The following is a 57671-nucleotide window of genomic DNA, read 5'->3' on the forward strand; positions in this document are numbered from 1 at the left end:
AATAGCCTTTATGCCGGACATCCACTTTCACGATGTATACGCGGAGTTCGAGGATGGTTCCTTTACCGGCATCGAGAACAGCATCTCAAAAAAAAGCGCCACCATCCGCACCATGGAGGCACAGCTCAACTCCACCCGACTGTTCAACGAAAACTATTTCGCCCTGCTGGCAGCCCTGGACGATGCGGCCTCGAAGGGGATCCGACTGGTGGCGCTACCGGGCGACTTCAGTGACGACGGCCAGCCAATACACCTGCGCGGCCTGCAAAAAATACTGAACCACTACAGCGACCGGTACGGTATGGAATTTTTCGCCGCGCCGGGCAACCACGACCCGGTCCGGCCCTTCCCGGTGCCCGGTGGAAAATCCGATTTCCTCGGTGAGGGCGGCCACAACCAGCGTATTTTCAGCAGGGGCGCCCGGGAGTGTAAGGGCTACGAAGGTCGCTGGACCAGAGTGGATACCGGCCGCGCCCTGCCCACCATCTGCACCGGGGAAATCAGGCACCTGGGCTACAGGGGTGTCATGGAGACGATGGCCGATTTCGGCTTTGCCCCACAGCCCGAATACCTCTACTGGGAGACGCCCTACTCCAGCTCCGAAAACCTCACTCCGGGAAACTACGACTTCGAGCGCGCACAGGCAGAGGCCGGCTACCGGAAGCGGCAATATGAAATCTGCCGCCGGGGCAGCGGCGGAGAATGGAAAAAACCGGATTACCGCAACTGCCACCGCGTCCCGGATGCCAGCTATCTGGTGGAACCGGTACCGGGGCTGTGGCTACTCTCGATCGATGCCAATGTGTATGTGCCGGATGAAACGGAGATCGGCTTCCGGGGCTCCGGCAATGCCGGTTACAACAGGCTCCTCACCCACAAACGCCACCTGCTGGACTGGATACGGGATCTGGTGCGGAGAGCGGAAAGGGCGGACAAGCGGTTGATCGCCTTCAGCCATTTCCCCATGACCGGATTCTACGACGGTCAGTCGGACGCCATTGCGTCTCTGTTTGGCGACAATACCTTTCAGCTTAAAAGGCGGCCGCGGGAGCACGTCAGCCGGGTACTGGCGGAAACCGGCATACAGGTGCATGTGGGCGGCCACATGCATATCAACGATACCGGCATAGCCCGAGGCCGCAATGGTGGGACACTGTTCAATATCCAAGCCCCGTCCCTGGCCGCCTACCTGCCGGCCTACAAGATCCTCACACTGCACAACCGCAAGCGGGTGGAAGTGGAGACGGTAACCCTGGACCGGGTACCGAGATTCGACGAACTCTTCGAGCACTACCGGCAGGAGTACGACACCCGGGCGCGCGCCGGGGAAGAGCCGCCCTGGAACCGGGAGATTCTGGAATCGGCGGACTACCGGACCTTTACCCGCTGGCATATCCGCGAGCTGAGTCGCCAGCGCTTCCTGCCCGGGGAGTGGCCGCAGGATCTCAAGGAGCTGCTGCTGGGGTTCAACGGCAAAGACCTGCTGCTGCTCACCCGGCTGCCGGAAGACACCTTTCCGTCGAGCCGTGTGGATATGCAAAAACTGAAAAAGTCCCGCCAATGGGCAGAGACGGAAAAACGCGTCGAACGACAGCTAAGCCGGAACGGAAAAATCTCCCTACGGGATTTAGGCGACTGGACCGGTTTCGATCTCGCCGTGGACTTCTACCGCCTGCGCAACGGCGGCGCACTGGCCCGACGCGATATCGGCGACCGGCGACTGGCCCAGTACCACCTGCTGGCCGAGTCCGCACGGCACCGGGCGACCGACTCTCCCTCTTCGTCGGACAGCCCGCTGGCCGCCCTGTCCGGCGGCCGCTTCGCGGAACTGCTGGGCATACTGGAGGCATTCCGGAAAAGCGAACCCGACGATCACTTTATGCTGGAACTGGCGAAGGGCAAAATTCGCCGGCTCGATGCACCGGGGGAATAGCGGTTCCCAGCTTTCCCCTACCGATTGGGCCGCGCGCCACCGTTTACAGCAGTTCCGGGTCCACCGCCTCCGCCATGGCGCGGTAACCTGCGTCGCCCGGATGCAGGTGATCGCCGGAATCGTATTCGGCGCGGATATGGCGGGGGTTGTCCGGATCGCGCAGCGCGCGGTCAAAATCGATCACGGCATCAAACTCGCCGCTTTCGCGTATCCATCGGTTGATCTCCTGCCGCAGCGCCTCCTTCTCCTCGGTGTAATAATTCTGCACCGGCGCGCCATCCAGCGCATTCTCGAAAGGTGTCAGCGTGGCACCCAGTATCCGCACATCGTGCAGGTGGGCCCGGGCGATCAACTGGCGGTAAATGCCGATCATCTGGCCGACTTCCGGCAGCGACTTTTTCGGCGCCAGGTCGGAGCCGGGCCAGCCGATATCGTTGATCCCCATCAATACGACGGCCGTGCTCACGCCGGGCTGGCCCAGCACATCCCGCTGGAAGCGCGCCAGGGCATTCTCCCCCATGAAACTGTCCAGCAGGCGCGCACCGGATATCCCCGCATTGACGACGGCGATATTCCGCCCCGCCAGGCGCTCGGCGAGAAAATCCGGCCAGCGGTGATTGGCGTCGGGCGTGGAGGCGTTGCCGTCGGTAATGGAATCGCCGAAAGCGACCACCGCACGCGTTTTCTTTTCAGCATCCACCAGGATACCGCTGAGAAATACGCGCGTATTGGTTGTGGAGGCGATTTCCATCTCACCGCTATCCACCTGGTTGCCATCGCCGATATAGGCGGTTTGCAATCCGTCCCAATGGAAGGTTTGCGGCGGCGTCGGTTGCGGCAGGTAGAGACTCACTGCCAACTGCTGCAGCGGCTTTACGGACAGCGCCACCGGGTCGCTCACCATGCTCGCGCCGGGTGGAATCACCGCTGCCTTTTCCCCGGAAAAGGTCAGCGCGCGCCCCGAGTCGGCGACAATTTCCGCTTCCCCGCCCGACAGGGCCAGGTGGGCGGCGCCGATCCGGAGCGGTTTGGAGCCGTAGCGGTTGGACAACACCACCCGCACCCGTTCACCGCCAGCACTGACCCGCGCCACTTGGCGCAGCGTCCGGTCTTCCAGGTTGCCGGGCGCATTGGTGGGCAGGGCGAAATCCCCCTCCCACAGCGGCTGCGGACTGGCACTCCAGGTGGCGACCCAGTTGTTATCCGACTCGGTGTTTGCGGCCGATGCGACCGAGAAGGCGCACAGGAAAATCAGCAAAGAGATGCCAGCGGCGCGAAACCTGTTTTCGCCCGCTACTGTAAAATTGAACTTCATGGCAACTGCCCCCTCAGATCAAGAGATAATATTTCAGCAACTATTGAGAATTTTTCGCTGTCTTCCAAGGCATCTGGCGATGCAGGAGCCTGCTTACACGCGTATCCCTCCGGGCCCCGATCTTTTCGCCTGCAAGCAGGCCCCTACAAAAGTGCCATACCTTTAAGCGATGCTGTCCACCACACCGCCGTCCACCCGCAGCGCGGCGCCGGTGGTGGCCGAGGCCTGCGGGGAAGCGGTGTAGATCACCATATTGGCTACCTCTTCCACAGTTGCCGGGCGCTGGATGATGGAACTGGGGCGATTCTCTTTTACGAAAGCCACGCCGGTCTCCTCCATCGAACGCCCGGATTCTTCCGCGTCCTCGCGCAGCATTTCTTCCACACCTTCGGACATTGTGGGCCCGGGCAATACCGAATTCACGGTCACGCCTGTACCGGTCACGCGCTTGGCCAGGCCGCGGGCGATGGAAAGATTGGCGGTCTTGGTAAAGCCGTAGTGGATCATGTCTGCGGGAATATTCAGCGCCGACTCCGACGACAGGAAAATCACCCGGCCCCAGTTTTCCTCCAGCATGCCGGGCAGATAGGCGCGGGACAGGCGCACGCCAGAGAGCACGTTGATCTCGTAGAAGCGCGTCCACTCTTCATCCGGTATCTCGAAAAAGTCCTGCGGGCCGTAGATGCCCAGGTTGTTCACCAGGATATCCGCCACAGGCTCCGCTTCGACCATTTCCGCACAGCCTTCCGCAGTACCCAGGTCCGCAGCGACGCCGCGCACCTCTGCCTCCGGAAATGCGTTTTTCAATGCGGCAACGGCCTCATCCACGGACGCCTGTTTGCGTCCATTGACCACGACCGCGGCGCCGCTCTCGGCCAATCCCCCGGCAATCGCGAAGCCAATACCCATGGTCGAACCGGACACCACGGCGGTTTTTCCGGACAGATCAATTTTCATAACCAACTCCTTTTCAATCGTCACCCGCAGGGGCGGGTGGCCTGGATTTGCAATTCGGATTTGTGTGCGGCCTTTTCAAGCCGACGGCTCCACAGTGCCGTGGCGACTGCAGCCAGTGGCACCAGCGCCGCCACCCAGGGCAGCGCTGCCAGTCCGGCACCGCTGTCGATCACTGCGCCGCCCAGCCAGGCGCCGATGGCGTTGCCCAGGTTGAAGGCGGCAATGTTGAAGCTCGATGCCAGGCTCTGGCCGGCGCCCTCCACCTTGGAAAGCACCCACATCTGAAGTGGCGGCACTGTGGCAAAAGCGGCAGCGCCGAGCAGGCCGACGAAAACCACCGCGAGAAACCGACTGTGCATCGCGAAGGTCATCAGCCCCAACACTGCCGCCAGCAACAGCAGGCTGCCGAGCACGGCAGGCACCAGCCAGCGGTCCGCAAAGCGTCCGCCGAGCAGGTTGCCGGCTATCAGGCCGGCGCCGAACACCAACAGGATCGGCGACACCGCCGACTCGGCAAAGCCGCTGACCTCAGTGAGGATAGGTGCAATATAGGTGAACACCGCGAACATGCCGCCAAAACCCAGCACCGTGGTCAGCAGGCCGAGCAGTACCGGTGCGCGCGTCAGCGCGCGCAGGTCGGCACGCCAGTCGGGCGGTGCCGGTGCGGCCCCGTCCCGCGGCACAAACAGCGCGATCACCGCCAGCGCCACCACGCCGATAAGCGCCACGGCCCAGAAGGTGGTGCGCCAGCCGTGGGCCTGGCCCAACCAGGTACCGAAGGGAACTCCGAGAATATTGGCCACCGTGAGGCCGGTGAACATGATCGCGATGGCCGATGCGCGCCGGTCCGGCGCCACCAGGCCGGTGGCGACAACGGACCCCACACCGAAGAAGGTGCCGTGGGCAAAGGCCGTCACCACCCGCGCCAGCATCAGGGTCGCGTAATTGGGGGCCAGGGCGCAGATGACATTGCCGGCAATAAAAATGCCCATCAGCACCAACAGTGTGCGCTTGCGCGGCCAACTGGCAGTCAGTGCGGTCATTGCCGGTGCGCCCACCACAACGCCCAGGGCATAACCGGAAATCAACATGCCTGCCGCCGACACAGACACCGACAGGTCAGTACTCACCTGCAGCAGCAGCCCCATGATTACAAACTCGGTCACGCCGATACCGAAGGCGCCGGCGGCCAGGGCCAGCAGTGCCGGGGACAGGCGTTTGCCGACAGCTTCACTGCGATCCATAGCGGTCTCTCCTCTCGTTGAACCGGCAGCTATTGTGGTGGCCGGCGCAGACGCTGATAATTGGACCTACCGATAAAAGACTTTCAAAAACTGTTTGAAAATGCCCAATCTCAGCGATCTGCAGCTTTTCCTGGAGGCGGCCCGCCTGGGCTCCCTGAGCGCCGCCGCACGGCAGCTCGAGCGCACCCCGGCGACAGCCAGTGCCAGCCTGAAACGGCTGGAGGAGGAACTGAATGTGCGCCTGGTGGAACGCAACACGCGCAGCCTGCGGCTGACACCCGAGGGCCTGTTGTTCCGCGAGCGGGTAGCCCCGGCCCTAGCCCTCCTGGAGGACGCCCGGCACTCGGTGCACTTCGACTGTGCCGATATCGGCGGCGAGATACGCCTGACCGCACCGGTGGATTTCGCCCGCCAGTGGCTGCGGCCGCTGATGGACGAGTTCCAGCGACAGCACCCGCAGGTACGCTTTTCCCTACTGGCCGGCGACACGGTGCGCGACCTGGTCTCCGAGCCCCTGGACCTGGCGCTGCGCTATGGCGAGCTACCGGACTCCGCCCTGGTGGCGCGGCGGCTGCTGGACAACCGCCGCCTGGTGGTGGGCACCCCGGAATATTTCGCAAAGCACGGGCGCCCCGGGCACCCGCACGACCTACTGGCGCACAACTGCGTGATCTATATGAGCCGCGGCCGCGCCTTTCGCCGCTGGTCTTTCCAGCGCGGCCGCGAAACCCTGGTGGTGGAGGTGAACGGCGACCGCCTCTGCAACGACGGCGCCCTGGTGCGGGACTGGGTGCTCGACGGCGCTGGCCTGGCCTACAAGAGCGAGCTGGACGTACGCAAGGATATCCGGACCGGCCGGCTGGAACCGGCCTTCAGGGGCTGGGCGGGCAGCCCGGCACCACTGAACGCCGTCTATCCAGGCGGCGGACCCAGGCCGGTGCGGGTGCGGCGGTTTGTGGAGTTCCTGCGCGAGCGGTTGGATAGGGTGCAGGCTGGAGGAAAAACAGGATGAAGCTCTGGCGCTGGGACAGAGGCCGGCAGAATTCCGGCTACGAGAAAATGCTGCTCCTGGGCGCGAAATGGCCCATTCCGTTCGACCTCTACCTGTTGCGCTTCGGCGAGGGCAGCAGTATTCCACCGCACACCGACCGGGTTGAATCGGGCAGGCACCACCGCCTGAATATCGTACTCCGGCAAGCGCGAGCCGGCGGCGACTTCCTGTGCGACCAACCGATCTACGAGAGCTCGCGGATAAAATATTTCCGCCCGGATAGGGCGGAGCATTCCGTCAGCAAAGTGAAATCGGGCACGAGATATGTTCTCAGCCTGGGTTGGGTGCGTCGCAGTTGATGCGACCGGAAACCCGATAATCCATTCGAACAACTCCGCTGGCAAAATTGTTGGCCCGCAACATTTCCAGCGAACCCGGCGCGGAATCCGCTGTTAGCAATGGCTTGCCCGCACCGAGAAAAGTGGGGAATACAAAGAAGCGGAACTCGTCAATCAGGCGCTCCCGGGCGAGCGCTTGCACAACACTCGCGCTGCCGATCACCATCAGGTCTCCGCCGGCACCGCGCTTGATCTCCCGCAGCCCCGATATCGGATCCGCCCCCAACAGTCGGGAATTATTCCACCGCGGCTTATCCGGGGATCGGGAGACAAGCAGCTTCTGTATACGGTTCATCACCGGCTGCAGCGGCTCGTCCGCGGCCGCCGGCGTGGGCCAGTAGCCGGAAAGTTCGCGAAAGGTGGTGCCCCCCATCACCAACGCATCCAGTTCCGCATACTGGGCGGCGAGATCCCGCTCCATATCCTCTCCGAAAGCGGACACCACAAAATCCATCTCGCGCCCCGGCGGGCCCGCCATAAAGCCGTCGATAGACAGAAATTCAAAGGCAATCAGTTTCCCCATTCGATCCTCCACAACAATTGAGTGATATCAACCAGTCGAACCGAGAGACGCCTTTTCTACAGTTCCCGGCACCTTCTTACCGCAGTTTTCTTTCCCGCTGCCGCAGGAAATCGATAAATACCCGCAGTTTGGCCGGCAAATGCCGGCGCGACGGATAGTACAGATAGAAGCCCGGCGACGGCGGGCACCAACACTCCAGCAGCGATTGCAGGCGGCCGCTCTCCAGGTGCTCACACACCGTCTGCTCCAGCAGCAGGCCGATCCCCAGGCCGTCGAGCACTGCCCGCAGCATCAGGTCGTTGTCGTTGGTGGTTACCGGACCGTCCACGGCTATGTCGAAACGGTGCCCGCGCCGCTCGAACTCCCAGCGCTCCACAACACCGCTGCCGGTGTAGCGGTAGCGCACGCAGTCGTGCTGCAGCAGCTCCCGCGGGTGCCCCGGCGCGCCGCGGCGGGCCAGGTATTTGGGGTTCGCCACCAGCAGCCAGCGCAGCGGCCCGCTCACCGGTACCGCCACCATATCCTGCTCCAGCGCCTCGCCCAGGCGGATGCCGGCGTCGAAGCCGCGGGACACCAGGTCGGTCAGGGTGTCCTCCACCAGCAGCTCCAGATTTATCCGCGGATGGGCGCGGGCAAAGTCCCCCAGCAGCGGTTCCAGCAACTGCGGACCGGCGATGCGGGGCAGGGTCAGCCGCAGCGTGCCCGACGGGCTGCCGCCGTGCCGGTGCAGCTGTTCCACCGCCTCGTCGATCTCCGCCAACGCCGGCGCAATGCGCTGTAGGAATTCCCGCCCGGCCTCGGTCAGCCCCACCCGGCGGGTGGTGCGGTGCAACAGGCGCGTTTCCAGCCGCGCCTCCAGCTGGCTGATCGACTGGCTGAGCGCCGAGGGGGAAACCTCCAGCTCCGCCGCTGCGCGGGTAAAGCTGGTGTGGCGGGCGATACAGGCGAAGGCTTTCAGGGTGTCGTTCAGCATGGCCAGACTATTAAGCAGCTCTTAATAACGAATAAAGATAATTGCTGTTTTTCCGCCCAATCACAATCCCTAACCTTTGACTGCACCGGCGCCCGGGCGCGCCAAATCAAAGCAAGGAGCAGTCAATGAACAACACAACACCCACTTCCCACAGCACCCTGCAGGGCCGCGTGGCCATAGTCACCGGCGCCAGTTCCGGTATCGGCCGCGCCAGCGCACTGGAGCTGGCCGCGCGCGGCGCCCGGGTGGTGGCGGCCGCGCGCCGCGAGCAGGAGCTGGAACAGCTGGTGGCCGAAATCCGCAACGGCGGCGGCGAGGCGCTGGCGGTGCGCACCGATATCACCCGCGAGAGCGATATCGAACAGCTGGTGGCGACAACGCTGGCCGAATACGGCGCCCTCGATATCCTGTTCAACAACGCCGGCACCGAAGGCACCTTCGCCCCGCTACTGGAGCAGACCGCGGAGACCTACGACCAGGTGTTCGAACCCAATGTGCGTGGCGCCTTCCTGGCGATGAAGCACGCGGGGAAAGTGATGCAGGAACGGGGCAGCGGCTCGATTATCAACAACGCCTCCATGGGCGGCGTGATCGGCTTCGAGAACGGCGCCCTCTATATCGCCAGCAAGCACGCGGTGCTGGGCATGACCAAGACCGCGTCCATCGAGTGGTTCCGGCGCGGCGTGCGCGTCAATGCCCTCTGCCCCGGCGTGATCGACACGGCCATGACCACCGACCGCATCTGGCCCTCGGCGGAAGCCATGCGGGAATTCGCCCGCGACAGCATCGCCGGTCGCGCCGGCAGTCCCGGGGAGATGGCTAATATAGTCGCCTTCCTCGCCTCCGACGACGCCTCGTTTATTTCCGGCCACGGCCTGCTGGCCGACGGCGGCTACAGTATTGCCTGAAGGAGAAAAAATATGGAAAAAACACTGACTCTGGTGGCCTTTATCCGCGCCAAGCAAGGGCTGGAGGATGAACTCGGCCGGCGGCTGCAGGCGCTGATAGCACCGACCCGACAGGAGGCCGGCTGTATCAATTACGACCTGCACCGTTCGAACGACGATCCGGCACTGTGGATGCTGCACGAGAACTGGCGCTCGCAGCGCGACCTGGATCAACACTTCGAGACGCCCTATCTGAAGGATTTCCTCGACCGGGCGGGGGAGCTGCTGGCGGAGGAGATGGATCTGCGTTTTTTCTCACCGGTGTCCGCACCGGCCTTGTGATCAACCTTGTGCGGAACCGGCGGCGGACACGGAATGTCCGTCGCCCGATCAAACCGGCAGATAGAAACGCTGTTTTTCCAGCGCCTTTGCCCCGAGGCGCCGGTAAAATTCAATGGCGCGACTGTTCCACGCGGGCGTCTGCCACTGCATTTCCGCCAGGCCCATCTGCCGCACGCGCTCGATGACCGCACTAATCAACTGGCCCCCGACTCCCCCACCGCGCCGGGCCTCGCGCACATAGAGGCAATCCAGGTGCAGATACTCCGAAGCGCTCCAGGTGCTGAATTCGCGGTAGGCCGCGGCATAGCCAAATAAGTCTTCCGATGTCACCGCCAACCACAGCAACAGCCGCGGCTGCGCACCGAAGGCGGCGGCAGCCAGCCGCTCTTGGAACTGCGCGTCGGCGCAGAAAGACGCCGCCTCGAAGGCGGCGTGTTCGGCGAACAGCGGAATCAATGGAGGAATATCGGCCGGCGTCGCCGGCCTGATGGTCAAATCCATAGTTCCTATCCGCGCGCCAGGCCGAAGCCCTCGTCGATCCAGCCGGTAACCCCGCCGATCATCTCCTTCACCGGACGCCCCAGCTGAGCCAGCTTCAGCGCCGCCTTGGTGGAGCCATTGCAGTGGGGTCCCGCGCAGTAAACAACAAACAGCGCGTCGTCGGGAAATTCCGCCAGGCGCGCCGGGGTGAGCTTACGCGTGGGGATATTGATGGCGCCCGGCAGGTGGCCGGCTGCAAACAGAGTCTGCATGCGCACATCCACCAGCACGAAGTCCTGCTGCTGGTGATTCATCGCACACCAGACATCGGCGCAGTCGGTTTCAAAGGACAACCTGGCCGCGAAGTGAGCCGCGGCCTCGGCGGCATTTGCGGCTGGGGTCTTGCTGACGGTGGTATTGGGTGAGGTGGTGCTGGGTGATTTGGCGGCGAGATCGGTCACGGTTGGATTCCCCTATCGATTACTGTGCGCACATTGTCGGCATTCGACCCGCCACCGATAACTGGCAACTTTGCCAAGGTTCGTATATTTTCTGCCAAACTGCTTTTGGAGCCCTGCCCATGCCCGGCAATCACTCTGTCGCCCTGCTGGCCTACGACGGCCTGTGCACCTTCGAATTCGGCCTGGCGGTGGAGGTGTTCGGCCTGCCGCGCCCGGAGATGCCCCAGTGGTACGAATTCCGCGTCTGCGCCGTGGAGCCGGGCCCCCTCAGGGCCACCGGTGGTATTCATGTGCTGGCCGATGGTGGCCTGGAGGATCTGAGGCACGCCGGCACAATCGTGGTGCCCGGCTGGAAGGGGGCCGATGTGCCGGTGCCGGGGGAACTGGGGCAGGCACTGCGCGACGCACACGCGGCCGGTGCGCGGCTGGTCTCCATCTGCTCGGGCGTGTTTGTACTGGCGGCAACCGGTCTCCTGTCCGGGCGCCGCGCCATTACCCACTGGCGCTACGCGCAGAAACTGGCCGCGGCCTATCCGGATATCCACGTGCAAGCCGACGTGCTCTATGTGGACGAAGGGGATCTGCTCACCTCCGCCGGCAGCGCCGCCGGCCTGGACCTGTGCCTGCATATAGTGCGCAGGGATTTCGGCGCGCGTATCGCCAACCGGGTGGCACGGCGGCTGGTGATACCTCCCCACCGGGACGGCGGCCAGGCGCAGTTTGTGGAGGCGCCGCTACCGGAGAAACGCGCAGAGATATCCGCGCTCTTCGACTGGGTGCGCCACAACCTGCACCGGGAACTGAGTATCGATACTCTCGCGGAGCGCGCGAATATGAGCCAGCGCACCCTGATCCGCCGCTTCCACGAAACCGTCGGCTGCGCACCCAAGCAGTGGATTCTGTGCGAGCGCATCAACCGGGCGCGCAATCTGCTGGAGGCCGGCAGCCAGTCCATTGAGCAGATAGCGGCAGAGTCCGGCTTCGGCTCCGCAGAGAACCTGCGCCACCATTTTCGCCAGCAGTTGCACACCTCGCCCGCGGCCTACCGGCGCCGCTTCGCCGACCCCTGTTAATCCAGATAGGCGGGGAACTCCGGCAGCGCGGCGAAATCGTCCGGCGCATGCTGGATCACGAACCTGGCGCTGTGCTTTTCGATCAGCTTACTGATCCGCTCGAAAGAGGCGAGCGTCTCCGCACGACTGGTGTTGATCGCGGGGATGCGCGCGTGGCGAAAGTTCTCGCGGGTGTGGTAGAGATCCCCGGAAAGGATCACTGTATCGGCGGCGGGCAACTGCAACATCAACACCCGGTGCCCGGGGGTATGACCGGGCGCGCGGAGTATGCGCACACTGCCGTCGCCGAATACATCGAAATCCAGGTCGAGTTGTCGTAGCGCCGCCCCTTCCGGCACATCCAGCGCCGATGGATCGACGCCGAACGGCGTCGGCTCCCCCAGCGCCCAGTCCCTCCCCGCGCGGCTGAACAGGAAAGTTGAATCCGTAAACAGCGGAGCGTTGCCGGTGTGATCCACATGCAAATGGGAAAAGGACACAAACTCGATATCCGCCGGCGCCAGCTCCAGCCGCTGCAACTGGTCGCGCAGGGTCACCGGCACCCGCCCGGTTATTCCCGGGGCCATTGCCACTGCGCCCTGCCCGGCCAGCCGGTCCCCGAGGCCGGTATCCCAGATCAGGTCTCCCTGCGGGTGGCGCACCAGAAAACAGGGCACCGCCATTTTCCCCGGCACACCGGCGTAGGCATCGGTGTCCTCGAACAGCGCCATGTCCTCCAGTTCGAGCGTGCCGCAATCCAGCGCGTAGAGCCGCAACCCCGCCTCGACCGCCGAAACCCACGGGGCGGTAAACGGGAAAAAGAGAGCGAAAAACCACGCGGCGAAAGTTGTCCTGGACATCGGATCCTCCTGTTTCAGTCCTTCAATCAATCTGCGACCCGAGGATACCGTTGATCACATGGCGACAGTTGCGATAAGTTTTCCCACTACTGTTTCATTTTCTTCTACAAGGATGCGGCATGGCGGACCCGTTGACTGGCGTTACCGTTTTTGTCGAAGCGGCTGAGGCCGGCGGTTTCTCCGCCGCGGCGGAGCGCTTGCACCTGTCCCGCTCCGCAGTGGGCAAGACCATTGCGCGGCTGGAGGAACGGCTGCGCACCCGCCTGTTTCACCGCACCACACGCAGCCAGTCCCTGACAACCGAGGGGCAGCTCTACTACGAGCACTGCAAGCGGGCGCTGGAACAGTTGCGCGCCGGTCGCGCCCTGCTGGAATCCGGACGAAAAACCCTGAGCGGGCGCCTGCGCGTGAGCGTGCCGGTGATTTTCGGGCGCCACTGCGTGGCTCCGCTGCTCACCGGACTGGCAGAGCGACATCCGGAACTGGAACTGGAGCTGTCCTTCAGCGACCGCAATGTGGAACTGATTGAAGGCGGGTTCGATCTCGCGGTGCGCAGCGGACGCCTGGAGGGGGAAGGCCTGGTGTGCCGCCAGATTGCCGGACACCGCATGTGCCTCTGCGCAGCGCCGGCTTATCTGCAGCGAAACGGTGCCCCCGGGACACCCGCGGAGATAACGGCGCACGACGCCATTGTCTACACCAATGCCGGACGCCAGCGCAGCTGGCTGTTTCCGCGGGAAAATGGCAGGAACGAGGAGATCACCCCGGCCGCGCGGCTGCGCTTCGACGACCTGGAAGCCATTGCCGACGCCGCCTGTGCGGGTATGGGGCTGGCGTGGCTGCCCTACTGGCTGGTACGCGAACGCCTGCGCAGCGGGGCCTTGCAACAACTGCTCGCGGACGGCCCCGACTTTTCCTTCCCCATACACGCCATCTGGCCGCAGACACCGCAGTTGCCCTACCGTATCCGGGCGGCGATAGACACGTTGGTGGAATCCCTGCCCTCCCTGACACAGCCGGGCTAGTGGTCCATGCGGTAAATTCTGTAACACTATCTCTTCGCCACAGGCCCCAGTGCTGCGTTGAAAAAGCTTGAATTAGCGCTGCTAGTCCTGCGCTTTTTCGCCTTGCCCTGGAACCCGTGGCTGTGAGCTAGAGTCACCGAATTTACCGCATGAACCACTAGCGGTTCCTGTGGCGAACTCTCTCATCCATAGTCCGGCCACAGTCCCCAGTGACCCAGTCGACAGGGCCACCGCGTTTATTCCGACTGCGACAGCGCGGCCTGATCCATCCACACGATCTCCCAGATATGCCCGTCCGGGTCCTGGAAGGAGCGACCGTACATGAAACCGTGATCCTCTGGCTCCCGGAAACCGGTGCCCCCGACGTCCAGGGCCTTATCCACAAGCCGGTCGACTTCCTCTTTACTATCGGCGGACAGGCAGACCAACACTTCGGTGCTGCTTTTGGCGTCGCTGATGGAGCCGGGGATAAAACCCTTGAACTTCTCACGGGTCAGCAACATCACAAAGATATCGTCGCTGACGACCATGCAGGTGGCGGTCTCGTCCGTAAATTGAGGATTGAAGCTGAACCCCAGTTGGGAAAAGAATTCGATGGACTTTCCGAGGTCGGCGACCGGGAGATTGACAAATATTTTCTTCGACATAGCGGTTCCTAAAGGGAAGAGGTTGATGATTCACACCAACTGGTCGACGGGCAGGCCGCCATATCGACAGCCAGTCCCATATTCTTTACCTACGTCGACCTGATGCCAGGATCCGTGGCATGGCGCTTCTGCCACTGCTCCCGGCCAATCTGCCATTCCACCTGTTGCCAGCCTTTGGCCGCCATCCACTCCGGCGCCGGTCGCACCACGGCTCTGGCACCGAACGATTCTGCCAGGCGGGCAATTCGCGCATTGGTACTGACGGTTCCACCATAGATTTCCCGCAACCCCAGCCCGGCAAAGCCAAATTCCGCCAACGCCACCATCACTTCAATGGCATAGCGGTAACGCCCCCAGTAATCCGGCGCCAGCTCGATACCCAATTCTGCCCTCGGCGAGGTCGTACTTTCCCGGCGCAGGCCACAACAACCAACCAGTGCCTGATCCGCGTCGCGCCGCACGACGGCCAGCTGGTAATTGCACCTCGGCACCTCGCCGGTCCAGAGGGAAAACAACTCGAAAAGCTCCCTCGCATGGTCTGGGTGCGACTGCACCTCACCGTAAAATTCCGCCGAGCGCGGATCCGCGTGGTAGGCCTCGAACGCGGGCCAGTCCCGCGCATCGAAGTCGCGCAACAGGAACCTCCGGGTTGTGATTTCCACACTGCCTCCTTATATCCGATCAGCCCGAGTCAGGCGCCGGCGACCAGCAGGTTGGCGTCGCGCGCCAGCAGCCACTTGCCGGACTCCCTTCTGAAAACGGTCAAAGTATGCCCGCTTTCCTGGTTTAGGGGGAGCGGTTTTGCAAAAAAAACGCGCACCGTTTCCGGCGCGCGTTTTTTGACTATTGAACGCAGGCTATCAGGCCTGGTGGATTTCCTTGGCGGCCCTCTCGCCGGTGCTGATGGCGCCGTCGATGTAGCCGAACATTTCCACTGCGGTGTGCTCGCCGCAGAAGTGGATATTGCCCTCCGGCAGGCCCTGGGCGCCCCACCACTCGGTGTAGTCGCCGAAGGTCTGGGTGGAGTAGGAACCCTTGGACCAGGGGTTGACCGCCCACTTGGACAACATCGCCTTACCGGTAAAGGCGGCCCGGGTGCCCGGGAACACATTGTCGGCGATGCCGAAGAAGTGTTCCAGGTCCGCACTGCCGGGCGCGGCAAACGGCTTGTCGCCGCCGATCTGCGTGCCGTAGTCGGCACCGAAGAAATCCACCAGGATGCCGTCCTTCGAGCCGGTCACCGAGGTGCAGTCCCAGGTGTCCAGCAACTCCGGGCGGCCGGCATAGGTCACACCGTTCGGGGTGAACATCTTGCCGTTGACCATCATCGGCTCAGCCCAGGGGCGGGAGGCACAATGCACCGCCAGCTTGCCGTTGGTGCCGAACGCCATGCGCTCGATGGCCGTACGCTTCTGCGGGCGGAAGCCGTTGTAGATGCGCGGGTCGATATCCACATCGCGCAGCATGGAGAACGGCATCGCCAACACCAGGCGATCGCAGACATGCTGGGAGCCGTCGTCGAAGTGCAGTGTATAGGGGCCGTGGAAGGCTCCCTTGATGGCCACCAGTTTGCGGCCGGTTTCCACCGTGCCTTCCGGCAGCTCCTCGACCATGCGCGTGGCCAGCTGGTCGTTGCCGCCGACGATGCGGAAGCGCTCGTCTGTGCCCGCCAGGGGCAGCGCCGTGTTGATGGGGTTCCAGGCCAGAATGTAAATCAGGTTCAGCGCCGTGGTCTGTTCCGGCTGGATACCGTATTCGGCGACGATATCCGCCTGGAACACCTGGCCCATATTGGAGTTGGCACCGATACCCACGTGATCCAGCCAGGAATTCACATCGATGTAGTCCAGCTCCCGGTGCATGGCGTTGTGGCTGTCGTAGGTAGGTACCCAGGGCGCCTCCTGCTGGGCCCGCTTGAAGATCTTGTAGACATCGCGCCACTCCTCGTTCAGCTGGTGCTCGCTGTAGTGCTGGCCGTTCACCCAGTAGAGCTCGCTGCCGCCGGGCACCGCGTTGCCGTTCACGTCCTCGACATCCAGTCCCAACTGGTTGACCAGGTTGCGGGCATAGGAGTGTTCGGTGGACAGCAGCTCACCGCCGCGCTCCACCGGCTGGCCGAAAATACTGCGATTGGTGTTCACCCGACCACCCAGGCGGGTATTGCCCTCGAATACGGTACTGGCAATGCCGTACTGCTGCAGGCGGTGGGCACAGCGCAGGCCACTGACACCGCCGCCGATGATGGCCACGCGCCCGGGGTTGCCGCCGCCCCTGGCGGCCTGCGCCGGGCTGGAAACGGTGCCGGCCGCGCCGGCGGCCCCCAGTGCCGCCGCCCCCAGGCCGAGCTGCTTGAGGAACTGGCGGCGACCTTCTTCAGACGCATACCGCCCTGTGTGGCGGGCGCCTTCGTTGATGATATCGAGGCTTTCGTCGGCGGAAACGCCGGTTTTGTCGGAGAGCTCCTGCGCGGCGCGCATACGGCGCAACAGACTCCCGAGAGGCGAGAGGGATTTACGGCTTTTCATTATCGTTTTCCTGTGCCAGGTGAGTTTAAGCCCCCATACCGCGGGGCCGCGGTTGAAAATGCACAGGCTGTTTATCGCTGGCCAATTTTCAGACACTTTGTGTAAATCTCAAACAGCAATAACAGCCTAAATTATTATTTAAAATCGGAATAACATTTCTCATTGTACAGAAGCACATTAAAAGTTGAATGAAAATTCACTTTTTATCACTTCTGGAAGGAAACCCATCAGCACCTACTGGTGCAGAAGTCGCCGACGGCTCAGTAGCAGATTTTCCCGGCGTTGTATTTTCGTTCGGCTCTATCGGGAAACGGCGTCATGCCCAATCGGTGTAATGGCGCCAAATTCACCACTCTAATATCCCTCTCACTTGCTGCGGTTGCGTCCGTGGCGGGCCCTTTCCGCGGTGAATACCGGGACACACCGGCAAGCTGCTCTGGGGAAAATCACTGCTCGTTGTCGCGTTGCCCAGACGTGCGGGAAGCTTCTGCCCCACGAAAGCGCGCGCATCGGGTACGGCTCGCAAATGGCCGCTGTCCGCGGTGGCCGATGCAAAGAGAGGTGCGCAATGCAAAAACATTCTTCACTGCTGAAAAAGATGGCGGCGCTCACCGGTGCACTGGTGCTCGGCGGCGCCGTTCTTTCCAGCCCACCGGTCCAGGCCGTGGATTACGGTTACAAGTTTCTGCGAGAGGGCACGACCTACCAGGATCGTTTTCGGGGGCAGACCTCGTGGAACCCGGGTGTTGGCGGTACGCCCCGGATCACCATCGACCTGAGCGAACAGAGGGCCTACTTCTACAAGGGCGGTCGCCTCGCCGGCGTTTCGCCGGTGTCCACCGGCAAGGCCGGGCACCGCACCCCCACCGGCAACTTCCGTATATCGGAAAAGAAGGTGAACCACCGCTCCAACCTCTACGGCCACTATGTCAGCCGCCGGGGCTATGTGCTGCGCAGCAACGTGGATGTACGCCGCGACCGCCGCCCACCCGGGGCAGTTTTCCGCGGTGCATCGATGGATTTCATGATGCGTATCAATGGAGCCATTACCATGCACGCCGGCCGTGTGCCCGGCTATCCAGCTTCCCACGGCTGCATTCGCCTGCCCTGGAACATGGCCAAGATCTTTTTCTCCAACGCTCGCGTGGGGACCAAGGTGTCGGTGGTACCCTGAGCAGCGCCCCGGTTTCCGAAACTGAACCCCGAAACCAGAGTGAAAAAAAAGCCGAAGCAACCGCTTCGGCTTTTTTGTTCAGGATAATTAAAAGGATATTCAAGTCTTGGGCTTCTCCCCCGCACTCTCCTCCAGATCCCGCGCGGTAAAGTAATTGTGCGCGGCGCGATTGACCTGCTTTGCCAGCAGCAGTGTCGAGATCATGGTGGGTACCGCCATCACCGCGTACATGCCGATGATGAGATTGTTCACCGCACTCAACGAGGCCACGGCGCCGATTACGATCAGCACGATATAGGCGGCGGTGTAGAAATTCTGCCAGCGTGTACCGAACAGGAACACGAAACACTTCACGCCGTAGTACCAGAAGGTGACGATGGTGCTGAATGCCAGCGGCAGCACCATGATCAGCAGCATGATCGGCCCCCAACCGCCGAACACCTGCGAGAAGGCCTCCGTGGTCAGGGAAACACCGGCGATGCCCTCGTCTCCCTGCCAGGCGCCGGTAAGCAGTATCACCAGCGCCGTGCAGGTGCAGATAACCAGCGTATCGATGATGGGCCCGGTCATCGCCACCACGCCCTCCCGTATCGGCTCGCGGGTTTTGGCCGCGCCGTGCGCCAGGGATTCGGTGCCGATACCCGCCTCGTTGGAAAAGGCCCCGCGGCTGACACCGGTGGCGATCACCGCTCCCAGCGCACCGCCGGCGACGGCCCTACCGGTAAAAGCATCGGAAAAAATCAGCGCAAACGCTGCCGGCACCTGCTGCCAGAAGGAACCGATCACGACCAGCGTCAGCACCAGGTAAAACACCACCATGGCCGGCACTATGCGCACCGCGAACTTGCCGATGCGCTGGATACGCCCGGCGATCACCACCAGCGCCGCCGTGGCCAGCACGCAGCCGACAATGAAATCAAACCACAGGGAATTGTCGGCACTGATCCAGCCAAAGGGCACGGCGAAGGATTCCCGCAGCAGCTGTACCGTCTGGTTGGACTGGAACACCGGCAGCAGGCCACAGAGACCGGCTACCGCAAACAGCAGTGCCAGCGGCATCCACTTTTTGCCCAGCCCCTCGCGGATCACGTACATGGGCCCGCCCTGCAGCTCGCCGGCGGAGTCACGCCCGCGGAACATCACCGCCAGCGAGGCGGTGTAAAACTTGGTGGCCACACCCACCAGCGCGGTGACCCACATCCACAGGATCGCGCCGGGCCCGCCGGTACTGATCGCGATCGCCACCCCGGAGATATTGCCGAGGCCGAGGGTGCCGGACAGCGCGGTGGACAGCGCCTGCCGGTGCGGCACCTGGCCCGGGTCGTCGGGGTTGTCGTATTTGCCGCGCAGCAGGTCGATACTGTGGCCCAGGTGGCGATAGGGGCGGCCGCGGGAGTAGATCAGCAGCGCCAGGCCGCCGCCCACCAGCAGCACCAGCAGCGGCGTGCCCCAGACAAAGGAAGCGAAAGCGGCGAGAGCGGAATCGATGGAGGAAATGAAAGGCATGGGCAGAGGGCGGCGTCCGGTTATTTGTTGTTTGCTGGATTAAGCGGACTATGCTCGCGCAACCGCCGCCAAATCTCAAATAAACGGTTTGCCTGAAGGGGAGCGGAGGCCCGCAGTAGGGGACTGCCTCGCAGGCAATCAGATCCGGCCATCCCCATCCATTATTGCCCGCAGCGAGGGCTCGTGCAGGGCCTTGGGAGGGGTCCGCCGAGGCTCAGCCCAGCTTTTCCGCCACCACACGGGTGCGCTGCTCGGTCCGGCGCTTTTCATCCGGCGGCGGTGCATCGGACTGGCGCCGCGCCAGGGTGAAATCCAGCAGTTGGTGGCGGCTCTCCAGCTCCTCCTCGTCGCGGCGCGCGCGGACCCGTTCCGCCAGCAGGTCCACCGCCGCGCGGGCCATTTCGATAATCGGCTGGTGAATGGTGGTCAGCTCCGGCCAGATAGTGGTGGCCAGTGCCGTATCGTCGAAGCCGCACACGGTGAGATCCGTGGGCACATCCAGGCCGCGGCGGTGGGCAACGGCCACTGTGGCCGCCGCCATATCGTCGTTGCTGGCAAATACCGCCGTGGGGGGAGAGTCCAGCTCGAACAGTTTCTGCGCCGCATCCAGCCCCGAGCGGTAGGTGAACCGTCCCTCGGCAATCAACTCTTCGCCGTGGGACAGCCCCGCCTCGGCCAGCGCATCGCGGTAGCCGGCCAGGCGCCGGCCGCTGGCAACCTGGTTGTCGTCGCCGGTGATAAAGCCGATACGGCGGTGGCCGAGATCGATGATATGGCGGGTCATCTCGTAGGCGGCGCGGTAGTCGTCGATGCTGACCGAGGCGATATTCTCGCGCACACACTCGGACGCGATCGCCACCGCCGGTGTATCGCTGGAGTGCAGCAGGTTCAGCATGCGCGGCTGGTCCGACAGCGGCGGCGGGATCAGGATGCCCTCGACCCCGCCCGCCACCAGGCGCATGGCCACGGATTCCGCATCCTTCTCGCTATCGCACTTTTCCACCACCAGTTGGATGTTGTGGCGGCTGGCCTGCTCCAGCCCGCCCACCAGCAGCTCGCTCAGGTAGGCGGCGCTGGGGTTGCTGTAGAGCAGGCCGATAATGATCTGGTCGGCACTGGCGAGGCTGCGCGCTGCGCGGTTGGGAGTATAGCCGAGCACTTCGATCGCCCGATTGACCTCGGCGCGGGTCCTCTCCCGCACATTCCTTTCCCCGTTGATGACACGGGATACGGTCATCGGCGAAACACCCGCCTCGCGGGCGACGTCGCTGATGGTGGGCGCATTGCGCTGGCGGCGGCTCTGTCTCTGCTTCACGTTACTCTCGCTCGGGCCCTGGATCCGGCATTGTATAACGGATTCACAGGCAACAATAAAGCGCCGCGGGCGGGGTGGTAGCTTAAAAAGTGTAAAAAAGCGGCTGCCCATCGACAGCCGCCAAGGAGAGAGATCATCTGAGTCGCTCGGGTTGCCGCATCGGCAAATCCAACCAACCAAACATCAACGCTGCCATTGATGGCATCCAAAATGGTAGCGCTACCAAAACTCTGCCCCGATCAGCGCTCATTGTCAATGGGTCTACACACCGCAAGGATGATTTAGGCACCAGTAAACGGTCACAGCCACTTCTGAGCCGGCTCCTGAAGCTCTAACTCCTCGGGGAAAAGTTGCTACTTCGCATCGATAAAGCTGTTAATGGACAGGCGACCGCTGCGGGGATCGGGGTCAGGGGCGAAATCCCTGTCGATGGAACCGGAGTGCAAAGAATTGCTCCGGTAGATCAGCATACGGTTGAAAACGCCCTCTTCCGCATGCACCCGCTCAAAAAAGGGCGTATCCCCATTGATATAGCCATCACCGGTGAACCCCGGATCCTCGGTCTCCTTCTGGAGCGTAGAGAAATATTCCAGTCGCCGGCCTTCATCCACCACCTCGTAACCGGTGGACCTGTGCCGGTAGAAGGCCGTACCGCCGTAGGGCTCGCGGAAAAGATAGTGGATAGAGGCCAATCTATTGGACTGCACGGTGTCGATATGGGGTATTCGCTGCATCCATTCAAGCTGTTGTGCCGGTTTGGTCACCAGCGAATAATGACACATGGAAAATGACAATCGCTTGCTGCCCAGTTGAAAATAGTCACCCAGCAGGCCACCCAACTGCTCCAACAGGAATTGCTTGTACTGCAACGGTGCCCTGGCGCGGATACCGGGATAAAAACGCCCGCCATGCGCAAAAGATTTGCTTGTGGCCCTCTCCACCAGTCGCTCGGGCTCGCCGATAAAGTTGTCTAAAACCAGCAAGGGGGCCTTCTCGGCGCCAATGGTAAGTTTGCGGACACTAATGTTCGGGTGTAAACGAAAACTCATCAGAGTGATATCTCCCGATCGCTCGACCTACAATAGTGGTCGATAAATTCCTGATGAGTCGGCAGGCCCGACACAATCCTATCCACATCCGACCTGAGCTTATCCTGCAGCTGGCGCATTTCCGCCTCGCTCATTAAGCAAGGCAGCGGATGATGGCCTTCGGGTTTCAATCCCTGACCGAGCATTACCTGCACCCACGAATCCACCCGGAATAGCTCGCCCCCATCCTGATAGGCATGGGCCCGCTCTCGAAAGAGGTTAATGCGATGGGCAAGAGACTCCGGGATCTGCATATTCTTACAGTATTTCCAGAACTCACTATCCCCACGCTCGGTCATGTGATAGTGGAGGATGATGAAATCGCGTACCTTTTCCAGCTCGTCGCGGGTCTGCTGATTGTACTCATCCACCAGCGATGGGCAGATACCATCGATAGGAAACAATTGCAGAAGCCGCGTAATGCCGGTGACAATCAAGTGAATACTGGTGGACTCCAAAGGCTCGACAAAGCCACTCGCCAACCCTAAAGCGATACAGTTCCGGTTCCAGACCCTACGCCGCCGGCCCGTCTGGTAACGGATCACCCGTGGTTCGGTAATCGCTTCACCTTCGATATTGGACAACAGCCGCTCAATCGCCTCCTCATCCGAGAGATGATGACTGCTATAAACGAGACCATTTCCCACCCGGCTCTGAAGCGGAATTTGCCACTGCCAGCCAGCGTCATGGGCAATGGCGCGGGTATAAGGCAATGCGGGGCCTGTCGCCTGAGTTTGTAGCGGTACCGCTCTGTTGCATGGCAACCAGTGGGACCAGTCCTCAAAACCGGTATCCAGAGCCTGCTCAATCAATAAACCACGGAAGCCGGTACAGTCGATAAAAAGATCTCCGGCAACGGTGCTTCCATCTTCCAGCACCAACGATTCGATACAGCCACTCTCACTGTCCTGTTTCACCTCACGGATCTTGCCTTCTACACGAGTGACTCCATGACGTTCGCTGATCGTTCTAAGAAACTTCGCGTACTTTCCCGCATCCAGGTGATAAGCAAAATTTATCGGCGAGTTCGATGACGTGGCGAATTTCCCCGCCTCTGCGGCCTGGAGTTCCGGGCAGAAATCACCAATGTCAGAGTCAAATCCCATCTCCCTGCCGCGCAACCAGAAGTGATGGAAATCACACATCCAGGCACTGGTACCCATCTTCCCAAAGGAGTGGATATAGCGGTCTCCCTTCTGTCCCCAGTTTTCAAACGCAATGCCCAGTTTCGCCGTGGCCTGGGTCGTGCGCATGAACTCCCGCTCGTCGATACCCAGCAGCTTGTGAAAAGTCCGAAGAGGCGGAATCGTCGCCTCGCCGACCCCCACCGTACCTATCTGTTCAGACTCGACCAGAGTTATATCCAGTAGCTCTCCCAACTTCTTAGACAGGGCTACAGCGGCAATCCAACCAGCCGTACCACCTCCAGCGATCACAACCTTCGAGACTTTACTCTTGTTATCCTTCATCTCACTACCTGTTCAGTTTATGCAACAGCATCGCTCGCAACTGCCTTGCCATCGTATCGTCCACAGGGCCTAAGGCGCCCTGAACCTTCTCTGGCAGGTGTGTGCGCGGACGCTCACGATCCCCAAAAATGTAATAATCGAAAATATGCTTCCACCCTTCCCGCTCATGATCCGGTCTGTCGCGCAGACTCAAAAGCGCATGATAAAGCGCGTTCATGGGTGTCCCCATATACAGTGGCGAAGTGTTCCACCAGTAATTGACCAGTACATTGAAGGGTGACAGGGCTTCTACCTGATGCCACCAGAGACTGGGATAGAAAACTGCATCCCCCGGCTCCAGGTCAGCCACCTGGGCTGCCGCCAACGCTTTGCGGAAACGCGGATACCGATCAAAATCCGGATCGGCAAAATCCACCATACTGACGGCCTGACCACCGGGAGTCGGCTCCAGCGGCCCCGGGTAAAGGTTGTCGATCTGATCGGGAGGAAACAGGGTGAATCGGCGCCGCCCCACGACACAACAGGCGAGATTATTGGGGGCATCGTAATGCGCGGAAGCGATCGACCGATTGCCGACCCAGATACTGGTAAGTGGTGCTCCACTTTCAAACATGGCATCGTCGAACACCAGATCATTATACTCGCGCAAGCCGGGCAGGCAGGCGTCGAGCGTAGTGGAACCTACGTAAATAGACGGCGGGTTAGCGCTTTCAAGATGCTCGCCGATCCGATCCAACACCTTATCGAGGGGTAGACGTTGGCTTTCAAAGTTCAGCCCGCTCAAGTCATCCTTATAGAAGTACTTTCCTTTTATTTCCGCCGGGCCCAGATAGGCACAGACGGTCTTTCCATTATGAAAAGACTTCAGATAGCCCATCGCCTTTTCCGCTGACTGCCGACCGGCGCGGACTAACTCCCAGTCCTTTGCTATCCCCTTCAAAACAACGGGCTCACACTCTTCCATCAGGCGTTGCCAGGGAATATTGTCAGGGTTTACACCCTCAATGGCTTTTGTTTTTTTTGTTATCTCCACCATACTTTCAGCGCCTCTCCACTACCGCTCTGACGCAGCCAACAGCCGCCGCCGTTTCATATCGATCAAATTCTTGACATTGCCCAGTGACGCTATCAACAAAAAGGCCCCCTGCAGGAAACCCGCTCGATTCAGTTTTTCCAATGACTCTCCGTCCAGGTTGGCCAGCTTTTCCTCACTGATGGTATAAAGCCCCCGCAGGTCGTACTTCTCATCTGCATGCACCTCAACCTGAATGTTCACAGGCTCGATCAGACCGAACGAATCAAGAGCCTCGAACATGGTCCTGCCCACTTCCATGCCATCATTGATTCCCCCAAGTATTGTGGAGACACGCTCCAGATAGGGGCTATTTCCACCATGGGGCAGGAAAACCGGCTCCCCTTCTGTCTCACTGATTCTGGGGCTATCCATATCCACATGAATCACCGGCTCACGCTGGACTTCACCGTCCACGTCCCGCTGCTGAAAGCCGATCAGGAAAGGTCCGCGTGCCACAATTCCCGGGATATAGCTGGCATTCCAGTCACCGCCCTCCAGGAAGAGGTTTTCCTCCCGGGCAAAACCAAGCAGGGCGATGGACTGGTACTCTCCGGAATCCCCATCCTTACGCAGCAGGATCGGGTATTCCCGCTGAACATCGGCATACTCAGTGGGAAATACCGGTGTGCGATTGACGTTATCCCCGAACTCTTTCCCATAACGGGTTATGACTCGCAAGTCCTTGTGCGTCACATTGTCCAGTAATACAGGTTTGCTCATTTCAAATACCAAAGAATAAAGTGAGGCGACCGGTACTCGGTAACGGCCTCCGCATATATAACTACTTCAGACGAAACTACATGAAAGCCTTGATAAAAAAAAGGCCGCTGTAAACAGCGGCCAAATCGATTCTAGCAACAAACGTTTATCCTGTATCGACAGTATCGATACAGCTGTCGAGAGAATTTAGTTTTGGGTTGCCGTCGCTTCGGAATCCATCCCGGAGCGACGGCTTCGCTCCACGACTTAGAAGGTGTAGCGGGCGCCAAGTTGATAGCGCGCACCCAGCTCTTCCGCGAACCAGAGCTGCCTGGTATTGCGCGAGTAGTGGCGAACATCCTCTTCGGTCAGGTTGATCCCTTCGAAGAATACGTCAAGGTTTTCATTAACCTCATAACTGACATTCATATCCCACTGCGAATGGGCCTCCACAAAGCGCGCGTCGGTAGAACCTTCACTGATTGACATCAGGTAGTCATCGCGCCAGTTGTAAGCGAGACGCGCCTGAATACCGTGCTTATCGTAAATACCCACCACGTTAGCGGTGTCGCTCAGACCGGGAAGTGCGAACTGAATTTCACTCGGGTCTGCATTGACATCGTAGCCGACATCGCCACGTACCGTGGTGTAGTTGGTCTGGACACCAAACCCGCTATCGCCGAAGAAATGCTGCACAGCGAACTCGAAGCCGTGAATTTGTGCACTCTTCTGGTTGGTGGGGAAGGTGGTTTCGAACACCATCTCGGGATCGTCACTATTCGGCGCCAAATCCAGAGCATTGCCTTCAGCATCTTCCAGGCTGCCGATCTTCGCGGTGCAGTCCGGATTCGCCAAGCCGGCCAGGCTCGATGTCAAATCTCCACATTCAGCGGGGAAGGTCACACCATCCTGCCCCTGATACTGATTAACCACCATTGCAGAAAACAGAGTGGTATCGTCGAGAGGAACGCCATCAGCCTCAAGTGCCGCAATAGCATTTTCGGCACGCGGCCCGGCGGTCACATCGCGCATATCAAAGAAGGTGCGGTCCTCCTTTTCGTTGCCGATAAAATTGTCCACCCGCTTCTCATAGAAGCCAAGAGAAACATAGCTGGAGTCGTCGTAATACCACTCCATGGACAAGTCCAGGTTATCGGATTCGAAAGGTACCAGTTGCGGATTGGTCTCACTTGCCGTCGGGTTCGCATCATTCAGAGTTGAACCGTTGGTGCCCCAGCCGCTCGGAACAGCAGCGAGGTTCCCCAGGCCTGCACGGGCGATTGTCTTGCTGTAGGAGAAGCGCCCCTTCAGGTCTTCGCGCAGGTCGATAGAGAAATCAAAGCTGGGCAGCAGGTGGTCATAGTCATTCTTGACTGTAAGCGATACCTTCTCATCGGTATCTTCCTGCAAGAAATCGTTATTGTCCTGCCACAGTAAGTAATCGGGCTTCAGGACCTCGGAGGTTGAAGTGGATTCCGTGCTCTCATAGCGAAGGCCGGTCAGGTAGCTCACCGGAAAACCGCCCAACTCACTGTCTACTGCCACCTGGAAGTAGACGCCTTGTACATCTTCCTCAACCTTATTGTTGGATGTCCAGTTATCCGTATGTTCACAGGCGGCCTCTCCATCACGCGGATAGTTTTCCACCGCCCAGTTACACACCCCTATCGGATCGGAAGCCCGGAAACCCAGATTGGTAGCGTTGCCGGCGTAACCCAGATCATCAAATTGACCGGAGAGACTGAAAGGCTCCAGCAACTCGTCAAGGCCAGCAGCTCCGGCGTCGTTGATGCCCCAGTCACCGAGCGTCCACTGACGGTTCGATTGCCGTGACAGGAACTCAGTGCTCCGATCCTCTATGCCGAAGTCGAAGCGGCCGTTATCAAACTCATAGCTACCGTCCATCTTGACCTGGGAGATATCAGTCTCCTGGGAGGCATACCAGACCCGCGCTACCTGACTGCCGAAATCACCGGCATCAAACTGCCCCGGAGTATTACCGCCCCCGGCCTTGCCGGAATCGTCGAACTCGAAATCGGCGCCCGGCACGTCTCCACGGAAATTCCAGCTCTGCCCCGCACCAACTGGTGCGCCGAGGCTCATATCGATGGAACCGCTGTCGCCAGGCCCTGCAGGCAGACTCTCCATACTGGAATCGTGCGCATCCAGGGCCAGCGAGAAGGAATCATTCACTTCCCAATCCAGATTGAAGCCGACGGACTTCAGAGTGTCTTCCTGTTCGCGCCACTGCTGCTCGAAGCCCATGTCCTTATCGGTCAGATTGGTCTCGTGAACAGAGAGGGGCGTGGCCACAGTATTCTCGTCAAACACCACCTCGTCGATGCTGCTACCGTTACCCATCCACAGGGTCTGCTCGCTGCGGAATTCGGTCAGCTGGTTTTCCGCATAGGTGTAATCCAGAGTACCGGTAATGTTATCCGACGGGCGGAACTGGAAAGTGGCCTGGGCGTTTGTACGCTCGCGCTCGCGATCGGACCATGTATAGCGGATATCGTTGGGCCGAACGTACAACTGACCGTCTTCCGGGGCGTTTGTTATTTCCGCGTCGTCGGTGAGGCTATACAGGTCATCCTGCCCCCAGCGACCGATATTCCAGTCGTTGACAGTGGCACCAGCCGAACCGGAGTCGCGCTCCTGGATACTGCCGGTAAGGGATACCCCCCACCGCTCGCTGTCGTCTGTCCAGCTGAAGATGCCGGAGACTTCCGGGGTATAGTCGTCGCCGTTGAGGTTGGTAGTGTCGTTTACCGCCTTGGCGCCGAGGCTGAGCTTAAAGCCCGGGTCTTCCAGGGGCCGGGTGGTGTTGATGTTCACGGTACCGCCCAACCCGCCGGAGGCGATGGCGGCCTTGCCGGTCTTGTAAACCTCGACACCACTGACGCTTTCGGAAGCCAGGTTGGCAAAATCGAAAGCCCGGCTCTGGCCACCGCGAGTGACGCCGGCACCACTGCCACCGCCAAATGCAGAGCCGCCCGGCATGGTGCGGCCATTCAGGGTGACCATATTCATGTCGGAACCAAAGCCGCGAATGGTGATCTGAGAACCTTCACCATTCACCCGATCAATGGAAACCCCGGTAATCCGCTGCAGGGATTCGGCCAGGTTGGTGTCGGGGAATTTGCCGATATCCTCGGCGGAGATGGCGTCGACGACACCGGAGGAGTCGCGTTTGATATCCATGGAGCGCTCGAGAGAGGCGCGGATACCGGTTACAGTGATTTCTTCCAGCGTGCCAGATGATTCCTGGGCCCCCACCTGCTGTGCACAGGCCATGGTGGCCACGGCGGTAATGATTACATCCGACAGCTTCTTGCGTTGGAACATAGGGTTCTCCCTTCTCGCGATTAGCCGCCCAGCCAATCCCGGCTGCACAACTCCGAGAAAACCGCGGCGGTTCTAGTTATGTTTATTGTTCGATCGTCTTTTAATTTTCGTGTTAGCGGAAATGGTACCGCTACCATCATTAGGATTACGCTTCCGCCCCCTCGAAGTCAAGGACTTTTCATTTCTCGAGCGGGATTGCGCCGTCTCGCGGCGGCCAGGATTCACACCGAGAACTTCTCGGCGGTAAGGAACCGGAAACATCCCGGCATCATCCTGCACCCACGGTCCGGATGGAATCGTCCAGATGGGCGCCGCGACGCAAATCCTGACGTTCGACTTTGCACCGAACGCAAAGTCGGACCCGGCTGTACCCCGTCAGTGCCCCGGCGCACGGGGGAAAGACTGCCCCCGGTAGTGTTCCAGGGCATACGCAGGCGGCCGCACACCCTCCGGCAGTTCGCGCCCGGATACCTTGCGGAAATAGGCAATACTGGCGTCCCGCCACCAGCGCGCCTCGCGCTCCTGGATGGCGAGGAAAGCCCCGGTCTGCACAAAGCGCTGCCGATCCACAAAGGGTTCCAGCTGCGCCCAGTCGGCGCGCATTTTCTCCACCTGCGCCACGCCGCGATCGTAGCGGTGGACCAGCTCCGCCCAGAGGTCGCGACCGGAAGGCATCGAATGGTCCCAGGGCAGGTGGTGGAACCAGAGCAGGTATTTCTCCGGCACCGCCGTGCGCGAGGCAAACCGCTCCGCCACCGGCGGCGCGTACTGGGCCGCCGCATTGCTGCCCTCGGCGGTGCGATCGAAGCCGATCCCGCCGGCGTCGGCGCGGTGGTAGTAGGCCGGGTTCCACTCGGGGCGCGCCAGCTCCGACACCCAGGGGCCCGGGCCGTAGTGGTGGCCGGTGGCCATCAGGTGCGCCAGGCCCAGCGGGGTCATGTAATCCACCACCGCCTCGCGTGAGGCCATCATCATGTCCGCCGCGCGCTGCACGAATGCGCTGTCGGGGCTGAAGGTCATCTTCAGCCAGTCCTCGGCCACGGCGCGGGCACTGTCTTGCGGATTCCAGGCCAGGCGACCGAAGACATACCAGTTGGCCTGGTTGAAGACGGAGCCGGACCAGTCGCGGTCGCGGCCGATATTGGCGACGCCGGCGATACCGGTGTGGCGGTAGTCGTGGAGGGAGCCGTCCACGACGCTGGCGACGGTGGCCTGTCCGGTGCAGGCGTCGGCCGCCCTCTCCCCCGGCCCCGGCCCCACTGACTCGCGTCGTCCCTGGCGCTCGCCCGCTGCGCGGGCGCCTTCGGCGCCCAAATCGGCAGTCCTGCCGATTTGTCCCCGGGGGAGAGGGGAGTCAATGCGGCAGGTATCCGCCTCCAGCACCTCCTCGTAGAGCGGGCCTAGGTAGGCCAGGTGGGTGGCGAAGCCCAGGTATTCCTTGGTGATCTGGAATTCCATCATCAGCGGCGTTTTCGGCATGGCGCCGAACAGCGGGTGGAAGGGTTCCCGCGGCTGGAAGTCGATGGGACCGTTTTTCACCTGCAGGATCACATTGTCGGCGAACTGACCGTCCAGCGGCTTGAACTCGCTGTAGGCCTGTTTGGCGCGATCCTCGGGGTTGTCGTGGGCGTAGACGAAAGCGCGCCACATGACGACGCCGCCATGGGGCCCGAGCGCATCCGCGAGCATATTGGCGCCGTCGGCATGGCTGCGACCGTAGTCCTGCGGGCCCGGCTGGCCCTCGGAGTTGGCCTTGACCAGGAAGCCGCCAAAGTCCGGGATGGCGGCGTAGACTTCACTGGCCTTGTCTTTCCACCAGCGCCGCACGGCCGGATCTTTCGGGTCCGCGGTACCGAGGCCGCCGATCTCCATCGGCGCACTGAAGCGCGCGGACAGGTAGACCCGCAGCCCGTAGGGCCGGAATACCTCCGCCAGCGCCGCGGCCTTGTCGATATAGCGCGGCGTGAGGATATCGGCATCGGCGTTCACATTGTTCAGCACCGTGCCGTTGATGCCGATGGAGGCATTGGCGCGGGCGTAGTCGGTGTAGCGCGGATGCCGGTAGTCCGGCAGGCGCCACCAGTCCCAGATGGACTGGCCGGCGTAGCCGCGCTCCACGCTGCGGTCGAGGTTGTCCCAGTGGTTGAGCAGGCGCCGCTCCACCTGCGGCGAGGCGGCGATGGCGAGATCGTCGAGGGATCGGCGGGTCTGCATCCGCTGCAGGAAGCGGAAAGCGCCGTAGAGCACGCCGATATCATCGTTGGCGGCGATGACCGTGACGCGGTGACCGTCCACCTGCTCACTGCGGATCAGGTAGCCGCCCGCGGCCAGGCCCCCCAGCGGCAGCGCCAGCTTCCCGATCAGCGGCGAGGATTGCGGCGTGCCCAGTATCAGGGCGCCGTCGCCGGTAACCTTTTCGGCGGCGCCGATATCGATATCCAGCAGGCCGCCGATACCGCGGCGCAACTCGTCGGCGGCGGCGCGCAGCGTCGGCGATTGCCGTTGCGGCAACACCAGCTGCCGCGTGGACGCGGCATAGGTCTGCCGCCACTGCGGTTCCACCGCCTTGTAGCGCAGCCACAGGTCGTAGCCGTCCTCGGCCCGGCTGGACGGGGACAGGGCGAGTGCAATCGAGAGCAGGAGTGCCGCGCGGCACATCGGGGCGAACCATCCCATCGCTGAATCCTCGTTATTTTTTATCTCAAGTTTCGGAGTTCAAAATGCTTTTCGATGCCACTAGCCGAAACTAAACCCCGAAACTTGAGTTTTTATGTATTCTCGGGCACTCGGGTCCCGGAGCTCCCGGGAGCCGGAACCCGAGTTCAGTACTCTGCACGGGCTTTGACAAAGCCGCCCGCTGATTTATGATGGTAGCGCTATCACCAAGATAAAAAAAGTAAAAACAAAACTGACAGAACAACAATAACGATGAGAGGAGACGGTACAGTGGCAAGCTCCCACCGGCCATCGCGACTGCTGATCGGTCTCGGCGCTGGCGCCTGCCTGGCGACGGCGGCCTATTTCATGCTCCCGGAATCCAGCGGACCCACCGCCTCCGGAGACACCCCGAATACAGCCACCCCCCTCTACCGCGACAGCTCGGCGCCGGTGGATGCGCGCGTGCGGGATCTGCTCTCGCGCATGACCCTGGAAGAGAAGATCGCCCAGATCACCACCATCTGGGCCGGAAAAACCGAAATCCAGGACGACAACCTCGATTTCGATCCCGCCCGCGCCCGCGATGCCCACCCCCAGGGTCCCGGTCATATCGCGCGGCCCTCGGATCGCCGCGGCGCCGAGCCGGGCGGTGAATCCCGCTGGCGCACGCTGCGCGATACGGTGCAATACATCAACGCGATACAGCGCTACGCGGTGGAGGAAACCCGCCTCGGCATCCCGGTGCTGTTCCACGAGGAGGCACTGCACGGCTACGCCAGCGCCGACGCCACCAGTTTCCCGCAGTCGATCGCGCTGGCCAGCAGTTGGGACACGGATCTGGTGCAGCGGGTGAACACCGTCATCGCCCGCGAAGTGCGCGCCCGCGGCGTGCCGCTGGTGCTGTCGCCGGTGGTGGATATCGCGCGGGACCCGCGCTGGGGCCGCATCGAGGAAACCTTCGGCGAGGATCCCTACCTGGTGGGAGAAATGGGCGTGGCCGCGGTGAAGGGACTGCAGGGCGACACCCTGCCACTGGCCGACGACCGCGTCTTCGCCACCCTCAAGCACATGACCGGCCACGGCCAGCCGGAGAGCGGCACCAATGTGGGCATCGCCCCCTTCGGCGAGCGCACCCTGCGCGACTATTTCTTCCCGCCCTTCGAGCAGGTGGTCGAGCGCACCGAGTTGGGCGCGCTGATGGCCTCCTACAACGAGATCGACGGCGTGCCCAGCCATGTGAACAAGTGGATGCTGAACGATGTCCTGCGCGACGAATGGGGTTTCGACGGCGCCGTGGTCAGCGACTACGACGCCATCGCGCAACTCCAGCGCCTGCACCACCTGATGCCGGACCTGGAATCCGCCGCGGTGGCCGCACTGGATACCGGTGTCGATACCGACATGCCCGACGGCGAGAGTTACAGCCTGCTGGCCGACGCGGTGCGCACCGGCCGCGCGACCGAACAACAGATCGACACCGCCGCCGGCCGCATGCTGGCACTGAAATTCAACGCCGGCCTGTTCGAAAACCCCTTCGGCGATGCCGACCTGGCCGAGAAGATCACCGGCGACAGCGACGCCCGCGCGCTGGCCCTGGAGGCCGCGCGCAAATCCATGGTGCTGCTGAAAAACGACGGCACCCTGCCCTTCGACGACCGCCAGCTGGACTCCCTCGCCGTCATCGGCCCCAACGCCGCGACGACACGGCTGGGCGGCTATTCCGGCGAGCCACAGCAGACAGTGAGCCCCCTGGCCGGACTGCAGGCCCGCATCGGCAGCGAAGTGGAACTGCTGCACGCGGAGGGCGCGCGTATCACCAAAGACGACAACTGGTGGACCGACGAAGTGCAGCGCGCCGATGCGGAGAAAAACCGCGAGCGTATCCGCGAGGCGGTGGCCACGGCGAAAAAAGCGGACGCGGTGGCGCTATTCATCGGCGACACGGCGCAGACCAGTCGCGAGGCCTGGGCCACCAATCACCTGGGCGACAGATCCAGCCTGGAACTGGTGGGCGAACAGGAAGAACTGGCGGAGGCGCTCTTCGCCCTGGACAAACCGGTGGTGGTGGTGCTGATCAACGGCCGCCCGCCGGCCCTGGAAAATATCGCCGCCGATGCCAACGCGCTGATCGAGGGCTGGTACTTGGGCCAGGAGGGCGGCACCGCCATTGCCGAGGCACTGTTCGGCGACACCAATCCCGGCGGCAAACTGCCGGTCACCTTTGCCCGCAATGTGGGGCAATTGCCGCTCTACTACAACCGCAAGCCCAGCGCTCGGCGCGGCTACCTGTTCGACGACAAGTCGCCGCTGTTCCCGTTCGGCTTCGGTCTCAGTTACACCCGATTCGAAATCGGCGAGCCGCAGCTTTCCGCAGCGGATATTGCCGCCGGCGATCCGGTAGACGTCTCGGTCGAGGTCCAGAACACCGGCGAACGCGCCGGCGACGAAGTGGTGCAACTCTATATCCGCGACAGGATCGCCTCGGTCACCCGACCGGTAAAACAGCTGCGCGGCTTCCAGCGCATCACCCTGCAACCGGGCGAAAGCCGCGCGGTGAAATTCACCCTCGACGGCGAAGACCTGTCCCTGTGGAACCGTTCGATGGAGCGGGTCGTTGAGCCGGGCGAATTCGAGATTATGGTGGGCGCCAATTCCGCGGAACTGAAAACCGCACTGCTTACGGTAACCCCCCAATCCAGACAATAATCGACGGAGTAAAGACAGCAATGAACAAAGTACAACTCTCCTCCCTGCTACTGGCCCTGGGCACGACCCTGTCCGCCTGCGCCGCCGACGAAAAATCCGGCGAAGTGGCCGATGTCGTCAAGAAGGAAGCGGAAAACCGCCGCATGGCCAAGGAGCGCGAATTCGCCTCCGATCCGCTGGTCAGCCATATCTACACCGCCGATCCATCGGCGCACGTATGGAACGACAGGCTCTTTATCTACCCATCCCACGATATCGAAACGGATATCCCCATGGACGACAGCGGGGCCCACTTCGCCATGCGCGACTACCGCGTCCTGTCGATGGACAAGGTCGGCGGCGAGGTGGAAGAGCACGGCGTGGCCCTGGACGTGGAGGATGTGCCCTGGGCCAAGCGCCAGATGTGGGCACCGGACGCGGCGAAAAAGGGCGACAAATACTACCTGTATTTCCCGGCCAAGGATGAAAACGACATTTTCCGCATCGGCGTGGCCGTGAGCGATTCCCCCACCGGCCCCTTCGAGGCCCAGCCGGAACCCATTGCCGGCAGCTACAGTATCGACCCGACCGTCTACCGGGATGATGACGGCGAATATTATTTCTACGTCGGCGGCATCTGGGGCGGCCAGCTGCAACGCTGGCAGACCGGTGAATACGTGGCCGAGGATGCCTACCCGGCCGACGACGAGCCGGCCATCGCCCCCCTGGTCGCCAGATTGTCCGACGACATGCTCAGCTTCGCCGAGGAGCCGAAGGAGGTGGAACTGCTGGATCGGGACGGCACCCCGATCCGCGCCGGCGACAACGAAAAGCGCTTCTTCGAGGCCGCCTGGATTCACAAGTACGAGGATACCTACTACTTCTCCTACTCCACCGGCGACACCCACAATATCGCCTACGCCACCGGCGACAGCCCCTACGGGCCCTTCACTTACCAGGGCGTGATCCTGGAGCCGGTACTGGGCTGGACCAACCACCACTCCATTGCCAAGTTCAACGACCAGTGGTATCTCTTCTACCACGACACCGAACTCTCCGGCGGCCAGACCCATCTGCGCAATGTGAAGATGATGCCGCTGACGCACAATGAAGACGGCAGTATCCAGACCCTGAACGCCTTTGCGGATTGAACCATGAAGAAACAAAGAGACTTGTCGACTTCTGTAGGAGCCTGCTTGCAGGCGAAAAGTTTCGGGCTTCGCGTTAACCGCTTTGTTCGCCTGCAAGCAGGCTCCTACGGGTTGGCGCTGGCCGCACTGTTCGGTGCCGGCGCCGCCGCGGCTCAGCAAGTAGAAACCCACACACTGCAGAACGAGCACCTGAGCTACCGCTTCACACCGGAGATCGGCGGCCGCGGTCTCGGCTTTTCCGTGGCGGGGGGAGAAAACCTGCTGAAAGTGGGCGAGGCGGTGCGCGAGACGCCGGCGCCGGAAGTCTCGGCGGAATCCGGTTTCGTGCCCTATTTCGGCCATATCATCTGGCCCGGGCCCCAGGGCGACTGGTGGAAACACCAGTCCCTGAACGCCGAGCGCCGCGAGTCGGCCGCCGTCTGGCCGCCGGATCCGTTTACCGTACTGGCCGACAGCGAACTGGAAACACTCGGCGAGACCGAAGCGACCATGGTCTCCCCGGCGAGTCCGGTGACCGGCCTGCAGCTCACCAAGCGCTATCGCCTCGACGGCGAAACGCTGGTCCATCGGGTGGAGGCCGCCAACCGCCGCGACGAACCGGTGCAATGGGATATCTGGTTCAACACCCGCGTCAGCCCGGAGGCGCGTCTCTACGTACCGGTGGAGGATTTCGATGGCGACCTGCGCCTGGAAAAATTCCCCGAAATGTCCGCCGAGGCACAGGTGGACCCGGACAAGAGCGAGCTCGGCCTGTTCGATTTCTCCCGCGGTAACCACGTCAAGGCCAAGGCCTATATCGAACCGGCCGCCGGCTGGATCGCCGCCTTCGACCGCGGCCAGCTTTTCCTGATCGAGTTCGACCAGCAACCGCGCGACTCCATCCACCCGGAACAGGGCCAGGTGGAAGTCTACCTGGAACAGGACCCGGACAAGCCCGGCAGCGGCATCATGGAACTGGAAGTGCACGCGCCCTACCGGGCGCTGACTCCGGGGGAATCCATGGCCGCGGAGGAAAGGTGGCGGGCGCTCGCCTATACCGGTGAGGACAATGTCGAGGGCCATCTGCGGGCACTGGAAAAACTCGGCCTCGAGGGCCTCTGATTTTTCGCTGCAGTGCCTCTGCGCCCGGCTCCCCGCGCAGAGGCGACCGAATGTTTTACAGGAAAGACTCAATGCCAAAAATCACCGCCGCCCGGGTCATCACCACCTGCCCCGGCCGCAATTTCGTCACCCTGAAAATCGAGACCGACGCCGGCGTTTACGGTGTCGGCGACGCGACCCTGAACGGCCGCGAGCTGGCGGTAGCCAGCTACCTGGAAGACCATGTGGTTCCCTGCCTGATCGGCCGCGACGCGCACCGCATCGAGGACACCTGGCAGTATCTCTACCGGGGCGCCTACTGGCGTCGCGGGCCGGTCACCATGAGCGCCATCGCCGCCGTGGACATGGCGCTCTGGGATATCAAGGCCAAGGTGGCGGGCCTGCCGCTCTACCAGTTGCTCGGCGGCGCCTGTCGCCAAGGCTGCATGGTCTACGGCCACGCCAACGGCGAAACCATCGAGGAGACCCTGCAGGAAGCCGAGCGCTATATCGAACAGGGCTACCGCGCCGTGCGCCTGCAGTCGGGCGTACCCGGCCTGAAATCCACCTACGGCGTATCGAAGGACAAGGATTTCTACGAGCCCGCGGACGCGGACCTGCCCACGGAAAACCTCTGGTCAACGGAAAAATACCTCAGGAGCGCACCGGAGCTTTTCGCCGCCGCGCGGGAGAGACTCGGCTGGGATGTCCACCTGCTGCACGACGCCCACCACCGCATGACACCCATCGAGGCGGCGCGGTTGGCAAAGGACCTGGAACCCTACCGCCTCTTCTGGCTGGAGGACGCCGTGCCGGCGGAAAACCAGGAAAGCTTCCGCCCGATCCGCCAGCACAGCACCACCCCGCTGGCGGTGGGCGAAGTCTTCAACAGCATCTGGGACTGCAAGCAGCTGATAGAGGAACAGCTGATCGACTATATCCGCGCGACGGTACTGCACGCCGGCGGCATCACCCAGATGCGCCGCATCGCCAGCCTCGCCGACCTGTACCGGGTGCGCACCGGCTGCCACGGCGCCACCGACCTGTCGCCGATCACCATGAGCGCGGCGCTGCATTTCGGCCTGTCGATCCCCAATTTCGGTATCCAGGAATATATGCGGCATACCGACGACACCAACACGGTCTTCCCCCACGGCTATCGCTTCAGCGACGGCTACCTGCGCCCGGGCGAACAGCCCGGGCTGGGTGTGGATATCGATGAAGACGCCGCGGAGCAATTTCCCTACCGGCGCGCCTACCTGCCGGTCAACCGGCTGCAGGACGGCAGCATGCACGACTGGTAAGGCGATATTTCCCCAATTGCCGCGAAGTCCGGTACCGGTATGCACGGCGCACCCTACGAAGACCCGCGCGGATCGGGCTGGGACAAACCTGTAGGATGCGCCGTGCGCACCGACGGGCGCCGCTCATACACTGGCGGCAACAACAACCCCCATCATTGTTCCGAAAACTCAGCCGGCGCCTCTCAATCCAATACCGACAATCACGACGCGGCACAGTGCCGGCGGATAAACTCGCTGTGCGCCGGCATCGCCGCCACGGAGCGATCGATCACACGCTTGATCTCCGCCATCCGCGCCGCCAGCTTGTCATCCGGCATCACATCCACCAGCGGGTGATAGGCCCTGGGCACAATGCCCTGCCCCACCATCACCTCCATCCAGCTCAGCTCGTTGAACAGCTCACCGTCGACGCGCACGACCCGCCCGTTCCTTTTGAACTGCGCCATTTTCTGCACCAGTGTGTCGGGCAACGCCATGCTGCGGCAGTAGTTCCAGAATTCCGAGTCGTCCCGCTCGGTGGCGCTGTAGTGCAGGATCAGGAAATCGCGGATGCGATCCACCTCGAAATGGGTCTGGCGATTGTACTCGTCGATATCCTCCATATCGAAGTTGCGGTTCGGAAACAGCGTCAACAACCGCGCGATGGCGGACTGCACCAGGTGGATACTGGTGGACTCCAGCGGCTCCATAAAACCGCTGGCCAGGCCGATGGCGACGCAGTTCCTGTGCCAGAACTTTTCCCGCTTGCCGGTGGTGAACTTCAGCAGCTTCGGCTCCGCCAGCGGCGCGCCGTCGAGGTTGCTCAGCAGGATTTCGCGGGCCTCGTCGTCGCCCATGAAGCGGCTGCTGTACACATGGCCGTTGCCGATGCGGTGCTGCAGCGGAATGCGCCACTGCCAGCCCGCCGGCCGCGCAGTAGACCGAGTATAGGGAAGCGGTTCACCGGCGCTCTCGCAGGGCACCGCCCAGGCCCGATCGCAGGGCAGCCAGTGGCGCCAGTCCTCATAACCGACACCCAGCGTCTTCTCGATCAGTAGGCCTCGAAAACCAGTGCAATCGATAAACAGATCCGCCTCGATGGACTCGCCGCTTTCCAGCTCGACCGACTCGATAAAGCCGTCGTCCGGATTGAGATGGGTGTGGGCAATCTTGCCCTCGGTGCGCACCACGCCGCGCGCTTCGGCAAACTCTCGCAGATAGCGAGCGTAGAGGGCGGCGTCGAAGTGAAAGGCGTAGACGATATTCGACAGCGGCGAATTGCCGGCATCCACGGAACGCATGAACCGCCCCTGCAACGCCGCCGACGCGGTCAGGGTGTAATCGCCGATCTCCCCGGCGCGGCCCGCCAGGTGTTCCTTGAGCCAGTAGTGGTAGAAGGGAATCGCCTCCATATCCTTGCCCACCTCGCCGAAGGCGTGGATATAGGAAGTGCCCACCCTGCCCCAGTCGACAAACTCGATACCCAGTTTGAAAGTACCGCGCGTGTGACGCAGGAACTCGTTCTCGTCCAATCCCAACAGGCGATTAAAGAGCTGGATCTGTGGAATCGTCGCCTCGCCGACACCGACGGTGCCGATCTCCTCGGATTCCACCAGCTGGACCTGGCAGTGGCGGTTCCCGAGGATTTTCGCCAGCGCGGCGGCGGTCATCCAGCCGGCAGTACCGCCGCCGGCGATCAGGACTTTTCTTATATTCTTATCGGTCATGGCAAGCCCCGACTGCGGATATTATTCACAGGCCATTAAACCCAAAAAAGCGCACTGCCGAAACAGTGCGCAACCGGAGAGATGACTACGTCGGTGTAGCCAGGATCAGAACCTGGCCCGGGCGATCAGCGCGTAGCGGCGGTCCTGGATAAACCAGGAGCGCCCCGCTTCGGTACCCTCGTTGTCGAGCACCATCAGCGTCTCGGTCTGGGTATCCAGCAGGTTGGTGGCCTGCAGACCGATGGTCACCCCGTTGTCGAAGTTGTAAAACAGGGAGCCATCCATATAGCCCGCGTCGTCGTTGAATATCGGGTACTTGCTGATTTCGTCGCGGGTGGTCAGCAGGTACTTGGAGCGCCAGTTGTAGGCCAGGCGCGCCGACCAGGGGCCCTTCTCGTACAGGCCGACGAGATTGTAGGTGTGCTCCGAAACCCCGCGCAGCGGCAGCTGGGTAATATCCGGCAGCGGAAAGCGCTCCTCCTCGTCTTCACCGGTGACCGGCGCCGCCAGTTGCGATTGCGCGGTGTTCTTGAGGCCGGAATCGATCCAGGTGTAGTTGAGCTGCAGACCCAGGCCATCGAAGGGTTCCGGCAGCATGTCGTAAAACTGCTGATAGGCCACTTCCACGCCCTGCATATAACCGTCGCCGCCGTTGACAGTGGACTCGAAATCCACCGTCTGCACCTGCCCGGTGACCGGGTTGGCGAAGTCCCGCGGGAAGGCGCCCTTGATGAAGGTGTCGCTCAGGTCCTTGTAGAACAGCGAGGTGGTAAAGGAGCCCACATCGGCGAAATACCACTCCACCGAGGCGTCGTACTGGATCGACTCCATCGGCCACAGATAGGGGTTGCCGCCGGAGCCGGTCCAGTCCACCGCGGCGACGGATTTGATGTCGGTGCCCACATCGTCCTCACCGTCGCCGGAAGGCTCCGGCGCGTTGGGGGGCAGCTCGTCCGGGGAAAACCGGTCCACCCCCAACTGTCGCTGGCCCAGCACGGCCTGGTTCTTCACTTCCGACATATCCGGCAGTGCAATCGCCTTGGACACGGCGAAGCGCGTCAGCAGATCATCGCGCAGCTGCAGTTTCAGGTTGAAGCTGGGCAGCACCGTGCTGTACTCGCTCCAGCCCTCCTCCTCGGTAAAGGCGTCGTTGCCAAAGGCTTTTTCCCCGGCAGAGAGCCAGTTGTTGGGATCGCGCGCGTAGGCAATGGCCTCCTTCACGGTTTCGTAACGCTCGTCGGCCACGGCCTGCTCACCCCACGCCCAAACGGCTTCGTAATCGTCGAGATCGACCGGCGCTCCCTCCGGATAGGGCAGGCCCACCAGGTCCGGATACTGGATCGATCCCAGTGCCTCGCGCTCGAGCTCCACATAGCGCAGGCCCACATTGCCCTCGAAACGCAGCGCGGTGGAATCCGAGCCAAAATCCAGGCGCAGGTAGGCGGCGCGATTGGTTTCGGTGGTATCGTAGATTTCCGGTGCCTGGAAAATTCCCTCGGCCACGATATCCTCGCGCGACGGGTGGGGCTCCCAGGGCTCGCCCTCCGGCGAGATATAGATCTCCCGGTTTCCCTTGGCTACGCCCTTCACGAAATCCGCACTCGGGAACAGGAAGCCGCCATCCGGCACGCCGACCACGCCGCCGCGATGGAATTCATCGAAGTTCACATACTCGTAGGGCTGGTCCGCCACCTCCGGGTTGGTCAGGTACATGGGCGTGTTCCACTCGGCGCCGATGGCTCCCCAGTTGTAGGAGGTGCTGCGCACCGTCTGCTCCCGCTCGGCCATGCGCGCGCCGAATTTCGCCGCCCGCAACAGCCCCAGGGGCTCCTCCATGAAGTGGTAGGTGCCGTCGAAGCGCCCGGCGATGGATTCCCCTTCGGAGCGCTCGTAGTGATCCATGGCGGAGCGCCACCAGTAGTTTTCCGGATTCCTGAACCAGTTGGGGTTTTCACTGCCGTCGTAGGGCGCGCCCGGGTCTGTCAGCTCCAGGTTCGGCGTCTCGCCGCCGGCATCGTAGTCCTGCGCCATCCACTGGCCGAGAGAAACCTGAAGGTCGTCGTCCGCGGTCTCCGCCTGGATATACTGCAGGTCGAAGTTGTACTCCCAGTTGTCGTCGGGGGTCACCTTCAGGTTCACGGCGAAGTCGTCCACCACCGTGTGGGTATCCTTGTAGCGGGTATCGGTCTGGAACTTGGTACCGAACTGGCCGTCGTCCGGCGCATAGCCGCCGCGCCAGCCCGCTTCGGTGACCATGGCGCCCTTCTCGAATACACCGTCGTCGTCGAATGAAAACCGGGTACCATCCAGGGCGCCGACGTTGCGGTCTCCATCATAGGAGTCCCCCTGGTACTTGACCGCATTCTCCGTCCACGACAGCCGCGCATCCGAACGCATAAACTGCGCCGTGGCCAGCAGGGTCTCGTCCGGATCGGCCCACTGGAAAGCGGCGGCGTAACCCTTGCGGGTGCGGTCGTCGTGTTTCTTGAAGAAGTTGGAGGCGTTCGGCACCCAGACGGAATCGAAACCCTCCGCACCGGGCAGGCCGGCGGCGTCGTACTCGAGATAGGTATCCGACTGGATACCGTGGGAGGTCCCCAGCAATTCCGAGTGGGCTGCGTTCAACAGCAGTCCGAACTCCCCCACGCCAGTGGTCCAGCGGTCGCTGTAGAGCGCGGACAGTGTGGGTGTCCCGTCCTCGTCCAGGTCCCCCAGGGAGTAATCGCTGGAGACCGAAAAGGTCTGTTCCGGGCTGTCGAAGGGTTTGCGGGTACGCAGGCTGACGGTGCCGCCGATACCGCCCTCGATCATGTCCGCGGATTGGTTCTTGTAGATATCCACACCGCCCATCAGTTCCGGAGGCACATCCTGGAAGGACAGGCCGCGGCCGGAGTTGGCGGTGAAGGAATCGCGCCCGTTGAATTCGGAGCGGGTGGCGGTCATGCCGCGGATGATGGCACCGGAGCCCTCCACGCCGAAGTGGTCCGGGTCGTCGGAACCGGCAAAGCGCTCGATGGAAACCCCGGGCATGCGCTGCATGGCTTCCAGCACACTGCGGTCCGGCAGCGAGCCCATATCCTCCGCGGAAATGGAATCGACGAAGGTGTCCGCATTGCGCTTGATGTCCTGGGCATTCTGCAGGTTGTAGCGCACACCGCTGACCACCACTTCCTCCATGGCCGCCGGGCCTTGGGATTCCTCCTCCTCGCTGTCCTGGGCAAGAACCGGCTGGGTACCCATCGCCGTTGCGGCCAGAGTGATAATGACTTCGGAAAGTTTATTCTTCTTGAACATGGGTTTCTCCCATCTCGCTTTCTCCGCCGGTATGCCCCGCCCACCCGACTTGCGGGCCCGAAGAAGCTACAGCGGTTCGTTATTGTTATGCCTGCATCGGCTTATGCTATTTATTGGTACCGCTAACAATTTAAAGAATCGAACACCTTGCCTCGCTCTGTCAAGCCCCTCCGTCCGATTCAAAATGGTACTTGACAGCCAATATTGTAAACGTTTACACCTAATGTTAGCGTTAACGTAAATGATCCCGATACCAATGCCCGGGATCACAAGCTGCAAGCCGGGCGCATTCAGCGCCACGACACGAAAAGAATAATTGGACTTGCGCGACACCAGCGATGACACACTTGCCTTACCTTCACCAGTCAGTGTGCCCGCCCTCCGCGTCGACTCCTCGCAGGGTGGCTGCCGCGACCGAAGCTCCGTCCACACCGATGGAGCCCCGTGCCACCGTTCCAGAGGAACGGGCCACCCGTGCACTACAGGGTTATCCACAACAACAAAGCCCGGTACAACGGGCAAACGGGAAGGGTATGACCATGAAAAATCACCTGCTTAAAATCGCGATGTTGAGCCTTGCAGTGGCATCCGCCGGCTGCACCAACAAGGAGACCGAGGAACCGGACAACTCCGCGCCGCCGGACAACAACGCGGCACCCATCGCCGATGCCGGCAGCGACAGAACCGTCACCGCCGGCGAGTCCGTCACCCTGGCCGGCAGCGGCAGCGACGCCGACGGCACCGTTACCGATTACAACTGGAGCCAGGTCGCCGGCCCCTCGGTGGAACTCGGCGCGGGCGAGGGGGGAGCGGTCACCTTTATCGCACCGCAGACCGAAGAGGCGGCGACACTGGAACTCGAGCTGCGCGTGGGCGACGACGGCGGCGCCAGCAGCCCACCGGATACGGTGATCGTCACCGTATGGCCAGCGCTGGATAAATTCCTCGGCACCGCCACCGAAAGCGACGACGACTACCTGAACCTGACCACTTACTTCGACCAGGTTACCCCCGGCAACGCCGGCAAGTGGGGCAGCGTCGAGGCCACCCGCGACCAGATGGACTGGGCGGCGCTCGATACCGCGCATAATTTTGCCGGGAACCACGAGCTGCGCTACAAACACCACACCCTGCTCTGGGGCCAGCAACAACCCGACTGGCTGGCGGACCTGAGCGCCGAAGAGCAACTGCAGGAAATCGACGAATGGATGGCCGCGGTGGCAGAGCGCTACCCGGACCTGGACATGATCGATGTGGTCAACGAGCCGCTGCACGCGCCGCCGGCCTATATGGAAGCGCTGGGTGGTGAAGGCGACAGCGGCTGGGACTGGCTGATTACCGCCTTCGAAATGGCCCGCGAGCACTTTCCGGATTCCACGCTGATCCTCAACGATTACAACATCCTGAACCTGGAAGAGAGCACTGAAGACTACCTGATGCTGGTGGAGCTCCTGCAGGAGCTGGAGCTGATCGACGGTATCGGTGTACAGGCGCACTTCCTGGAGCAGATTTCCGCCGACACGGTGCAGAAGAACCTGGACCTGCTCGGCGGCGCCCGCCTGCCCATCTACGTATCCGAGCTGGATATCAATTACGCCGATGACGCGCGTCACGCCAACAAGCTGCGCGAACTCTTCACCGTTTTCTGGGAGCACCCGGCGGTGGCCGGCGTCACCCACTGGGGTTACCGCGAGGGCGCCACGTGGCGTGAAAACGCCTGGCTGCTGAACAGCGACGAAACCGAGCGCCCGGGGCTGGAGTGGCTGCGCTGCTACGCCATCGACGGCAACGAGGATTGCACCGTGCCCGAGTATGTACCCGCCGGCTGGAGCGGCGACGAATCCGGCCTCGTCCTGGAGGCGGAGCTGTTCGACGAAGGCGAAGGGCTGCTGGCCTCCGGCGAAATCATTTCCCACGTCGATGTCGGCGACTGGATCGTATTCAGGGGCGTGGAATTCCAGCAGGGCTGGGACGGCCTCAAGGTGAACTACGCCAAGGGCGAAGTCGAGGACGGGGGCGCAACCGGCAGCATCTCCGTGCGGTTCGACTGTGACGACGTCAACAGTTGCAGCGAAGTCGCCAGTGTTCCCCTGCCGCCCACCGGCGGCTGGAACAGTTTCGACACCGTCGATACCGAGTGGGAGCCCACAGAAGGGAAACACGACGTCTACCTGCGCTTTATGAGTGCGGCGAATGTGGGCAATATCGACTGGCTGCGCTTCGGCTCCACCGAGGTGACGCGAATCAACCTGGTGGAAGATGGCGGCTTCGAGGGTGACACCATCGACTCCGGCTGGAGCGTCTGGTACACCGACGAAGGCGAACTCGCGCTGACCGACACGGCCAATTCCGGCAGTCAGGGCCTGAGCCTTTCCGGCCGCACCGACGCCGGCGCCAACCGCGCCTCCTACGACCTGACCGGCAAAGTGGAAGCCGGCGAAACCTATCCGGTAAGCGCCTGGGTCTCCCACTCGGGCCCCGATGCGGCGCAAGTTACCCTGTCGTACAAAATGCGCTGCAACGACATTCCTGACGGGGACTCCAGCTATAGCGGAATCGAAGACAACACAGCCGTTCCCGCGAACGAATGGACGCAGCTCTCCGGGGAGCTCACGGTCCCAGCGGATTGCGATGTGATCAACGAGGTACGCATCTACTTCGAGAATACGCCGCTCGACGTGGAAACTCTCTACTACGACGATGTGGAAATTCTGGGCTGGGGCACCGCTGCACCCGAGCCGGGGAATGGTGACAACCTGGTGGAAGGCGACTTCGAAGCGGGAAAAGGCAACTGGACCGCCGGCAATGCCGAAGTCAGTGAACCCGGCACAATTGAGCCATCCAGTGAAGAGGCGTACAGCGGTGAACAAAGCCTGAAGGCCTCCGGCTTCTTCAGCAGCGGCGAAGATACCTGGGGCAGCTACGCCGCCCACGACCTGACCGACCTGCTGGAAGCCGGTACCACCTATGCCGTGAGTGCCCAGGTATTGCTCAGTCAGGACGACGTGGTCAGCATTACCCGCGAGCTCAATATCTGCGATGGCCTCGAGCAGTGGGTATCGGTGGTTGAGCAGGAACAGGTAACCGCCGGACAATGGACCCATCTCAGCGGCCAATTCGAGGTACCCGCGGGCTGCGAGTTCGAATCGGCGCAGATCTACTTCGAACACACCACGGGAGGTACCGATGTATATATTGACGAGATATCGGTAACCGCCCAGTAGCGCGACCCCAAAAGGGCGTTCAAGAACAGCGGGAGCCCCGGCGGCTCCCGTTTTTTTGGTATCAAAAAACCAAGAAGTAAACGACCGCTTATGAAATCGAGCATTTTTTCCCTGCCCCGCCTGCTGATCACCCTCGCCACTCTGCTACTGGCCGGGCGCGCCGCGGCGCTCGGGGAACCCGCCTTTATCACCGACAGCCCCGGCGAAAACGCCGTGCGCATCGTCGAAGGCGAAAGCGCCGCCAGCCTCTACCGGGACACAAACGCCGACAGCGCCATCGCCATTGCCCTCGACAACCTGCAGCGGGATATCCGGCGGGTCACCGGCGAGAAACCCCGGCTGGTCACCGATGCGCAGAATCTCGGCAAGCAGGCGATTATCGTCGGCGAGATCGGTACCAGCCCGCTGATCGACCGGCTGATCGCCCAGGGAAAAATCGATGCAAGCGAAATAAAAGGCCAGTGGGAGGGCTACCTGATCCGCGCCGTCAGCAATCCGCTCGACGGCGTCGAACAGGCGCTGGTGGTGGCCGGCAACGACCGCCGCGGCACCGCCTACGGCCTCTACACCATCAGCGAGCAGATCGGCGTCTCACCCTGGTACTGGTGGGCCGATGTGCCGGTGGAAAAATCCGAAAACCTGTTCGCAAAAGCCGACACCCGAATTACCGACAGACCGGCAGTGAAATACCGCGGCATCTTCCTCAACGACGAGGCGCCGGCGCTGACCGGCTGGGTGCAGGAAAAGTTCGGCGACTACAACCACGAATTCTATGAACACGTGTTCGAACTGCTGATGCGCCTCAAGGCCAACTACCTGTGGCCGGCCATGTGGAACAACGCTTTCAACGACGACGACCCGCAGAATATGGTGCGCGCCCACGCATACGGCATCGTCATGGGCACCTCCCACCACGAACCCATGATGCGCGCCGACAAGGAGTGGAACCGCCACGGCGAGGGCGACTGGGACTACGCCACCAACCCGCAAAACCTCTACGATTTCTGGCGCGAGGGGGCCGAACGCAACAGGCCCTACGGCAGTATCTATACCCTGGGTATGCGTGGCCAGGAAGACACGCCCATGAGCGAGGAGCAGAATATCGATCTGCTGGAAACCATCGTCGACGACCAGCGCGAAATACTGAAAGACGTCTTCGACGATCGCGACATCACCCAGGTGCCGCAGGTCTGGGCCCTGTACAAGGAAGTGCAGGGCTACTACGAAGACGGCATGCGCGTGCCCGACGACGTGACCCTGCTGTGGGCCGACGACAACTGGGGCAATATCCGCCGCCTGCCCACCCCGGATGAGCGCGACCGCAGCGGCGGCGCCGGGGTCTATTACCACTTCGACTATGTGGGCGGCCCGCGCTCCTATCGCTGGATGAATGTCACTCCCATCGCCAAGATCTGGGAACAGATGAACCTGGCCTACCGGTACGACGCGCGCCGCATCTGGATCGTCAACGTCGGGGACCTGAAGCCGCAGGAATTTCCCACGGAATTCTTCCTGCGCATGGCCTGGGATCCCGCCGACTGGCCCAAAGAGCGGCTGGAGGAGTTCGGGCAACTGTGGGCCGAGCGGGAATTCGGCCCCGAACACGCGGCAGAAATCGAGAACCTGGTCACCGGCTACAGCCGCCACAACGGCCGCCGCAAACCGGAACTGATGGGCCCGGACACCTACAGCCAGCTTCACTACCGCGAGGCGGACCGTATCAGCGCGGAGCTGATCGATATGACGGAAAAAGCGGAAGCCATTTACCGGGAACTGGACGATGACTACCGGGATGCGTTTTTCCAGCTGGTGCAGCACCCGGTCGAGGCGACCCGCACCGTCAGCGAACTCTACAACGCCACCGCCAAGAACCGTCTCTACGCACAACAGGGACGCGCGCAAGCCGACGACTACGCACAGCGCGCCCGCGCACTGTTCGAAGCCGACGCAGCGCTGGCAGATCGGTATCACCGTATCAACGGCGGCAAGTGGAATCACTTTATGGACCAGACCCATATCGGTTATACCCACTGGAACAATCCGCCGCGCAATACCATGCCGGTCACCTACGACTATCAACCGCACGACGCCGCCGATATGGGCGTCGCCGTCGAAGGCAGCGCGAAATTCTGGCCGGCGAGTGGCGACCTGGCACTGCCGCAGTTCAGCCCCTACGGCCCGCAAGACCACTACATCGACGTCTTCAACCGCGGCAACGCGCCCTTCGACTTTTCCGCCGCGCCCAGTGCCGACTGGATCCGGGTCAGCAAAACCGAGGGTGCGGTGGAAGTCGGCGAGCGCCTGCAGGTCTCCATCGACTGGAAGACCGCACCGGTGGGCCGGAGCGAGGGAAGCATAAAGATCGAGGGCACCGGCTGGGGCGGCGCCAACATCGCCATCGACGCTTTCCAGCCCGACAGGAATACGCGTGAAAACATACACGGCTTTGTCGAGGCCGACGGCCATATCGCCATCGAGGCAGCCAACTTCAGCCGCAGCGGCAAGGCAGACAGCGGTACCGGCTGGGAGGAAATCGAACAGCACGGCCGCACGCAATCCTCCATCTCGGTCTTCCCGGTCGGCGATCGCCGCTACGAAAAAATCACCGACGCCCCTTGGGTGGAATACGATCTCTACCTGTTTAGCGAGGGCCCCATCCGCATCGAGGGAATCTTCGCCCCCAGCCTGGATTTCGCCCCGGACCGCGGCCTGCGCTACGCTGTGTCCATCGACGGCGGCGAGCCGCAGGTGATCGATATTCTGCAGGACGACTCCAAATCCGCCTGGGCCGAAGCCGTTCGCAACGGCGTGCGCCGCGCCGATAGCGAGCACACTATCGAAAAAGCCGGCCCGCACAAACTGCGCATCTACGCGCTGGATCCGGGGATAACGCTGCAGAAGCTGATCGTCGATACCGGCGGCCTGCGCCAGAGTTACCTAGGCCCGCCGCAGAGTCGCCATATCGCACGGTAGCCCCTGTAGGAGCCTGCTTGCAGGCGAACAGCCGAGGAGGCCGCACTCTCTTCGCCTGCAAGCAGGCTCCTACAGCCCGGCATCAAACGCCAGGCCCTATATAAAATGCACCGCAATTCCTGTTCGGCTTTGTTCAAGCCCCGGTGATCATTGGGCCTTTAGTCTGTCGCTACACGGAACAACCGACGGACTCAAGCCATGAAATCAACACCTGTATCCCAGCGGATTTTCCGCGACCATTTTTCAGTTTTGCGATCACTGTCGATCGCGGCACTGGCTGCAACCGTATTACCAGTTCACGCCGACAGCGCCGCCGACCTCTACAAGAACCACTGCAGCGGCTGCCACGGCAATGCACCGCCGGCTCTGGCGACAGAAGCGGCGGAAAAAATCATTCGCGACGGTCGCCCCGGCCGGGGCATGCCCGCCTTCGGTGCCAACCTGGATAGCGGCGAAATCCGCTCCCTGGCCCGGTATCTCGGCGGCAGCGCCCAGCACGATCCCGTATCGGCAATGGACCTGAATCCGGAGCACTCCTACGGCTATCGGGTCCTGACTTCCGAAGCGGATCCGCAGTTGCGCTACCTGGGATTTTTCAATACTGGCGACAGCCTCTGCTACGACGATATCGACCTGGGCGGCGTCGCCAGCCTGGAACTGGATTACGCCAACGGCGGTACGGACCCCGGCCGCTTTTCACTGGTGGCCATAGACAACAGCGGCGCAATCGTTCACTTGGGCGAAAAGGAAACACCGGTGACCGGCGGCTGGGAAAAATTCGGTGAACTGGATATCGGCCTGGCGCGGCGTTTGGAAGGGCCGCACCAGCTCTGTTTTGCCGGTATCTACGGCAGCGGGGTCTTCAACCTGCGCAGTTTCACCCCCAGTGCCCGTCCGGCGCAGCACGGCGCCATTACCCGGCAGATTGCTTTCAACGCCGACGGCCTGCTGGCACCGAGATACGCCAGTAAAACGATTCGTGCCGGCGGCCACAGGTTCAAGGCAGAGCGCATCGCCGGCGCCCCGGGGGAACTCTGGGCCATGGATTTCCTGCCCGGCGGCGAGCTCATCGCCACGCAACTGGATGGCCAGTTGTGGCTGTTCAAAAACGGCGAGCGCCGCGGGCCCGTGCGCGGCATTCCCGAAGTGCACTACAGCGGCCAGGGCGGCCTGCTGGAAGTGACCGCGCACCCGGACTATGCGGAAAACGGCTGGCTCTACCTCACCTTTGCCGACTCAGGGGAAAACGGCAATATGACCCGGGTGGTACGCGGCCGCCTGCGCGGCCTGCAGTGGACGGAGCAGCAGGATATCTATCGCGCACCGGCGCGTTTCCACAGCGATACCACGCACCACTACGGCTCGCGCCTGCAGGTGCGCGACGGCTATGTATTTTTCAGCATCGGCGACCGCGGCAACCGCGACAGCGCCCAGGACACCGACGATCCCCGCGGCAAGATCCACCGCCTCCGCGACGACGGCCGCATACCGGCGGACAACCCCTTTGAAAACAGCGTCTGGAGCTACGGCCACCGCAATCCCCAGGGACTGGCGCTGCAGCCGGCCGGCGGCGCCCTCTGGTCCGCCGAGCACGGCCCCCGCGGCGGCGACGAGATCAACCGACTGCACGGCGGCCGCAACTACGGCTGGCCGCTGGCCACCCACGGAATCAACTACGATGGCAGCATCATTACCGAACACGCGGAGCGCGAGGGGATGGAGTCGCCGCTACACCACTGGACGCCATCCATCGGCGTATCGGCGCTCGATTTCTACCGCGGCGACCGCTTTCCCGCCTGGCGCGACCAACTGCTGGTGGCCAGCCTCGCCACCCAGGAATTGCGCCTGCTGCAGATAGAGGACGGCAGAGTTACCGGCGACGAGATACTGCTGGATAACGCCAACCGTATCCGCGATGTGCGCAGCGGGCCGGACGGCTACCCGTACCTGGTGATGGGCGACGGCATCTATCGGTTGGAGCCGGTGGAGGGATAATGTTGGACTTCACGGAGTTCAGTCCAACCTGCGCTTTTTTCTCCCGAAAGTCGGGTAGGGTGCGCCCTGCGCACCGGCCCGATCAATGCCAAAAAGAATATCCAGACCAGATGCGAAGGCCCTGCTGCCGGGAGCTGTTTGTGAAACGATTAACTCGGGATATCCATGTCCCTCACCCTTCGGGCGCCTGCGGCGTTCAAATCGGCTGGTCCGGCCGCTCCATGTATTCACGGCGCCTTCGGCCCTACCGATTTGTGCCGATGAGGCTGTTGAGCAAACAGCTACCGGCAGCAGGGCCGCCCCGGTATCTGCTTACGCGATCAATGGTGCGCACGGCGCACCCTACATAAATCTCCGCATCGGCCATTATTAATTCGGCAGATCCCCGTAGACCTCGAACTCGTACAGCGAATACCCCCAGCGGGTCGCGCGCTCCCGCGCCAGCAGGCGCACATAGCGGGCGTCGACCGGATCCAGTTCAATCTCGTCCACACCGCCGTCGCCGTCCGGCTGGCGGTGCACCGTGGACCATTCGCGCTCATTGCCGGAAACCTGGATATCGTAGTCGCGGCCGTAGGCGCCCTCCCACAGCAGCTTCACCTTATCGATACGATAAGATTCACCCAGGTCCAGATAGATCCAGTTGTGATCCTCGTAATTGCTGGACCAGCGGGAACCCTCGTCGCCATCGCGCACAAAACCCGGGTCGGCGGTGTATTTGCGCACCTCGCTGGAAGAGCTGACCGCAGAAACACCGTGGTAGCGCGCCAGGTTGCCGCTGCCCGGCGGCCGCACGGAAACCTCGAAGGCGGTTTTGCCGACCAGGCCCCGCGGGCTCAGCACCTCCACGTTCAAGCTGGCCGAACCGTTGCCGCCATCGGCAAACGCCAGATCGACGCGACCGGCCTCGTCGACGACGGCCTGCACCAGCTGTGGATTGGAATTACCGGCGATACGATAACGCAGCCCTTCACTGTCGCCGGCCAGGTGGCTGATCCGGTTCAGGTCGATATAGTCATCCACCTCCCCGGTACCCCGCGGAAAAACCCCCTCCGCAACCTGCTCCACAATCGGGTAACCCAATAGCCAGCGAACACTGTTGCGCAGCAGGCGCCGGTAGCCGGGATTTTCAATCGCGCTGCGTTTATGCCCCAGCGCCATCCCCATGGCGCGCCCCTCCTGCCACGGGCGCCACCAGAGCACCGGGTGATTTTCCGCGCGCGCGATCACCTCTATCTCGTCAGTGCCGGGCTGGACCACAAAGAGTTCGTCGTGAATGCGGAAGTTGGGCTGGCCCCGGGCCACCGGGTGTTGTTGCTGGTCGTTGTAGTCGTAGCCGTACCAGGCGTCGAAGGTAAACACTTCGTACTCGTGGGGGCCGTCGCCGCCGACAAGGTGGCCGCCGATCAGCTCCCGGTAGCGCGGCGCATTCAGGAAACTCGCCAGCCCCATGTCCAGCGCCAGGTAGGATTGCCCCCCGGCAATAAAATTGAAAAAGGCATCCAGTTGCTCCTGCGATGGTGTCAGGAACAGGGAGTTGTTGATGATCAGCTCGTAGTCCGCCAGCGTGCGCTCGTTCAGCAACGACAGATCCTCGCTGACCTCCACCTCGGCAATACCCTCCAGCAGCCGCGCTATATCGCGGCTGAATAACTCCGGCTGCCAGTCGGGATAGCCGTGCTGCTGCCGGTTTTCACCGCTGCCGGTCAGCAGCAGTACCCGCGGCAGCTCCGCCGCCCGCGACGGCACCCAGTACAGCAGGGCAATCGCCAGCAGTAGTGCCACCAATCGATATTTCGTGTTGCCAGTCACTTTTCCTCTCCTCGATGATCCGTGAAACAGTTTCCGATCGCCAAAAACGGCCGGGCAATCGACGGGAGCGGAATCAATATCACGGCGAAAGAAAGCGGGGCTTGAAGAAAAGCGAAGGGATATCGGTGTTCAGCCCAGATTGCACAGATAGGCCCGGCTCTCCTCGCCGAGAAAGAATCCGGTCAGCGGTGTTTCCAGGCGGCGGTACGCGGACGGGCTGATACCGGCCAGGGTGCGAAAATCCCGCGAAAAGTGGGCCTGGTCGCTGTAGCCACAGCGGTGGGCCAGCTCGGTGAGGGGTACGGTGGAGCGGGTCAGGCCGTGCAGGCTTTTCTGGAAACGCACCATCTTCAGCAGTTGTACCGGTGTCAGGCCCACCCGCTGCCGGAACTGCTGCTGCAGATAGCGATCACTGACTCCCAGCGCCGCGCACAGCGATTCGATACGCGGCGGCTCCGCCGCGCAGAAAAGCGCGCGCACGGCCGCCTCCACCAGCCGGTAGCCGCGCCCCACCTCCCCGCGGCGCGCCAGTTGCTGTGACAGAAAGTTTTCCGCGATCGCCGCGAACCGCTCCAGTGTCGGCTTCGCGAAAACCGCATCCCGCAGCGCCAGCAGCGAATCGCCAAACAGCAGGCGCAGGTCGATGGACTGGTCGCGCAGGTCCCAGATGGACTCGCCGGTAAACCGGGAAAAGCTGTGGGGGAAAAACTTGATACCGTAATAGTGCTGGCTGCCACAGGTGCGCAGCTCGTAGGGTCGGCTCATCTGCCCCACCAGCTCCACGGCGGGATTGGCGTGAAAATCATCGACACCATCGCGGCGCAACACGCGCGTATCGATATTGAACACGATCTCCTGGCAACCGTCGGGCAGGGTGCGGTCACTCAGCTCCAAGGGTTGCGGTGCGCTGATCATCCAGAAACAGTTGACGAACGGCCGCAGCGCGCGCCCGGGCGACAATTCCCGATATTGCATTGACCAGCCTCCCTTGCGAATTCGCGATCACCCCGGGGCAGAATTCCCCAACCGCCGCTGCCGTCGAGTCTCCGGGCACTATTCCGGTCACGAAATGCCCGAAAATCGAGCAATTTTGTAAAGCCGCGAATCGGAATTGGTTATTAAACGATCTGTTTGAGCCGAGCCACCCGTCGAGTTGGCATCAATTGACGCCCAAGTGATTTGTAAACGTTTACACGCAGTGGTAGCGTTATCATTAATACCAGAGTGGGACCGGTCTCGGCGAGACCGGCCTCCCGGAAACGACAAAAATAATTCGGCATTTCGGCGATGAAGCACTCCGACCCTAATCCGGACTCCGCACCCGCTCTGTACCCCGACTCTCCACAGGGTGGTGGAAGCGCGGGGCCGGCAGCAATGCTGCTGCCGGCTTCCGCCCTCTTCCACACCGCCACTCACACAGGGGCGGCCGCGCCCGGCAGGCGCCGGGCCCGGAACAGGCCCCCGCAGTCTCCGACGGAAATAACCATGCAATCCCGATTCACCGCTCACGGCGCGCGCACCCTGCTCGCCGCCCTGTTCGCCTGTGCCACCGCCCTGCCAGCGTCGGCCCAGAAACTGGCACTCAACCAGAGCGACTATTTCGAAAGTCGCGGCGCCGAGGTACTGGTCTTCAGCAACCCGACCGGCGGCACCTTCAACGATGCCAAGACCAGTGGCGTGGAACTCATCCACCACGGCGTGCGCACCGCCACCAACGGCGATGTGCGCCTGCACCACACGCCGGAGCAGTGGGACCCGATGGCGGAAATGGTATCGCGGGATGTTCAGCGCGAGGGTCGGCGCATCGATGTCGAGATGCGCTACGACACGCTGGACTTCTCCTACCATATCCGCGGCGAGGCCCGCGACGACGGCTTCGCCCTGAGCGTTGTGCTGGACGAGCCGCTGCCGGACCCACTGGCCGGCCGCGCTGGCCTGAACCTGGAATTCATCCCGGCGGAATACTTCGGCCGCGCCTTCCTGATGGACGAAGACAGCGGCCTGCTGCCCCGGGCCGCCGCCGGCGGCATGACCATGCGGGACAACGGCGAGACACAGCCGCGCCCGCTGGCCAGCGGGCGCCAACTGGTACTGGCGCCGGAAGACGCCGGGCGCCGGGTGCGTATCCGCGCCACAGAATCCACCGCCGACCTGATGCTGTTCGACGGCCGCGCCAAGGGGCAGAACGGCTGGTATGTGGTGCGCAGCCTGCTGCCGGCGGACGCCACCGGCGTGGTAGCAGAATGGCACCTGCAGATGAATACCCGGCCGGACTGGCTGCGCGAGCCGGTGATTACGCACTCGCAGGTGGGCTATCACCCGCGGCAACAGAAACGCGCCCTGATCGAACTGGACAGGAACGATACCGCGCGGCCCGAGGCGCGGCTGCTGAAAATCACCGCCGACGGCAGCGGGGAAGAGCAGTTTGCCGCCGCGGTGCGCGATCGCGGCCGCTACCTGCGCTACGACTACGCCGAGTTCGATTTCAGCCGGGTCACCGAGCCCGGCCTCTACCGGATCGAGTACGGCGACCAGCGCAGCGCGCCCTTCCCGATCGGCGAGGATGTTCTCGCCTCCGTCTGGCAGCCGACCCTGGACGTCTTCTTCCCGGTGCAGATGGACCATATGCGCGTGCGCGAGGCCTACCGGGTCTGGCACGGCGCCTCCCACCTGGACGACGCCCTGCAGGCGCCGGTGAACTACGAACACTTCGACCTCTACGCCCAGGGCCCGCAGACGGATACGGAATTCGAGCCGCTGGAGCATATTCCCGGGCTGGATAGCGGCGGCTGGTACGACGCCGGCGACTACGACATCCGCACCCAGTCCCAGTACGCCGCGGTGCGGCAACTGGTGCACGCCTTCGAGGAATTCGGCATCGCCCGGGACAACACCACCGTCAGCCAGGAAAAGCGCTACGCGGAAATTCACCTGCCGGACGGCAAACAGGACATACTGCAACAGATCGAGCACGGCACCCTGGCGCTGCTGGCCCAACACCGCGCCCTGGGCCACGCCATTCCCGGCATCGTCGCCGCGCACCTGTACCAGTACCCGCACCTGGGCGACGGCTCCACCAAAACCGACAACCTCGTTTACAAACCAGAGCTGGATCCCCTGGCTGACGAGCGCACGGTGGGCGAACTGTTTGCCGCCGACACCAACGCGCCGCGCCCGCCGCGCCGCACCCTGAACCGGGACGGCGACCACAGCGGCGTCTTCGACGATCGCTGGGCCTTCACCAACCGCAGTACCGCCTTGAACTACGGCTCCGCCGCCGCCCTGGCCGCCGCCGGCCGCGCGCTGCGCGATTACAACGACGAACTGGCGGCGGAGAGCCTGCAGACCGCGCAGCGGGTCTGGCGCGACGAGCACAGCCGCGAGCCGGCCCTGTTCCGCCACGGCAACACCACCGGCGGCCGCCTGCCGGAGGAACAACTGAAAGCCGCGGTAGAACTGCTGAAAAGTACCGGCGACCAGCAGTACGCCGACGGCGTGCGCCAACTGCTGCCCGAAGTGCGCGACAACTTCGCCTTCAATGTGCCCGCGCTGGTACAGGCCATGCCGTTGATGGGCGACGACTACCGGGCACAGATCCGCGAACTGGCCGCGGATTTCGCGGAAAACCAACGGCAGATGGACGGCGAAAACCCCTTCGGCGTACCGATTACCGAATTCGGCTGGGCCGGTAACGGAGCCGTGGTCTATGCGTCCATCGCCAACTACTACCTGCACCGCGCCTTCCCGGAACTGGTGGATGACGAGCGCGTCTACCGCGGCCTCAACTACCTGTTCGGCACCCGTCCCGGCGGCAGCTACTCGTTCGTTTCCGGTGTCGGCGCCCGCTCGCAGACGGTGGCCTACGGCTCCAACCGCGCGGACTTTTCCTTTATCCCCGGCGGCGTGGTGCCGGGCGCGCTGATACTGCCGCCGGACCTGCCCGAAAACCGCGACAACTGGCCGTTTTTCTGGGGCCAGAACGAATATGTGATTACCGTGGGCGCCAGCTACCTGTTCCTGGCCAACGCCGCACAATCACTGCTGGAGTCGCAATGAAAAACCAGAACCGCCGTCATTCCGGCGAAAGAGCGTCATGCCGGACCTGATCCGGTAGCGGCATCCAGATGCAGGGTGCGCCGTGCGCACCACTGTATTTGGGTCGTGTGATAGAAGAACTCTCTTGATGTCCCCGCGTTGTACCATGCGGTAGTTCCCCTCCCCCTCGCGGGGGAGGGCATTTTTTCCGGAGCATCTACCATGAATCGCAACAAAAACCGCCGCTGGCTGCTGCCCGCCCTCGCCGCACTGCTGTCCGCGCCACTACAGGCCGAAGTCACACTGCCCAGACTGATTTCCGACGGCATGGTGCTGCAGCGGGATACAGAACTGAAAATCTGGGGCCGGGCCGATCCGGGCGAGTCGGTCTCGGTACAGTTCGATCGGGAGACCTACCGCACCGAGGCAGACGACGGCGGCAACTGGCAATTGACTCTGCCGGAGCAGCCCGCCGGCGGGCCGCACAGTATGCGCATCGAGGGCGACAACAGCATCGCCATCGACGATATCCTGATCGGCGATGTCTGGCTCGCCTCCGGCCAGTCGAATATGGAATACCCGCTGCGGCGCATACTGCCCCCCTATGGTCCCTCCATCGACCTGCACTACACCGATAGAATCCGCCAGTTCGCAGTACCGCAGCGCTACGATTTCAAAACGCCACAGGCGGACCTGGACGGCGGCCGGTGGCAGCGCGCCAGCGAGCAAAACCTGCCGGCATTCAGCGCCGTGGGCTACTTCTTCGCCGAGCGGCTGCACGCGCAGCGGGGCGTACCCATCGGCGTGATCAACGCCAGCCTGGGCGGTTCGCCGGCGGAGGCCTGGCTCAGCGAAGAGGCGCTGAAAAAATTCCCGCAACACTACAAGGAACTGCAACGCTTCAAGGACGACGCCCTGATCGAACACATCCAGCGGGAAGACAAGGCCCGCTCCGATCGGTGGCACAACCGGGTCGACAGCCGCGACGCCGGCCTGGACGGCGGCGAGCCCGCCTGGGCCGCCGCGGAACTGGACACATCGGACTGGAAAACCCTCGAGGTCCCCGGCTACTGGGCCGATACCGAGGGCGAAATCGTCAACGGCGCCGTGTGGCTGCGCAAAACCTTCACGCTGCCGGAACACCTGGATGGACAGGACGCGATGCTGGCGCTGGGCAGAATCGTCGACGCGGACACCACCTATATCAACGGCGAGAAAGTCGGCAACACCACCTACCTCTATCCGCGCCGGCGCTACCCGGTGCCGGCGGAGCTGCTGGACACCGGCGAGAACACCATCGCCATCCGCGTCATCAACCAGCGGGGCCGCGGCGGCTTTGTCGCCGACAAACCCTACCGGCTGCGCTTCGGCCACAAATATATCGACCTGCGCGGCGACTGGCAGTACAGGATCGGCACCACCGCGGAACCGGCGCCGGACCAGACCTTCGTGCGCTGGAAACCCACCGGC

General features: G+C 62.4%; 40 protein-coding genes (1 of these 40 running past the window's edge). 17 read left to right on the forward strand and 23 right to left on the reverse strand.

From position 1 onward, the window contains the following. Positions 1 to 1933: metallophosphoesterase (locus OQE62_RS04540; RefSeq protein ID WP_265720811.1), on the forward strand; the 1933-nt coding region annotated here is incomplete at its 5' end. Positions 1934 to 1976: 43 nt separating this feature from the next. On the opposite strand, the gene OQE62_RS04545 is transcribed toward OQE62_RS04540, so the two are convergent. The 3 genes from OQE62_RS04545 to OQE62_RS04555 form a co-directional block, all read right to left on the reverse strand. After that, the gene (locus OQE62_RS04545; RefSeq protein WP_265720812.1) at positions 1977 to 3248 is read right to left on the reverse strand and encodes an SGNH/GDSL hydrolase family protein; all 1272 of its coding nucleotides are present in this window, start codon (positions 3246 to 3248) and stop codon (positions 1977 to 1979) included. 162 nt (positions 3249 to 3410) lie between these two features. Then, positions 3411 to 4205 carry an SDR family NAD(P)-dependent oxidoreductase gene (locus OQE62_RS04550; protein WP_265720813.1) on the reverse strand — a complete coding sequence of 265 codons (795 nt, stop codon included), beginning with the start codon at positions 4203 to 4205 and terminating at the stop codon, positions 3411 to 3413. 20 nt (positions 4206 to 4225) lie between these two features. Then, a complete protein-coding gene (locus OQE62_RS04555) occupies positions 4226 to 5449 on the reverse strand; it encodes an MFS transporter (RefSeq protein WP_265720814.1) in 1224 nt (407 codons plus the stop codon). A gap of 100 nt (positions 5450 to 5549) precedes the next feature. On the opposite strand from OQE62_RS04555, the gene OQE62_RS04560 reads away from it, so the two are divergent. Together OQE62_RS04560 and OQE62_RS04565 are read left to right on the forward strand one after the other, a co-directional pair. Then, complete coding sequence (locus tag OQE62_RS04560) at positions 5550 to 6461, forward strand: LysR family transcriptional regulator (RefSeq protein ID WP_265720815.1); 912 nt, start codon at positions 5550 to 5552, stop codon at positions 6459 to 6461. Further along, complete coding sequence (locus OQE62_RS04565) at positions 6458 to 6799, forward strand: 2OG-Fe(II) oxygenase family protein (protein WP_265720816.1); 342 nt, start codon at positions 6458 to 6460, stop codon at positions 6797 to 6799. The genes OQE62_RS04560 and OQE62_RS04565 overlap by 4 nt, the downstream gene beginning before the upstream one ends. On the opposite strand, the gene OQE62_RS04570 is transcribed toward OQE62_RS04565, so the two are convergent. Beyond that, entirely contained in the window at positions 6771 to 7361 is a 591-nt protein-coding gene (locus OQE62_RS04570; protein ID WP_265720817.1) for a dihydrofolate reductase family protein, read from the reverse strand. The genes OQE62_RS04565 and OQE62_RS04570 overlap by 29 nt on opposite strands. 76 nt (positions 7362 to 7437) lie before the next feature. After that, entirely contained in the window at positions 7438 to 8334 is an 897-nt protein-coding gene (locus OQE62_RS04575; RefSeq protein ID WP_265720818.1) for a LysR family transcriptional regulator, read from the reverse strand. Positions 8335 to 8459: 125 nt separating this feature from the next. On the opposite strand from OQE62_RS04575, the gene OQE62_RS04580 reads away from it, so the two are divergent. Further along, positions 8460 to 9242 carry an SDR family NAD(P)-dependent oxidoreductase gene (locus OQE62_RS04580; RefSeq protein ID WP_265720819.1) on the forward strand — a complete coding sequence of 261 codons (783 nt, stop codon included), beginning with the start codon at positions 8460 to 8462 and terminating at the stop codon, positions 9240 to 9242. A 12-nt stretch (positions 9243 to 9254) separates the two neighbouring features. Then, entirely contained in the window at positions 9255 to 9563 is a 309-nt protein-coding gene (locus OQE62_RS04585) for a putative quinol monooxygenase (protein WP_265720820.1), read from the forward strand. A 48-nt stretch (positions 9564 to 9611) separates the two neighbouring features. Here OQE62_RS04585 and OQE62_RS04590 read toward each other — a convergent pair whose 3' ends face one another. Together OQE62_RS04590 and OQE62_RS04595 are read right to left on the reverse strand one after the other, a co-directional pair. Beyond that, a complete protein-coding gene (locus tag OQE62_RS04590; RefSeq protein WP_265720821.1) occupies positions 9612 to 10064 on the reverse strand; it encodes a GNAT family N-acetyltransferase in 453 nt (150 codons plus the stop codon). A 5-nt stretch (positions 10065 to 10069) separates the two neighbouring features. Then, positions 10070 to 10504, reverse strand: a complete 435-nt coding sequence (locus OQE62_RS04595; RefSeq protein WP_265720822.1) for a rhodanese-like domain-containing protein — start codon at positions 10502 to 10504, stop codon at positions 10070 to 10072. 119 nt (positions 10505 to 10623) lie between these two features. Between OQE62_RS04595 and ftrA the strand changes: the two genes are divergently transcribed. After that, complete coding sequence (ftrA, locus tag OQE62_RS04600; RefSeq protein WP_265720823.1) at positions 10624 to 11577, forward strand: transcriptional regulator FtrA; 954 nt, start codon at positions 10624 to 10626, stop codon at positions 11575 to 11577. On the opposite strand, the gene OQE62_RS04605 is transcribed toward ftrA, so the two are convergent. Continuing rightward, positions 11574 to 12416, reverse strand: coding sequence for an N-acyl homoserine lactonase family protein (locus tag OQE62_RS04605; RefSeq protein WP_265720824.1), 843 nt, complete (start codon positions 12414 to 12416; stop codon positions 11574 to 11576). The two genes, ftrA and OQE62_RS04605, sit on opposite strands and share 4 nt — an antisense overlap. Before the next feature lie 119 nt (positions 12417 to 12535). Here OQE62_RS04605 and OQE62_RS04610 point away from each other — a divergent pair, with 119 nt between their 5' ends. Then, complete coding sequence (locus tag OQE62_RS04610) at positions 12536 to 13441, forward strand: LysR family transcriptional regulator (protein WP_265720825.1); 906 nt, start codon at positions 12536 to 12538, stop codon at positions 13439 to 13441. A gap of 236 nt (positions 13442 to 13677) precedes the next feature. On the opposite strand, the gene OQE62_RS04615 is transcribed toward OQE62_RS04610, so the two are convergent. From OQE62_RS04615 to OQE62_RS04625, 3 genes are all read right to left on the reverse strand, one after another. After that, the gene (locus tag OQE62_RS04615) at positions 13678 to 14088 is read right to left on the reverse strand and encodes a VOC family protein (protein ID WP_265720826.1); all 411 of its coding nucleotides are present in this window, start codon (positions 14086 to 14088) and stop codon (positions 13678 to 13680) included. 89 nt (positions 14089 to 14177) lie between these two features. Further along, the gene (locus OQE62_RS04620; RefSeq protein ID WP_265720827.1) at positions 14178 to 14750 is read right to left on the reverse strand and encodes a GNAT family N-acetyltransferase; all 573 of its coding nucleotides are present in this window, start codon (positions 14748 to 14750) and stop codon (positions 14178 to 14180) included. Between the two features lie 198 nt (positions 14751 to 14948). Then, the gene (locus OQE62_RS04625) at positions 14949 to 16613 is read right to left on the reverse strand and encodes a flavin monoamine oxidase family protein (RefSeq protein WP_265720828.1); all 1665 of its coding nucleotides are present in this window, start codon (positions 16611 to 16613) and stop codon (positions 14949 to 14951) included. Positions 16614 to 17181: 568 nt separating this feature from the next. Between OQE62_RS04625 and OQE62_RS04630 the strand changes: the two genes are divergently transcribed. Next, positions 17182 to 17787, forward strand: coding sequence for a L,D-transpeptidase family protein (locus tag OQE62_RS04630; RefSeq protein WP_265720829.1), 606 nt, complete (start codon positions 17182 to 17184; stop codon positions 17785 to 17787). A 99-nt stretch (positions 17788 to 17886) separates the two neighbouring features. On the opposite strand, the gene OQE62_RS04635 is transcribed toward OQE62_RS04630, so the two are convergent. The 8 genes from OQE62_RS04635 to OQE62_RS04670 all read right to left on the reverse strand — a co-directional run bounded on the left by OQE62_RS04635 (position 17887) and on the right by OQE62_RS04670 (position 30960). After that, positions 17887 to 19293: an alanine/glycine:cation symporter family protein gene (locus OQE62_RS04635; RefSeq protein WP_265720830.1), complete on the reverse strand. Its 1407-nt coding sequence runs from the start codon at positions 19291 to 19293 to the stop codon at positions 17887 to 17889. A 214-nt stretch (positions 19294 to 19507) separates the two neighbouring features. Further along, a complete protein-coding gene (locus OQE62_RS04640) occupies positions 19508 to 20608 on the reverse strand; it encodes a LacI family DNA-binding transcriptional regulator (RefSeq protein WP_265720831.1) in 1101 nt (366 codons plus the stop codon). A gap of 353 nt (positions 20609 to 20961) precedes the next feature. Further along, positions 20962 to 21657: a DUF6445 family protein gene (locus OQE62_RS04645; protein ID WP_265720832.1), complete on the reverse strand. Its 696-nt coding sequence runs from the start codon at positions 21655 to 21657 to the stop codon at positions 20962 to 20964. Then, positions 21657 to 23165: a tryptophan halogenase family protein gene (locus tag OQE62_RS04650; protein WP_265720833.1), complete on the reverse strand. Its 1509-nt coding sequence runs from the start codon at positions 23163 to 23165 to the stop codon at positions 21657 to 21659. Before OQE62_RS04650 ends, OQE62_RS04645 begins: the two co-directional genes overlap by 1 nt. A gap of 4 nt (positions 23166 to 23169) precedes the next feature. Beyond that, positions 23170 to 24201, reverse strand: a complete 1032-nt coding sequence (locus OQE62_RS04655) for a cupin-like domain-containing protein (protein ID WP_265720834.1) — start codon at positions 24199 to 24201, stop codon at positions 23170 to 23172. A gap of 18 nt (positions 24202 to 24219) precedes the next feature. Then, a complete protein-coding gene (locus OQE62_RS04660) occupies positions 24220 to 24960 on the reverse strand; it encodes a SapC family protein (RefSeq protein WP_265720835.1) in 741 nt (246 codons plus the stop codon). 246 nt (positions 24961 to 25206) lie between these two features. Continuing rightward, positions 25207 to 28284, reverse strand: a complete 3078-nt coding sequence (locus OQE62_RS04665; RefSeq protein ID WP_265720836.1) for a TonB-dependent receptor — start codon at positions 28282 to 28284, stop codon at positions 25207 to 25209. A gap of 375 nt (positions 28285 to 28659) precedes the next feature. Further along, the gene (locus OQE62_RS04670) at positions 28660 to 30960 is read right to left on the reverse strand and encodes an alpha-glucuronidase family glycosyl hydrolase (protein ID WP_265720837.1); all 2301 of its coding nucleotides are present in this window, start codon (positions 30958 to 30960) and stop codon (positions 28660 to 28662) included. Between the two features lie 270 nt (positions 30961 to 31230). Between OQE62_RS04670 and OQE62_RS04675 the strand changes: the two genes are divergently transcribed. The 4 genes from OQE62_RS04675 to manD all read left to right on the forward strand — a co-directional run bounded on the left by OQE62_RS04675 (position 31231) and on the right by manD (position 37162). Continuing rightward, a complete protein-coding gene (locus OQE62_RS04675) occupies positions 31231 to 33648 on the forward strand; it encodes a glycoside hydrolase family 3 N-terminal domain-containing protein (RefSeq protein WP_265720838.1) in 2418 nt (805 codons plus the stop codon). 143 nt (positions 33649 to 33791) lie between these two features. Continuing rightward, positions 33792 to 34778, forward strand: coding sequence for a glycoside hydrolase family 43 protein (locus OQE62_RS04680; RefSeq protein ID WP_265720909.1), 987 nt, complete (start codon positions 33792 to 33794; stop codon positions 34776 to 34778). Positions 34779 to 34781: 3 nt separating this feature from the next. Further along, entirely contained in the window at positions 34782 to 35879 is a 1098-nt protein-coding gene (locus OQE62_RS04685; RefSeq protein WP_265720839.1) for a DUF4380 domain-containing protein, read from the forward strand. A gap of 71 nt (positions 35880 to 35950) precedes the next feature. After that, the gene (gene manD / locus OQE62_RS04690; RefSeq protein WP_265720840.1) at positions 35951 to 37162 is read left to right on the forward strand and encodes a D-mannonate dehydratase ManD; all 1212 of its coding nucleotides are present in this window, start codon (positions 35951 to 35953) and stop codon (positions 37160 to 37162) included. 200 nt (positions 37163 to 37362) lie between these two features. Here the strand turns inward: manD and OQE62_RS04695 are convergent, their stop codons facing one another. Both OQE62_RS04695 and OQE62_RS04700 read right to left on the reverse strand, forming a co-directional pair. Beyond that, positions 37363 to 38868, reverse strand: coding sequence for a tryptophan halogenase family protein (locus OQE62_RS04695; protein WP_265720841.1), 1506 nt, complete (start codon positions 38866 to 38868; stop codon positions 37363 to 37365). 105 nt (positions 38869 to 38973) lie between these two features. Next, positions 38974 to 42162: a TonB-dependent receptor gene (locus OQE62_RS04700; protein WP_265720842.1), complete on the reverse strand. Its 3189-nt coding sequence runs from the start codon at positions 42160 to 42162 to the stop codon at positions 38974 to 38976. 533 nt (positions 42163 to 42695) lie between these two features. On the opposite strand from OQE62_RS04700, the gene OQE62_RS04705 reads away from it, so the two are divergent. The 3 genes from OQE62_RS04705 (at position 42696) to OQE62_RS04715 (ending at position 50354) form a co-directional block, all read left to right on the forward strand. Further along, positions 42696 to 45386, forward strand: coding sequence for an endo-1,4-beta-xylanase (locus OQE62_RS04705; RefSeq protein ID WP_265720843.1), 2691 nt, complete (start codon positions 42696 to 42698; stop codon positions 45384 to 45386). A 90-nt stretch (positions 45387 to 45476) separates the two neighbouring features. Then, on the forward strand, positions 45477 to 48359 hold the full coding sequence (locus OQE62_RS04710; protein WP_265720844.1) for a glycosyl hydrolase 115 family protein: 2883 nt from the start codon (positions 45477 to 45479) through the stop codon (positions 48357 to 48359). Positions 48360 to 48557: 198 nt separating this feature from the next. Continuing rightward, a complete protein-coding gene (locus OQE62_RS04715; protein ID WP_265720845.1) occupies positions 48558 to 50354 on the forward strand; it encodes a PQQ-dependent sugar dehydrogenase in 1797 nt (598 codons plus the stop codon). A gap of 369 nt (positions 50355 to 50723) precedes the next feature. Here the strand turns inward: OQE62_RS04715 and OQE62_RS04720 are convergent, their stop codons facing one another. Further along, positions 50724 to 52166: a discoidin domain-containing protein gene (locus OQE62_RS04720; RefSeq protein WP_265720846.1), complete on the reverse strand. Its 1443-nt coding sequence runs from the start codon at positions 52164 to 52166 to the stop codon at positions 50724 to 50726. Positions 52167 to 52295: 129 nt separating this feature from the next. Continuing rightward, the gene (locus OQE62_RS04725) at positions 52296 to 53141 is read right to left on the reverse strand and encodes a helix-turn-helix transcriptional regulator (protein ID WP_265720847.1); all 846 of its coding nucleotides are present in this window, start codon (positions 53139 to 53141) and stop codon (positions 52296 to 52298) included. 510 nt (positions 53142 to 53651) lie between these two features. On the opposite strand from OQE62_RS04725, the gene OQE62_RS04730 reads away from it, so the two are divergent. Together OQE62_RS04730 and OQE62_RS04735 are read left to right on the forward strand one after the other, a co-directional pair. Continuing rightward, positions 53652 to 56222 (forward strand): glycoside hydrolase family 9 protein, encoded by a 2571-nt coding sequence (locus tag OQE62_RS04730; RefSeq protein WP_265720848.1) that lies wholly within the window; start codon positions 53652 to 53654, stop codon positions 56220 to 56222. A 201-nt stretch (positions 56223 to 56423) separates the two neighbouring features. Continuing rightward, on the forward strand, positions 56424 to 57671 hold the 5' portion of the coding sequence (locus tag OQE62_RS04735; RefSeq protein ID WP_265720849.1) for a sialate O-acetylesterase. It continues 708 nt past the right edge of the window; the window shows 1248 of its 1956 coding nt (coding positions 1–1248); its start codon is at positions 56424 to 56426; its stop codon lies off the right edge, out of view.

Source organism: Microbulbifer halophilus (assembly GCF_026183675.1).
Lineage (GTDB): Bacteria > Pseudomonadota > Gammaproteobacteria > Pseudomonadales > Cellvibrionaceae > Microbulbifer > Microbulbifer halophilus.

What these genes read in the sequence shown, in the direction of transcription:
- OQE62_RS04680 (WP_265720909.1), top strand. Translation starts at nt 33,792, where the DNA reads ATGGCCAAGGAGCGCGAATTCGCCTCCGATCCGCTGGTCAGCCATATC.
- ftrA (WP_265720823.1), top strand. Translation starts at nt 10,624, where the DNA reads ATGCCCGGCAATCACTCTGTCGCCCTGCTGGCCTACGACGGCCTGTGC.
- OQE62_RS04710 (WP_265720844.1), top strand. Translation starts at nt 45,477, where the DNA reads ATGAAATCGAGCATTTTTTCCCTGCCCCGCCTGCTGATCACCCTCGCC.
- OQE62_RS04670 (WP_265720837.1), bottom strand. Translation starts at nt 30,960, where the DNA reads ATGGGATGGTTCGCCCCGATGTGCCGCGCGGCACTCCTGCTCTCGATT.
- OQE62_RS04590 (WP_265720821.1), bottom strand. Translation starts at nt 10,064, where the DNA reads ATGGATTTGACCATCAGGCCGGCGACGCCGGCCGATATTCCTCCATTG.
- OQE62_RS04570 (WP_265720817.1), bottom strand. Translation starts at nt 7,361, where the DNA reads ATGGGGAAACTGATTGCCTTTGAATTTCTGTCTATCGACGGCTTTATG.
- OQE62_RS04555 (WP_265720814.1), bottom strand. Translation starts at nt 5,449, where the DNA reads ATGGATCGCAGTGAAGCTGTCGGCAAACGCCTGTCCCCGGCACTGCTG.
- OQE62_RS04660 (WP_265720835.1), bottom strand. Translation starts at nt 24,960, where the DNA reads ATGAGCAAACCTGTATTACTGGACAATGTGACGCACAAGGACTTGCGA.
- OQE62_RS04655 (WP_265720834.1), bottom strand. Translation starts at nt 24,201, where the DNA reads ATGGTGGAGATAACAAAAAAAACAAAAGCCATTGAGGGTGTAAACCCT.
- OQE62_RS04605 (WP_265720824.1), bottom strand. Translation starts at nt 12,416, where the DNA reads ATGTCCAGGACAACTTTCGCCGCGTGGTTTTTCGCTCTCTTTTTCCCG.
- OQE62_RS04705 (WP_265720843.1), top strand. Translation starts at nt 42,696, where the DNA reads ATGACCATGAAAAATCACCTGCTTAAAATCGCGATGTTGAGCCTTGCA.
- OQE62_RS04665 (WP_265720836.1), bottom strand. Translation starts at nt 28,284, where the DNA reads ATGTTCCAACGCAAGAAGCTGTCGGATGTAATCATTACCGCCGTGGCC.
- OQE62_RS04715 (WP_265720845.1), top strand. Translation starts at nt 48,558, where the DNA reads ATGAAATCAACACCTGTATCCCAGCGGATTTTCCGCGACCATTTTTCA.
- manD (WP_265720840.1), top strand. Translation starts at nt 35,951, where the DNA reads ATGCCAAAAATCACCGCCGCCCGGGTCATCACCACCTGCCCCGGCCGC.
- OQE62_RS04625 (WP_265720828.1), bottom strand. Translation starts at nt 16,613, where the DNA reads ATGAAAAGCCGTAAATCCCTCTCGCCTCTCGGGAGTCTGTTGCGCCGT.
- OQE62_RS04695 (WP_265720841.1), bottom strand. Translation starts at nt 38,868, where the DNA reads ATGACCGATAAGAATATAAGAAAAGTCCTGATCGCCGGCGGCGGTACT.
- OQE62_RS04615 (WP_265720826.1), bottom strand. Translation starts at nt 14,088, where the DNA reads ATGTCGAAGAAAATATTTGTCAATCTCCCGGTCGCCGACCTCGGAAAG.
- OQE62_RS04645 (WP_265720832.1), bottom strand. Translation starts at nt 21,657, where the DNA reads ATGAGTTTTCGTTTACACCCGAACATTAGTGTCCGCAAACTTACCATT.
- OQE62_RS04650 (WP_265720833.1), bottom strand. Translation starts at nt 23,165, where the DNA reads ATGAAGGATAACAAGAGTAAAGTCTCGAAGGTTGTGATCGCTGGAGGT.
- OQE62_RS04685 (WP_265720839.1), top strand. Translation starts at nt 34,782, where the DNA reads ATGAAGAAACAAAGAGACTTGTCGACTTCTGTAGGAGCCTGCTTGCAG.
- OQE62_RS04550 (WP_265720813.1), bottom strand. Translation starts at nt 4,205, where the DNA reads ATGAAAATTGATCTGTCCGGAAAAACCGCCGTGGTGTCCGGTTCGACC.
- OQE62_RS04565 (WP_265720816.1), top strand. Translation starts at nt 6,458, where the DNA reads ATGAAGCTCTGGCGCTGGGACAGAGGCCGGCAGAATTCCGGCTACGAG.
- OQE62_RS04580 (WP_265720819.1), top strand. Translation starts at nt 8,460, where the DNA reads ATGAACAACACAACACCCACTTCCCACAGCACCCTGCAGGGCCGCGTG.
- OQE62_RS04700 (WP_265720842.1), bottom strand. Translation starts at nt 42,162, where the DNA reads ATGTTCAAGAAGAATAAACTTTCCGAAGTCATTATCACTCTGGCCGCA.
- OQE62_RS04560 (WP_265720815.1), top strand. Translation starts at nt 5,550, where the DNA reads ATGCCCAATCTCAGCGATCTGCAGCTTTTCCTGGAGGCGGCCCGCCTG.
- OQE62_RS04630 (WP_265720829.1), top strand. Translation starts at nt 17,182, where the DNA reads ATGCAAAAACATTCTTCACTGCTGAAAAAGATGGCGGCGCTCACCGGT.
- OQE62_RS04610 (WP_265720825.1), top strand. Translation starts at nt 12,536, where the DNA reads ATGGCGGACCCGTTGACTGGCGTTACCGTTTTTGTCGAAGCGGCTGAG.
- OQE62_RS04545 (WP_265720812.1), bottom strand. Translation starts at nt 3,248, where the DNA reads ATGAAGTTCAATTTTACAGTAGCGGGCGAAAACAGGTTTCGCGCCGCT.
- OQE62_RS04585 (WP_265720820.1), top strand. Translation starts at nt 9,255, where the DNA reads ATGGAAAAAACACTGACTCTGGTGGCCTTTATCCGCGCCAAGCAAGGG.
- OQE62_RS04575 (WP_265720818.1), bottom strand. Translation starts at nt 8,334, where the DNA reads ATGCTGAACGACACCCTGAAAGCCTTCGCCTGTATCGCCCGCCACACC.
- OQE62_RS04635 (WP_265720830.1), bottom strand. Translation starts at nt 19,293, where the DNA reads ATGCCTTTCATTTCCTCCATCGATTCCGCTCTCGCCGCTTTCGCTTCC.
- OQE62_RS04730 (WP_265720848.1), top strand. Translation starts at nt 53,652, where the DNA reads ATGCAATCCCGATTCACCGCTCACGGCGCGCGCACCCTGCTCGCCGCC.
- OQE62_RS04725 (WP_265720847.1), bottom strand. Translation starts at nt 53,141, where the DNA reads ATGCAATATCGGGAATTGTCGCCCGGGCGCGCGCTGCGGCCGTTCGTC.